31 protein-coding genes and 1 pseudogene are annotated in these 41,333 nt (G+C 62.2%); 17 read left to right on the top strand and 15 right to left on the bottom strand.

The genetic code is table 11. The features are described 5' to 3' along the window. Both H567_RS0117265 and H567_RS28655 read left to right on the top strand, forming a co-directional pair. Positions 1-224 (top strand): annotated as a pseudogene (locus tag H567_RS0117265) (hydrolase); the annotation flags it as partial. Between the two features lie 23 nt (positions 225-247). After that, entirely contained in the window at positions 248-388 is a 141-nt protein-coding gene (locus tag H567_RS28655) for a hypothetical protein (protein ID WP_153306239.1), read from the top strand. A gap of 295 nt (positions 389-683) precedes the next feature. Here the strand turns inward: H567_RS28655 and H567_RS0117255 are convergent, their stop codons facing one another. Beyond that, a complete protein-coding gene (locus H567_RS0117255) occupies positions 684-2,420 on the bottom strand; it encodes a YgiQ family radical SAM protein (protein ID WP_028322347.1) in 1,737 nt (578 codons plus the stop codon). 478 nt (positions 2,421-2,898) lie between these two features. Between H567_RS0117255 and H567_RS0117250 the strand changes: the two genes are divergently transcribed. Then, a complete protein-coding gene (locus H567_RS0117250; RefSeq protein ID WP_028322346.1) occupies positions 2,899-3,453 on the top strand; it encodes a CBS domain-containing protein in 555 nt (184 codons plus the stop codon). A 224-nt stretch (positions 3,454-3,677) separates the two neighbouring features. On the opposite strand, the gene H567_RS0117245 is transcribed toward H567_RS0117250, so the two are convergent. The 4 genes from H567_RS0117245 to H567_RS0117230 form a co-directional block, all read right to left on the bottom strand. Further along, complete coding sequence (locus H567_RS0117245; RefSeq protein WP_028322345.1) at positions 3,678-4,853, bottom strand: adenylate/guanylate cyclase domain-containing protein; 1,176 nt, start codon at positions 4,851-4,853, stop codon at positions 3,678-3,680. A gap of 174 nt (positions 4,854-5,027) precedes the next feature. Further along, a complete protein-coding gene (locus H567_RS0117240) occupies positions 5,028-5,516 on the bottom strand; it encodes a metallophosphoesterase family protein (protein WP_028322344.1) in 489 nt (162 codons plus the stop codon). Between the two features lie 34 nt (positions 5,517-5,550). Continuing rightward, entirely contained in the window at positions 5,551-7,554 is a 2,004-nt protein-coding gene (locus H567_RS0117235; protein ID WP_028322343.1) for an oxidoreductase, read from the bottom strand. A 408-nt stretch (positions 7,555-7,962) separates the two neighbouring features. Next, a complete protein-coding gene (locus H567_RS0117230) occupies positions 7,963-8,898 on the bottom strand; it encodes a peptidase MA family metallohydrolase (RefSeq protein WP_028322342.1) in 936 nt (311 codons plus the stop codon). A 290-nt stretch (positions 8,899-9,188) separates the two neighbouring features. On the opposite strand from H567_RS0117230, the gene H567_RS0117225 reads away from it, so the two are divergent. Next, the gene (locus tag H567_RS0117225; RefSeq protein WP_028322341.1) at positions 9,189-10,364 is read left to right on the top strand and encodes an exo-beta-N-acetylmuramidase NamZ family protein; all 1,176 of its coding nucleotides are present in this window, start codon (positions 9,189-9,191) and stop codon (positions 10,362-10,364) included. 81 nt (positions 10,365-10,445) lie between these two features. On the opposite strand, the gene H567_RS25685 is transcribed toward H567_RS0117225, so the two are convergent. Continuing rightward, entirely contained in the window at positions 10,446-10,619 is a 174-nt protein-coding gene (locus H567_RS25685; RefSeq protein ID WP_208598413.1) for a helix-turn-helix domain-containing protein, read from the bottom strand. Positions 10,620-11,334: 715 nt separating this feature from the next. On the opposite strand from H567_RS25685, the gene H567_RS25675 reads away from it, so the two are divergent. The 3 genes from H567_RS25675 to H567_RS28650 all read left to right on the top strand — a co-directional run bounded on the left by H567_RS25675 (position 11,335) and on the right by H567_RS28650 (position 14,510). Continuing rightward, complete coding sequence (locus H567_RS25675) at positions 11,335-13,602, top strand: chloride channel protein (protein ID WP_435051122.1); 2,268 nt, start codon at positions 11,335-11,337, stop codon at positions 13,600-13,602. Next, a complete protein-coding gene (locus H567_RS25670; protein WP_035254931.1) occupies positions 13,586-14,227 on the top strand; it encodes a transglycosylase SLT domain-containing protein in 642 nt (213 codons plus the stop codon). The genes H567_RS25675 and H567_RS25670 overlap by 17 nt, the downstream gene beginning before the upstream one ends. A gap of 118 nt (positions 14,228-14,345) precedes the next feature. After that, positions 14,346-14,510 (top strand): hypothetical protein, encoded by a 165-nt coding sequence (locus H567_RS28650; protein ID WP_153306238.1) that lies wholly within the window; start codon positions 14,346-14,348, stop codon positions 14,508-14,510. A 40-nt stretch (positions 14,511-14,550) separates the two neighbouring features. Here the strand turns inward: H567_RS28650 and polX are convergent, their stop codons facing one another. Then, complete coding sequence (gene polX / locus H567_RS0117190; protein WP_028322340.1) at positions 14,551-16,272, bottom strand: DNA polymerase/3'-5' exonuclease PolX; 1,722 nt, start codon at positions 16,270-16,272, stop codon at positions 14,551-14,553. 493 nt (positions 16,273-16,765) lie between these two features. Here polX and H567_RS0117185 point away from each other — a divergent pair, with 493 nt between their 5' ends. Continuing rightward, positions 16,766-17,476, top strand: a complete 711-nt coding sequence (locus H567_RS0117185; protein WP_028322339.1) for a phosphoribosyltransferase — start codon at positions 16,766-16,768, stop codon at positions 17,474-17,476. A 341-nt stretch (positions 17,477-17,817) separates the two neighbouring features. Continuing rightward, complete coding sequence (locus H567_RS0117180) at positions 17,818-18,033, top strand: hypothetical protein (protein WP_028322338.1); 216 nt, start codon at positions 17,818-17,820, stop codon at positions 18,031-18,033. Positions 18,034-18,346: 313 nt separating this feature from the next. Here H567_RS0117180 and H567_RS25665 read toward each other — a convergent pair whose 3' ends face one another. Further along, the gene (locus H567_RS25665; protein ID WP_051185068.1) at positions 18,347-19,234 is read right to left on the bottom strand and encodes a damage-control phosphatase ARMT1 family protein; all 888 of its coding nucleotides are present in this window, start codon (positions 19,232-19,234) and stop codon (positions 18,347-18,349) included. 550 nt (positions 19,235-19,784) lie between these two features. Between H567_RS25665 and malQ the strand changes: the two genes are divergently transcribed. From malQ to H567_RS0117150, 4 genes are all read left to right on the top strand, one after another. Then, positions 19,785-21,266, top strand: a complete 1,482-nt coding sequence (malQ, locus tag H567_RS0117165) for a 4-alpha-glucanotransferase (RefSeq protein WP_028322337.1) — start codon at positions 19,785-19,787, stop codon at positions 21,264-21,266. 52 nt (positions 21,267-21,318) lie between these two features. Next, positions 21,319-22,857: an ATP-binding protein gene (locus H567_RS0117160; protein ID WP_028322336.1), complete on the top strand. Its 1,539-nt coding sequence runs from the start codon at positions 21,319-21,321 to the stop codon at positions 22,855-22,857. Positions 22,858-22,870: 13 nt separating this feature from the next. After that, positions 22,871-24,256 carry a sigma-54-dependent transcriptional regulator gene (locus H567_RS25660; RefSeq protein WP_035254930.1) on the top strand — a complete coding sequence of 462 codons (1,386 nt, stop codon included), beginning with the start codon at positions 22,871-22,873 and terminating at the stop codon, positions 24,254-24,256. Positions 24,257-24,509: 253 nt separating this feature from the next. Further along, positions 24,510-26,042, top strand: a complete 1,533-nt coding sequence (locus H567_RS0117150; RefSeq protein WP_028322335.1) for a benzoate-CoA ligase family protein — start codon at positions 24,510-24,512, stop codon at positions 26,040-26,042. Positions 26,043-26,048: 6 nt separating this feature from the next. Here H567_RS0117150 and H567_RS25655 read toward each other — a convergent pair whose 3' ends face one another. The 6 genes from H567_RS25655 to H567_RS0117120 all read right to left on the bottom strand — a co-directional run bounded on the left by H567_RS25655 (position 26,049) and on the right by H567_RS0117120 (position 37,239). Then, entirely contained in the window at positions 26,049-27,539 is a 1,491-nt protein-coding gene (locus tag H567_RS25655; protein WP_279615004.1) for an efflux transporter outer membrane subunit, read from the bottom strand. Continuing rightward, positions 27,536-30,718, bottom strand: coding sequence for an efflux RND transporter permease subunit (locus tag H567_RS25650; RefSeq protein WP_035254929.1), 3,183 nt, complete (start codon positions 30,716-30,718; stop codon positions 27,536-27,538). The genes H567_RS25655 and H567_RS25650 overlap by 4 nt, the downstream gene beginning before the upstream one ends. A 12-nt stretch (positions 30,719-30,730) precedes the next feature. After that, positions 30,731-31,948, bottom strand: coding sequence for an efflux RND transporter periplasmic adaptor subunit (locus H567_RS25645; RefSeq protein WP_051185066.1), 1,218 nt, complete (start codon positions 31,946-31,948; stop codon positions 30,731-30,733). A gap of 121 nt (positions 31,949-32,069) precedes the next feature. Continuing rightward, positions 32,070-32,738 carry a CerR family C-terminal domain-containing protein gene (locus tag H567_RS0117130; protein ID WP_028322334.1) on the bottom strand — a complete coding sequence of 223 codons (669 nt, stop codon included), beginning with the start codon at positions 32,736-32,738 and terminating at the stop codon, positions 32,070-32,072. Positions 32,739-32,917: 179 nt separating this feature from the next. Further along, a complete protein-coding gene (locus H567_RS0117125) occupies positions 32,918-34,228 on the bottom strand; it encodes a nucleoside recognition domain-containing protein (RefSeq protein WP_028322333.1) in 1,311 nt (436 codons plus the stop codon). Between the two features lie 284 nt (positions 34,229-34,512). Beyond that, positions 34,513-37,239 carry a cation-translocating P-type ATPase gene (locus H567_RS0117120; RefSeq protein WP_153306237.1) on the bottom strand — a complete coding sequence of 909 codons (2,727 nt, stop codon included), beginning with the start codon at positions 37,237-37,239 and terminating at the stop codon, positions 34,513-34,515. A gap of 734 nt (positions 37,240-37,973) precedes the next feature. Between H567_RS0117120 and modA the strand changes: the two genes are divergently transcribed. The 3 genes from modA to modC are packed head-to-tail and all read left to right on the top strand — an operon-like array spanning position 37,974 to position 40,585. Then, entirely contained in the window at positions 37,974-38,786 is an 813-nt protein-coding gene (gene modA / locus H567_RS0117110; protein WP_028322330.1) for a molybdate ABC transporter substrate-binding protein, read from the top strand. Further along, complete coding sequence (modB, locus tag H567_RS0117105; protein WP_028322329.1) at positions 38,768-39,466, top strand: molybdate ABC transporter permease subunit; 699 nt, start codon at positions 38,768-38,770, stop codon at positions 39,464-39,466. The genes modA and modB overlap by 19 nt, the downstream gene beginning before the upstream one ends. A 6-nt stretch (positions 39,467-39,472) precedes the next feature. Then, on the top strand, positions 39,473-40,585 hold the full coding sequence (gene modC, locus H567_RS0117100; protein WP_028322328.1) for a molybdenum ABC transporter ATP-binding protein: 1,113 nt from the start codon (positions 39,473-39,475) through the stop codon (positions 40,583-40,585). Here the strand turns inward: modC and H567_RS28645 are convergent. Beyond that, positions 40,532-40,768: a hypothetical protein gene (locus H567_RS28645; RefSeq protein WP_153306236.1), complete on the bottom strand. Its 237-nt coding sequence runs from the start codon at positions 40,766-40,768 to the stop codon at positions 40,532-40,534. The two genes, modC and H567_RS28645, sit on opposite strands and share 54 nt — an antisense overlap. Between H567_RS28645 and H567_RS0117095 the strand changes: the two genes are divergently transcribed. Then, positions 40,761-41,141, top strand: coding sequence for a hypothetical protein (locus H567_RS0117095; protein ID WP_153306235.1), 381 nt, complete (start codon positions 40,761-40,763; stop codon positions 41,139-41,141). The two genes, H567_RS28645 and H567_RS0117095, sit on opposite strands and share 8 nt — an antisense overlap. The last annotated feature ends 192 nt before the right edge of the window (positions 41,142-41,333 follow it).

Below are 41,333 nucleotides of genomic sequence, written 5' to 3'. Positions count from 1 at the left end.
AGGTGGAAAACATGGACATCCAATACGCCCAGACCGCCATCTTCACGCCGTCGGATTTCGCCTTCCCCCACGACGCCATCGCCGCCGAGGCGACGCCCAATACGGAGATGACCCTTCTGGCCGACCTGGACCTCGATCTCCTCAAAGAGGTGCGCTACCAGGGCAGCGTCCGCAACCTTCAGACCCGCCGCCTGGACCTGTACCGGATCACCGAACTCAAGTAGTTTCCAATCCGGAAATGGTCTTTTTGGCCAATCTCGGCGTCAATCTGCACGTTTGCTTGTGCGGCGACCTGCAGGTCGCCTCCGCGCAAACGCTTGATTTCCTTGATATTGACCAAACCGGGACCCGCCGCGAAGCGGTGGGACTGAGCACCCGAAGGGTGTGAAGAAAAATTCTCATTTCCGGATTGGAAACTGGGTTCTACCGGGAAATCATTTCCGGATGGAAACCAAGTAGACTCCCCCGTGGAAATGCCCTCGCCAAATCCGTGAGCGATTTCCGCGCCTGCAAGAAGACCCCGGAATCCCCGGGCGTATCATGAGGGTCCCTGCGCCGCTTCTCTGCTACTGGATGGGGTACGGAGAACGGCAGGCGCCTTCCTTTGAATGAGGCTGTGCCCTCCGACCCTTGTTCTGCACGCTATCTTCGATGCGGAAGCGGGCTGCGCCGAAGGTCCGCAGTCAGTTCGTGCCGCCCGTGACGGTGGTTTTTTGAAGCACCTTCCCCCGCACGCTTCTTTCGACAAAGAGCTCTTCCCCTGAAAAGGGATCCGTGCCGGTGTGGTACATGAGGGTCGAAAAGGTCGATGGGGTGGGTGTGAAAATTTGGACCTGCTCGGGCAAAACCTTCATCCTGGTGCCGGCGAAATCGCTCAACCGCCGCATGTCATCGAGCGAAGAGCCCGGATGCGCGGCCATAAGGTAATAGGTCAGAAAGGCCTTCTGCGGGTTGGTCCGATTCAGCTCGTCAAACAGTCGGAGAAAGGCCTCCAAACGCTCCACTCCCGGTTTCCCCATCAGTGCAAGCACGTGCTCCGCCACATGCTCGGGGGCAATCTTCAGCTGGCCGGACGTGTGGAAGCGGAGGACTTCCTCCAAATACTCCCGCCCGTGCTTCCGGTCGTGAAGGATCAGGTCGTAGCGGAGGCCTGAGCCGATAAAGACCTTGCGGACGTGGGGGAGCGCCCGCAGCGCCCGCAGCAGGCGGATCTGGGGGCCGTGGTCGACCTCGAGATGTTTGCAGACCCGCGGAAAGAGACAGGCCTTGTCGGCGCACGCGCCGCGCACCGCCTTGAGGCCGCATTCGAATCCGTACATATTGGCCGTGGGGCCGCCGACATCGGGGATGATACCCTTGAAATCCGGATGGCGCTCGAAGGAGCACGCCTCGCGCAGGATCGAATCCGGGCTGCGCGAGACCACATGCCTCCCCTGATGGACCGTGATGGCGCAAAAACGGCACTCCCCGTAGCAGCCCCGGTGGGTCCCGATCGAAAACCGGATGGTGTCGAGCGCCGCAACCCGGCCCGCCTTCCGGCAAGACGGATGGCAGGACCGGGTGTAGGGCAGTTCACAGATGCGATCGAGTTCCTCCGGCGACAAGGGCGGCTGAGGCGGATTCTGAATGAGGAACCGCGTATCCTGCCTCTGGCACAGCCGCCTGGCCGTGAACGGGTCCGAATGCTCATAGAAGGTCGTGAACATCCGCGCAAAGGCGTCCCTGTCCCGGCTGACCTCTTCGTGCGAGGGCAGCTCGATGCAGGGACCCATCGGGTCCTGGTCCCCGGACGGAACCTCGCGGCCGATGGTGCAGATGCCGCGGACATTGGTCACGGGCCGCCCCTCGGCGAGGCATGCGGCGATCTCCAGAACGCTCTTTTCCCCCATGCCGTAAACGAGCAGGTCCGCTTTGGCGTCGAAGAGGATCGACCGCCGCACCCTCCCGGTCCAAGCATCGTAGTGGGAGACCCGTCTGAGGCTCGCTTCTATCCCGCCGAGCACGATGGGCCTGGTCCCCTTGAAATGGCGCCGGATCAGATTGGTGTAAACGATCGCGGCCCGGTCCGGGCGGCGGTCGTTCACCCCGCCGTGCGTCATATCGTCCCTCCGCCGGCGCTTCCCCGAGGCCGTATAGTTCGCCACCATCGAATCCACGCATCCGCCGGTGACCCCCCAGAAGAGCGCCGGCTCTCCGAGCCTGCAGATGTCCCCTGCGCTCTCCGGGTCGGGCTGCGCGATGATTCCGACCCTGTAACCGGCCGCGAGAAGCACCCTGCCGATCACGGCGACCCCGATGTGCGGTGAATCGACATAGGCATCTCCGCTGACCAGGATGACATCGAGCGCCTCCCAGCCCAACCGGTCCATCTCCTCGGCCGTCATCGGCAAAACGGGCGTATCTCTAAGCTCGTTCTTCATCCTTTCGACCTGTCCCCCGCTGTCAGTCCTCGATCAACCTGTCAGGAATTTTTACACCGTCCATCGCCCCCACACCGCAGGCATCCTTGATCGAACGGCGAATTAACTATTGCTTTCAAAAGGTTAAAGCCTAAATCCTTTCGTTCCATCGTTTGGCCCGCTGTTTGCTTTGCATGGATGACGCTCGGACCGTTTGCCGGCCACAGGTCTGCGCCACCCCGTTCAGCGCCCGCCGCGAAACCACCGAGGGCGCGCCCGGCGGTTCGAGGCCGTGAGAAAGGCTTTCGGTTCGCGACCTTCAGAGCGGACCCCGTTCCACCCGCGGGATCGAGGGTCCCTCGCGTTTGCAGCAGGGGTCGATCCGAAGGCCACCCCACGGGCTGCTCTGGACATGCTGGACAGATCGATCCGCCAAATGCCCTGGAAACCTATCGAGGCGGAGCGATTCCATCAACCCACTGGAGGCAGGAGGCCCCTGATGCGAAACATACAGATCAAAGACCTCATGGTGCCGCTCACTGAGTATGCGGTGGTCAAAGACGATGCAACCCTCTATGACGTCGTGCTCGCCCTGGAAGAGGCCCAACGGAGGTTCGACCAGAACCGGTACACCCATCGGGCCGTACTGGTGGAAGACAAGACGGGTCGGGTGATTGGAAAGGTGAGCCAGTTGGATCTCTTGAAGGGGCTCGAAACCGGCTACTCCAGGATCGGCGACCTGAGCGGGGTCACCCGGAGTGGCCTCAACCCCGATTTCATCCGCTCCCTCATCAAACAGTACAGCCTCTGGCAGGACCCCCTCGACCAGATCTGCGGGAAGGCCGTCCACATCAAGGTCCGCGACATCATGCACACCCCGGAGGAAGGGGAATACGTCGATCAGGAGGACACCCTCGACAAGGGGATCCATCAGTTGGTGATGGGGCGCAAACAGTCGCTGCTGGTGACGAAGGACGGCCGGATCGTCGGTGTCCTGAGGCTGGTGGACGTCTTCTCGGAGGTCTGCAAGGTCATCAAGGTCTGCAGGATCTAGAAGGAAAGCAACGCGTTGCACGAAGATACCTGCATGACGAGACGCCCGCAGAAGGACGCCATCGGATCCAAATCTGCAGTCAGGTCTTCCGGACGACGGCTGCACAGCATCACCCCATAGCGTGCCGGGCTTCAGGAGGGAAATACCCCCCGTGTCCACACGCCGCCCGCTGGATTTGGGACGGCTCACCAGGTCTCTGCCGCACCGGGCCGCAGATGAACGGATCATTTCCTTACAAGCGAATACACGTGGACCGGGTGATCGATCCCTTTGAGGTTGACCACACCCCGATCGTAAACGGGCCACAGGCCGTCGATCATTTTCCGGGTTTCTTCGCCGATCAGGATATCGCCCCCTGATGCCTGCCCGGCCAGGCGCGCGGCGAGGTTCGTGACCGGTCCGCTCGCGGTGTAGGTCATGCGGGTCTCCAAGGAGCCCGTGAACCGGGTCATGCCGACGAGCGCCGTCCCCGTGTTGATCCCCATGTTCACATGGATGGGCGCAAGGTCGAACCCCAGTTCCGCATTGATCACCCGGTTCCGCTCCTGGATGTCGAAGGCCGCCTTCACCGCGTGCACCGCGTTGGTCTGCGCATCGTCGTCCTTGAAGATGATCATCAGACCGTCCCCGGCGGTCTCGTTAATATCGCCGCTTGACCGGTGGATCGGATCGACGAAGCTCGAGAACATCTTCTCGACGATCTCGTTCACCTCCGCCTCCGGTCGCGAGGAACTCAGGCGGGTGTAGTCCTCGAGGTCCAGGAAGAGGACGCTGACATTGCGCGACTGCTTCTCCCGGCTGAGCATCTCCGGGTTCTGCTCGACCAGGCGCCGGACCGAGTGCGGAACGAAGGGGGACAGATGGGCTAGCATCTGGCTGATGTGGATCTTTTCCTGCGTAATCTCCCAATGCCGCTTTGCACTGAGAAGGGCATTCCCGACGAACTCGGAAAAATCCTTGAGAAAGTAGAAATCCTTGCGGCCGAAGTGGACGCCCGGCAGGGCCACGGCGCTCAGGACGGCTAGGATCCGGTCCCCCACGAAGGCCGGGATGGCCGCTTCGGGCCCGACCGCGACCTTTGACCCGTCATGCCGCACCACGGGCTCGCTTTCGGACACGAGGACCCCCTTTCCCTCGCGGATCGCCTTTTCGATGGCGGGCCGATGCCGTTTACATTGGAGGCAGTTGACCGGCCGGTCGTACAGGGCGCATTGCAGAGGCCGCGTGTACTTGGGTGCATCGGCATCGAGCAGCAGGATGCAGACCTCCATGGCGCTCGGGATCACGTGCCGGATCTCGGTCCGCAATTTTTCGAGCACCTGGTTCACTTCCATCATCCCTGCGATGGTCCGGGCGACCCTGCGCTGCGCCTCGAAACGTTCTCGGTAATATTTTTCCATAACCACCCCACAACCCTTCGGGCGCCCGCCAGACGTCTAAACGATTCAGACGATCGGCTTCACCCGCCAAGGGATCCCTTTCATGCCGGGCGTCCCGAATCAACGTCCGACCCTCGCCGTCGACGTCCGCTGTTGAGTTGAGCCTCTGCCGTGCGGAGGGATGCCGCGCCCCCTTCATCGGCTTTCGAGGCGGATGATCCGGCCGCGGATCCCGTCCCCGGCCTCCAGGATCCCCAGGCTGCGCACACCCCCGGCGATCCATCCGCCCTTGAAACTCCCCGGGTTGAAGTAGAGCACCCCATTCTCCATCTCGTTGAGGACCCGGTGGGTGTGCCCGAAGACCACGGCATCCGCCCCCTCGAAGGCGCCTTGAAGGCGCCCCACGATCCCCCAGGGCGCGCCCCACCCATGGATGAGGCCGATCCGCAGCCCCTCGGCCTCGATTAGCAGCCTTTGGGGCAGCCGCGCCTTGACCGTGCGGTCGTCGCGATTCCCCGCGACCGCCTTGAAGGGCCTCCGCCCGAAGGCCTCCAGGACCTCCAGGGTGCAGATGTCTCCAGCGTGCAGGATCAGGTCGGCCCCGTCGAAATGCTCTTCGACCGCGCGCCGCAGGAAGGCGTCGGGCCGCTTCAGGTGAGTGTCGGCAATAACCCCGATCTTCACGGTTCCTCTCGCAACCAGAAGCCTCTGCGCCGCGCTACAGTTTCAATCCGGTCCGGAACCCCTCGCGGATCGCATCGAGGGCCTTCCGCGGTTCGGAGGCGTCTCCGATCACATAGATCTCCGGCACGAGGCCCTCCAGGGCCGCCGCAAGCCCGCGCTCCGCTCTGGAACCCGCCGCGAGAACGACCGAATCGGCCTTCAGCCGCTCGGCTTCCCCGTCCTTTTCGATCTCCACGAACCCGTCGCCGATCGCCACCGCCTTCGCTCCGGTCAGGACCGTGACCCCGAGGCGCTTCAACTCCGCCATCACGGTCCAGCGGGTGGACTGGCCGATGTCCTTGCCGGCCTTTTTGAGCATCTCCACCACTACGACTTCCTTGATCCCCCGGTCGATGCCGTTCAGGAGCGTTTCGACGCTCTCGGCCCGGTTCGCCATCAGGAAGTGGAGCACCTCGGGCGGCAGGGTCCCTATGCTCGCGAGGTACAGGGCGGTCTCGAGGCCGACAGCGTTGCCTCCGATGACCACCACCCGGCGGCCGACGCCCGCCCTGCCGTCCAGCAGATCCCAGGACTGCACCACATCGGGCCGCTCGATGCCGGGGATCGGCGGCTTCATGGGCCTGGCGCCCGTGGCGATGACGACCGCATCCGGGCGGATCTCCTTGACCGCCGCGACATCGGCGGCCTGCCCCAACCGGACGTCGACCGGCAGCTCGGCCAGATGCGCCGCCAGGTCCCTGGCCGCGGTCACCATCTCGCCCCGCCCCGGGATGAATCGGTTCAACAGAAGCTGACCGCCCAGCCGGTCGGCCTTTTCGAAGAGGATGACCTCGTGCCCGCGCTCGGCCGCTGTGCGGGCGCACTTCATGCCGGCGGGGCCGCCGCCGATCACCACCACCCGCTTCGGCTGCGCGGCGGGCTCGACGCGCCATTGCCCCTCCATCCCGGCCTGCGGGTTCACCAGGCACGTCGCCGGGCGGAAGCTGAAGATGCTGTCGAAGCATCCCTGGTTGCAGCCGATGCAGTGATCGATCAGATGGGCCTTTCCTTCGCGCGCCTTCCGCGGCAGTTCGGGATCGGCCAGCAGGCCCCGCGCCATGGTGACGAGATCGACCCCGCCGCTGCGCAGGATCTCTTCGGCCGTCTCCGGGTCGTTGATGCGGTTGCTCGCCAGGACCGGCACGCCGACCGCCGATTTCACGCCCTGGGCGAGATACACGTAGCCCGCCCGCGGGACGTGCATGGTGAGCTGGGGGATGCGCGTCTCGTGCCATCCGCCCGTCACATTGAAAAGGTCCACGCCCGCCTTCTCCAAAGCCGCCGCAAAAGCGCGCGCCTCTGCGTTCCCGTTCCCGCCCTCCATGAAATCATTCCCCGCCAGCCGCATGATGATCGGGTAGTCCGGACCCACCGCGCGCCGCACCTTCTCGACCACCTCCACCCCGAAGCGCATCCGGTTTTCGAGCGACCCCCCGTAGCGGTCTTCGCGCAGGTTGGTGAGCGGGGAAAAGAACTGGCTGATCAGATAACCGGCGCTCCCGAGGATCTCCACGGCGTCGAACCCCGCCTTCCGCGCCCGGACCGCCGCTTCGGCGAAATGCTCCTGCACCTCCGGGATCTCCGCCAGATCGAGCGCGCGAGGGGTCTCTCCGGTCAGCCGGGAGCGCACGGCCGAGGCGGAAAACGGCTGTCTCCCGCCGATCATAGCCGAATGGGTGTACCGCCCCGCCTGGTAGAGCTGAGCCGCAATCCTGCCGCCCGCATCGTGCACCGCCGACGTTAGCCGCTCGAGCCCAGGCAGAAAGCGGTCTTCGTGAAGGCAGATCATGTTCGCCATGCCGGCGTTTTCGTCGATCGGGCACCCTCCTACGATGATCAGGCCCACACCGCTCCGGGCCCTCGGGACATAGAAATCGATCAGGCGGTCCGTCACGGTGCCCTCGGGGGTGTATCCGAGGTGCATGGCCGTCATGACGATCCGGTTCTGAAGATTCAAGCCGTTGATGCTTACAGGGGAAAAAAGATGGGGGAATTGCATGCGTTCTCCTCCTCGATGGTCTGGCGGCATTCAAAAACGGGGGTTATAAACAGGGACGCGGATGGCCTTGGAGGCGATCCGGCAGCCCAAAAGCGCCATTCGGGCCGAAGCGCCCGAATCCGGGTGGTCGAGCGGCCTGCATCCACCCCTCGATGAACGGCTCGAGCCGCCTTCCAAGGGCGGCCGAATGTGCCCTCACGCCCGACGGCCGTTCCCGGCGGAGGCCGCCTCAGGGCATGGCGATGGAAATGCGGGTGGCGAGGCCTGCCCGAGAGCATCCGATTGGGAGGGCCCGTTCACCCCGGATCACCCGTCGACGGCTGATATCGGATTATAGGCGCAAGAGCCGGCATCGGCAAGGGATTTGCTTCCACTCGGACTGTGCCGCGGCCGCTTCCAGGCGGTGACCTAGTGAAGCGTGAGGTCGTCGGGATCATCCGGCATTTCGCGGAGATAACGTCTTTTCCTTATCCATGCCCTCACAAACGCATAGACAGAGGCGAGGGCAGCCAGGAGGAAGAGGATCTCGTAGAGGTGGCCGCTCAGGTAGCTCAGCCACGACACGCCGGCCCGCAGGTCATCCCGCCACTCCTTCTCGAACCTCCCCGGGGTCAGGAGAAAATCCCGTTCGATCACCTCCTCGAGCTCCGCTCCGGAGGCCATCGAGGCGAGGATCCCCATCAGGGCCTCCCGCCCGTAGCGCTCCACGATATAGAGAACAACCGATTTGCTCTGCTCATAAGCCAAACGGAGCGGATATTCCTCCAGCGGGAATCCGCCTTCGAGATGGCGCAGCGGGATGAGGCGCCCGGAGAGCACGGCCTGATCCAGCAGACCCGCTCTTTGATCCATCACAATCTCGCTGACGCCGTCGGTCGCCCACTGGCAGACACCCTCGTCGAACCACCTCGGCAGCGGGACCTCCGTGATCCGGCTGTGCAGCAGCAGATGACACATCTCGTGCTTGAGGATGGTCTCGAGGCTGAAGGGCTTCTCGAAGCCACGGGAGCACTCCATCACGATCAGGTTCCTCGCCGGGACCGCGAAGGCCACGATCACCCGGCTCTGCGTCGAGCGCTCGAAGGCCGCCCTGTCGGCCGTCAACAAGACGTCGGGAGGAGTCGTCACCCTCCAGCCGAACACCGCCTCCAATTCCGCGTTCGCCGCCGGGTATGCCGAAAGGACCTCCCTGGCGCGTTCTTCGAGGCCCGGTTCGTAGTGGACCCGCAAGAAAGGGGATTCGATGGCCTCGAGCGGACCGCTTCGCCCCCACGCACTCCCCATCATGCAGAGGCTGATGAGCATACAGAGAATCAGGTAGATAGAATTCGAGGGGCGCGCCATGCCGCCTTCCGCCTTTCTTCCGCGTTGACCATCGTCCGCCGCTTCTCCGGCTGCCCATGCAAGACCCCGGTCGCCTTCGCCGCTTATCAGGCGGCCGATGCGAGACCCCGGTCGCCCTCTCGTCGGCATCCGGCATCACGCACCGGCTCGGGGTCTGGAGCCTTTTCGGCGGGCGACCAGGAAATGGGCTTGAAAAGCCCCGGACCATTCCGTAGGATGCCTTGGGCCGTCGAGGAGCCGTTCTTCGCCGTCCCGAACGGCCTCAACCTCCCATGAACCGGGTAAAACTCATGCCAGCGACCGCTATGGGTATCGATCGCCTCCGCGAAGGCGAATGGAAGAAGTTCAAGAGCCGGAACCTGCTTCTACTGGCCAACCAGGCCTCTGTGGATCGCCGCCTCGAACCGTCCTGGAGCGTCATCGCACAGACGCTCCCGGGGCGCCTCAAGGGACTCCTTGGACCGCAGCATGGCTTCGGAGGAGAAGATCAGGACAACATGGTCGAAACCCCCCATGCCCGGGACGAGGAGACCGGCCTCCCGGTCTACAGCCTTTACGCCGAGACCCGGGCCCCGCTTCCCTTTATGCTCGAGGGGGTCGACTGCCTGATGGTCGATTTGCAGGACGCCGGGACAAGGGTCTACACCTTCGCCTCTACCCTGCTCAACTGCATGCGGGCGGCCGCCGACGCCGGCGTCGGCCTGGCCGTCCTCGACCGGCCGAACCCCCTCGGAGGGCGGGTGATCGAAGGCAATCTCCTGCAGGAGGCCTTCTTCTCGTTTGTCGGCCCGGCCCGACTTCCCATGCGCCACGGCTTGACCATGGGCGAGATGGCCCTTCTCTTCAAAGAGGCCTTCTCCATCGATTGTGACCTCGAGATCATCCCCATGGGGGGCTGGGAGCGGCGAATGCTGTGGCCCGACACGGGTCTTCGCTGGCTCATGCCTTCACCCAACATGCCGCTCTTCGAAACGGCGCTTGTCTACCCCGGGCAGGTCGTCCTCGAGGGAACCAACCTGTCCGAAGGACGCGGAACGTGCCGCCCGTTCGAGATCTTCGGCGCCCCTTACATCGACCGGAAGGCGGTCCTGGAGGCCCTCAGCCCGGCATGCCGCCAGGGCATCCGCCTTCAGCCCTTCACCTTCCGCCCCACCTTCAACAAATGGCACCATCGACTGTGCAAAGGGTTCATGATCCACGTACTCGACCCCGGCCTCTACGAACCCTACCTCACCTCCCTCGCCCTCATCCAGTGCATTGCGAAGATTCACCCCGGCGATTTTGCCTGGAAAGAGCCTCCCTATGAATACGAGTACAAAAAAAAGCCCATTGATTTGATCATGGGCGATGATGAATTCCGAAAAGACCTGGAGAATGGCATCCCCGTCAACCGGTTGAAGGAGCGCTGGCATCCGGATCTCTCCGATTACGGGGAATGGCGCCGGCCTTTTCTGCTCTATGCCTGAAGGCCCGGGCCGCCGGCCCGGGCCCTCCCCTGCCGCTCCTGCCGTCCTCCCCATCGATCAGGGGGATGCCTTTCCCCGACGTCACTTCGATTGCTGCCCGCCGCTGATCCAGCGGTCTATGGCCTCTTTGTCGAACCGCCACACCCGGCCGATGCGAATGGCAGGAATCTTGCCTTCGGCGGCGTATTTGCAGATGGTAATTTCGTGAAGCTTGAGATATTTTGCCAGTTCCTTTGTTGTCATAATCTGAGGCATGATGGTCTCCTGAATATTGCTGGATTTACGGCTGCAATTCATAGTCATTGTATTAAATATCTGGAAGTTCTACCTTTTTAATATTAGCCCGTATAAACATCAAAGTCAATAGAAAATCCTGCATCCGCAAAGAGAGAGACCCTAAAATCGAATTTCTAATCTATAATGTATTTTATAATGCTATAATTCACAATATTCGAAAGAATCCCCCGTCGCTTCACAAAACAGGCCGTCCTACGGCGCCGGGATTTATGCTTGACGCATGGCCACCCGCCTTTTATAAGGGGAGCGGGAAACATTCGGCCTGGTTATTTTGTTTCCATCCGGAAATGGTCTTTTTGGCCAATCTCGGCGTCGATCTGCACGTTTGCTTGTGCGGCGACCTGCAGGTCGCCTCCGCGCAAACGCTTGATTTCCCTGATATTGGCTAAACCGGGACCCGCCGCGAAGCGGTGGGACTGAGCACGCGCAGCGTGTAAAGAAAAATCCTCATTTCCGGATTGGAAACCGGGCTCTACCGGAAAATCATTCCCGGATGGGATCTATTTTTTCAAATCCACAACGAAAGGCCGTGGCGCAGCCGCAGGCCGCCTGCGGAGATGGTTCCGATTCAGATTCCAAAACCGGCATTGCCTTCATCGCCCGCCGGCCGCACCTGCCGAACGGGGCCTCACCCTCTCCGGGAGCTTGAATGACCCGTTCCGACGAGCGCAAGATGACGACAACAGCCCATCGGCCCGGCCGGTTTCTTCTTTGGCGGACGAATGGCTTGACGCACGCCGGCAAGTGGATCTTCACCTATGTGTTGATCGGCCTGATCGCGGGGTTCGGATCCATTGCGTTCCAGTATCTCTGCCAGGTCGGTTCCTATTTTTTCCTCGACATGCTGGCTGGTTATCGCCCGCCCGCCCCCGTTGGAGAATCCCATCTTTTCCCGCCTTCAGGGACGCCCTTCACCCGCTGGATGCTCCTGGTCGTGCCGGTCATCGGCGGTCTGATCAGCGGATGGCTGGTATATACCTTCGCACCCGAAGCGGAAGGCCACGGCACGGATGCCGCCATCGATGCCTACCACAACAAGGGCGGATTCATCCGCGGACGCATCCCCATCATCAAGACCCTCGCCTCGGCGGTCACCATCACCTCCGGCGGTTCGGGGGGCCGTGAGGGCCCTATCGCCCAGATCGGCGCCGGCTTCGGCTCCTTCCTGGCCACCAGGCTGAAACTCTCGGATCGGGAACGCCGCATCATGCTCGCAGCCGGCATCGGCGCCGGCGTGGGCAGCATCTTCCGTGCGCCTATGGCCGGAGCGCTCTTCGCCGCAGAAGTGCTCTACCGCGAACCGGAGTTCGAATCGGAGGTCATCATACCGGCCGGCATTTCATCCGTCGTCGCTTACTGCGTCTTCTGCCTCTTTTTCGGCTGGGGCTCCCTCTTCCACTCCGATGACTTCGTCTTCCGCAACCCGCTAGAACTCGGTCCTTACATCGTTCTGGCCTTCGTCCTCGTGGCCGGCGGCGTCCTCTACATCAAGTCCTTTTATGGCGTCCAGAAGGTTTTTAAACGCCTCGAGATACCCAATCACTTCAAGCCCGCCCTTGGGGGGCTGTGCACCGGCATCATAGGCTTCTTCCTGCCGGCGACCCTCTCTTTCGGATACGGCTATGCGCAGATGGCGCTGGAAAACGAGCTTTCCATTCTCTTCCTTCTCGGCCTGGCCTTCGGAAAAATCCTGACCACCTCCTTTTCCATCGGCTCGGGGGGCAGCGGCGGGGTCTTCGGCCCGTCGGTCGTGATCGGCGGCGCCCTGGGGGGCGCGGTCGGAAAAGCCTTTCACGCGCTGCTGCCCGGCATCGTCACCGCGCCGGGGGCCTTCGTCATCGTCGGCATGGCGGGCTTTTTCGCGGCGGTCTCCAAGGCCCCTATCTCCACCATCATCTTCGTGAGCGAGATGACGAATTCCTATCACCTCCTCCTCCCGAGTCTGCTCGTCTGCTCGCTCGCCTTTCTGCTGTCCAAACGATGGACCATCTATGTCAAACAGCCGCTGAACCGCGTTTCATCGAACGCCCACCGCGGGGACTTCTTCGTCGACGTCCTCGAGTCCATCCGGGTGCGCGAACTCCTTCCCTCTCTCCGGAAGGTGCGCCTCATCCCGGAAAACATGACCTTCAGCGAGTTCCGCGAGATCTTCCGATCCAGCCAGCAGCACTATTTCCCCGTCGTCAACGAACGGAAGGAACTCACCGGGATCTTTTCCATCAACGACGTCCGCAGCGTCCTCTTCGACGACGAAATCGGGGAACTGGTCCGGATGAAGGATATCGCGACGACCGAGCTCATCACGGCGACCCCTTCGGAAGACATCAACTCCGTGCTCAAGAAATTCACGGTCCGCAACCTTCAAAGACTCCCGGTCGTCAAGGACGATGACCCCGGGTTTTTGCTGGGGATGCTGGATCGGCGAGAGGTGATCGAATATTACAACCTTCGGGTACAGGCCATCAAACAGCGTGAGGGAGAGCCGGAAAAACAGCCCGCCGAACGTGAGGCGTCGCGCCTGAAGGCAGTTTCCGTCGGCATGGCCATGAACCGCCAGGTCGAAACCATCCCGGCGGCCAAGACATTCGAATCCCTCTCCGACTTTCTTCGCACGCGCCGATTCAGCGCCTATCCCATAGTCGACCAGGAAGGCCGGCTGCAGGGGATCCTGTCGCTTTCGGACATTTTCAAGGCCTCCAAAAACCCGCGGCACCCCCTGACGGCCGGAGATATCGCCACCCCTGGCCCCGTCACCGTCACGGAGGAGGACACGCTTTACACGGCCTTGAACAGGCTGTCGAAGGGTGATTTCGCCATTCTTCCCGTTGTCGACCGGGAAAACCCCAGTCGCGTGGTCGGCATAATCAGCCGTCGAGACATCCTGAAGGCCTTTGACGACCTGTTTTTCAAAAAGACAGTCGCCCATGATGCAAAGAGGTAAGCTATTCGGCCCCTTGATCGCCCTATTCATCCTGGCGACCCTGATGCTTCCAGGATGCGGCGGGAGATCGCTGCAAACGGAAAACACCGACGACCTCTGCGAACTGTTCCGCCGCCAGGGGGGATGGTATCCCGCAGCCGCGGCCGCCCGCCATCGCTGGGGGATCTCCATCCCGATCATGATGTCCATCATCCGCCAGGAATCGCGCTTCGCGGCCGAGGCCAAGCCGCCGCGCACCCGCTGCCTCTGGGTCTTCCCCGGCCCGCGGCCCTCGTCGGCGTATGGGTATGCCCAGGCAGGGGACGCGGCCTGGGAGGATTACAAGAAGTGGACCGGCCGGGGAGGGGCAGACCGGGACGATTTTGAGGACGCCGTCGATTTTGTCGGCTGGTATTGCCACATGAGCCATATCCGCTGCGGCATCGCCAAATCCGATGCATATCGCCTGTATTTGGCGTATCATGAGGGGCACGGTGGATACAACCGCAGGACCTACGCAGGGAAGACCTGGCTGCAGAACGTGGCGGCGAAGGTCGCAAGACAGGCCCGGGCGTATGCAGACCAGCTGGCGGTCTGTGAACCCGCCCTCGAGAAGCGGCGATCCTGCTGCCTGTGGCCTTTTTGAGCGCGGTCGCGGATGCATGCGGGCGCGGCCATGCACGCGCCGGTCCGTGCTGCGCGGCTCAGAGGGCATCTGTTCACCCTCCTGAAAGATGGAGAACCTACCCCCGAGGAGCAAAGCGATGAAAGTGATCGAACTGGATCAGAGAAGCGGAGAGGAAGTGGCCCTGGCCGAGTACCCCGACGACGAGAAGGGAACCAGGCAAGCCGCTGCCAAGGTGGAAGAACTGCAGAAGAAGGCCGCCAAAGAGGGGAAGGATTACCTGCGCTATTGGGCGGCCGACTGAGCCGTCGGCCGGGTTCACGCCTCCGCCCGGGACGCACCGCTCAGCGTCGATCGAGTGCCTTCCGGAGGCTTTGCCACGGCAGGGTGTTCAGGACGTTCTCCGGCTCGAGCCAGCCGCGCCTCGCCTGATCGATGCCGAAGCGCATGAAATCCAGGTCCGAAGCGCGGTGGGCGTCGGTGGAGACGGCCACACGCAGCCCCATCCCCTTCGCCTCCCGGCAGGCCTGATCGTCGAGGTCGAGGCGGTCGGGGCAGGCATTCAACTCGAGGAAGCAGCCTCTCTCGAGGGCGGCCTGCATGACCTTCTCGAGATCCATCTCGTAGGACGGGCGTTCGCCGATCAGGCGCCCGGTCGGATGCGCCAGGATGTGCACACAGGGGTTATCCATCGCTCGGATGATCCGGGCCGTCTGCCGCTCGCGTGAAAGGGCCCGATCATAGTGGACGGAAGCCACCACCAGGTCGAGTTCCCTCAGGATCTCGTCGGGAAGATCGAGTGATCCGTCACGCAGGATGTCGACCTCGATCCCTTTCAACAGGCGGAAGCCTTTGAAGCGCGCGTTCAGTGCATCGATGCGCGCCATCTGGTCGGCCAGCCGGCGCTCGTCGAGGCCCTTCGCCATGCTGACCCGCCTGGAGTGGTCCGTCACGGCAAGGTACGCGTACCCGTTCCTGCGCGCGGCCTCCGCCATCTCCTCGAGCGAGGCCTGGCCGTCGGTATCCCGGGTATGGATGTGGAGATCCCCCTGGATGTCGCTCAGCCTCACCAGCCGCGGAAGAGCACCCGCCTCGGCCGCCTCCAGTTCACCGCGGTTCTCCCGCAGTTCCGGTTCGATGTAGGGAAGACCGACCGACTCGTAGACCGACTGTTCCGTCCTGCCCGCAATGCGTTTCGACTCTTTGTAGACGCCGTATTCGTTGACCTTGAAGCCCCTCTGGATGGCGCGCTTGCGCACCGCGATATTGTGGGCCTTCGACCCGGTGAAGTAGTGCAGCGCCGCCCCGTAGCTCACCTGGGGCACGACGCGCAGATCCACCTGGAGGCCCGACCGGAGGAGGACGGTGGAGCGTGTCCCGCCCTTCGATAGGACCTTCCGGACATCCTCGTAGGACACGAAACGCTCCATCACCCGGGCGTCCTTCCGGCACGTCACGAGGATGTCCAGGTCGCCGATCGTCTCCTGACGCCGCCGAAAGCTGCCGGCGATGATGACATTCTTCATCCCCTCCCCAGCCTTCAGATACCGAAGGAGCGGCTCCGCCCGTTTCTCCGCCTCGGCGAGCTTCAGGCGCCGTTCACCGCCCCGGTGCTCTTTGAGCCCTTCCAGGATCTCCGCCTCGATCTTCGCCCCGAACCCCTCGAGTTCCCTGATCCGGCCTTTTTCCGCCGCCTCCTGCAGCTCCCCGAGGCTCGAGACCCCCAACCGCCGGTAGATCACCTGTACACGTTTCGGTCCGAGCCCGGGGAGCTTCATCATCTCGACCAGGTCCGGGCTGAGGCGCTCCTCGAGGGCCTCCAGCTGCGGCGAGCGTCCGGTCCGTACGATCTCCTCGATCTTCCCGGCCAGGTCCTTGCCGATCCCGGGGAGTTCCGTCAAGTCCTCCCCGGCGGCGACCATCTCGGAGATCTCACGTGAGAAACCGGAGAGCGATCGGGCGGCATTTCGATAGGCACGCACCCGGAACGGATTGGCACCCTCGATGTCGAGAAGATCACCCATCTCCTGAAAGATGCGAGCTATATCACTGTTTTGAATAGCCATTACCTAATTCTCCAGAAGGTGTTCCAGAGGTCTCTTCGTTCCGGTACACGGCCTGACGGACACCACGGCCCCTCACCACCAAATCGGCGTCGGCCTGGAGCCGTGCATCCGCCCACCGCTAAACCCTGCTTCGTCAAAAGCCGTGGGCATTCGATTTCAACAGGAGCATTGGATCGAAGGCTTCCTCCCACGGCCGTAAAAACGGGCTCCGGTGCAAATAATTCTCCAGTATGCGTGCGATTTTCATCTGAGTGATTATACCTGATATATCTGCCAACGCACGCTCTTATCCGCATCCTTCTGCATGAGGGTTGGAGGTGGCGAGCGGACAGCGCCCTTCAGCATCGCATCGCCGTGATGCGTCTAGAACCAGGCAGCGCTCAGCGGCATGGCAGCCATGTCTGCAACAAGCTCCCGGCAGCCTTGCCATGGCGGCCCCGGCTGAGGCGCAGGATGGAAAAGCAGAGACGAGACAAGGAAAAGGAGGCGACACATGTCGGCGCGCGTCCATGAAATGGCCTCGTTCAGGAACCGGCATCACGTCTTCGAGGATCGCTTCGAGGCAGGTAAGGTGCTCGCCCGGATGCTCCTGACGGAATTCAAAGACCGTGAAGACGCCATCGTCCTGGCCATCCCCTCTGGCGGTGTACCCGTCGGGCTCACCATCAGCCGCGAATTGCAGCTTCCTTTCGATCTGATGCTGGTGAGGAAACTGCAGATCCCCGGAAACACGGAGGCGGGTTTCGGCGCCCTGACACTCGACGGCAGCCTCTTCCTGAACCAGGAACTTCTCGCATACATCCGGCTGTCCGAACATGACATAGAGCAAGAGCGCCGCACGGTCGAAGCCGAGCTTCAAAAACGCAACCAGCGCTTCAGGGGCGGCGCCCCGCCGCCCGTTCTGGAAAACAAGACCGTCCTTCTGGCCGATGACGGCCTGGCCTCCGGCTTCACCATGATGGCCTCGATCCATTCGGCCAAACGCCGTAAAGCCAAAAGCGTCGTGGTCGCCGTGCCGACCGCACCGCTCAGAACCATCGGGCGTATTCAGGAGTTGACGGACGCCGTGTATTGCCCCAATATTCGAGAGGAGCACTCATTTGCCGTGGCCGCGGCCTATAAATTCTGGTATGATCTGAGTCACGAGGACGTCCTCGAGCTTCTCGACCGCCGTGGAGAACCTGATAGCCCCGGCCTCGCTTAAGGCTCCGCCCTCGTTGGAAGCGACGGTATGCATCGCTCTGGAAGGGAATATTCCCAAGGAGTTTCTTCATGAAGGACCGTCGGGCGGTGCACCCGCATTTTTGCGACGGCCTTGGGATACGCAAGGCCTGAAACCTCAACGAGTAGTCATCCGGAAACGTTTTCTCGTTACAACCCCGTTTCCAATGCGGAAATGAGGATTTTTCGCCAATATCCAGGAAATCCAACGTTTGCGCGGAGGCGCCCTGACGGTCGCCCCACAAGCAAACACGCAGATGAACCGCGAGATTGGCAAAAAGGACCATTTCCCGATGGAAACCAACCAGGAAAGGAGATTGCGATATGGCAGAAAACAAGACGACTCCTGCTCATTGCCCAGGATTCCAGAGCTTCCGCAACCTTACATCTTTTACCTGCAAGTGCCCGGAGTGCGGCAAAGAAGTCGAGGTCTTCTCCGACGAATTCGATCGTCCGCACAAGTGCAAGGGTTGCGGCAATCCGATCGACTTCACCCGCTGCAGCATCGAAGGCGCCGCAAAGGACCCGAGTCCGCGCTGATTCGACGTCTTGACCTAGACGGTATATCGTTCATCCGCCTGGACGACGAGCTGCCCGCGGATGATGGGTCGCCGTTTTCCCGTCGTCGCCACGTGCAAGCTCCGTCCCGGCGGACGGACCGTCTTTTGACGAATTCCCTTCTCTATAATTTGGCGAAGAAACAGCGAGGGGATCGAGCACAAGCCCCACGATCACGCCTACACCAAGGGATCCGACAACGGTTAGGCCCGTAAATACGGCGACATAGAGCCAACCGAAGAACGTGATCATCAGAGGCAAAAGGAAAGGCTTCACCGAACCGCTGGCCTTTCCTTCAAACCCCGTCCCCTTTCCTGCCCGAATTCGGCGTCCCCCCATGCAGCCGTGCATTCTTGAGAACCATCGCCCCCAGTTCGGCGCCGAGATGCTTCGCGATGACGGGGCATTTCACCTTGAGAAGGAAAAACAAGGGGCCCGTCTCCTCTGAGAGCGTCTCGAAATTGCCCTGCCCCTTGCTGATGATGAGATCCGCCTCCTCGTATGCGCGCAGAAAATCCTCCGAGCACCCGGACAGGATCGTCCCGGGCGCGTAGCATCCCGAAGGGAGAATCCGCGCTACCGCATCGAGCCCGCTTCTTCGCGCATCCTCATCCGTGGCGTCGTTGATGACGGGGATGTCCCGCACGACGTAGGTCGTCTCCTTCTCCATCGTTTCGATCAGGACCCGGTCAAAGACCGTCTCCCCGGCATTGTCGCCCAGGTAAACGACGCTCCGCGCCTTTGCGAGCGTCTCCCGGAAGGAGGCGAAGTGATCGATGGCGAGCCGTTTGTCGAAGACCTCCTCCATCGCCGCATCGAGGTCGAATTCGGTGGACGCGCCAAAGTCGATCAGATTCCCCACGATCGCGATCCTCACCGCCGCCTCCAGCGGATCCTCGGCCTCTTCGACGGCACGCTTCAGATTCGTGTACCGCGAAAGCGCGTTCTCGATGCTCTCCTTCTTGAGCTGTGCAAAGGGATCCTGGACGCCGGTGATCTTTTTGACCAGCGCGTAGACCCGGGTCGCCATCTCGGGCGGCGAGCTCTCCATGGATATATCGGGGATCAGGCGCGCCACCCCGTCGAGGACCTCCTTGATCCGCCTGTCGTCGGTGGTGGCCGCGCCCGCTGCGAACAGCGCCTGCTTCAGGAAGCACGGGATGCATTCAAGATAGGTTTTCATCAGTCGATTGTTTCCTTTCTCGGACGACGCAAAGGCGGCATCGATGGAAAAAAGCCCCTCTGCAAAGGGTCCTGTCCGCCGACCAAGGTACAACGCCGGCGCTCATCCTGCAAGGGGAGTCTGAGAATCCCGGCGCGGTGCATGCTCCCGGGCATCGAAGATCTGCGGCGTGCCTGCATGGAATCCTTCCGGCGCCCCCTGCACATCGAAGGTTCTTCCCTTGAAGCGAGAAATTAGGTTGCATCAGCCGTTTATGTCCGCTAGTTAATATCCATCCGGAAATGATTTCCCGGTAGGACCCGGTTTCCGATCCCTTAGCGCGCATCCGTCGCGACGACGTTCGCTCCGGATATGATCCTTGACGCGCAGACTCCCATGCAAAGCCCATGGCTCGCAGGTCGCGTGCGGTCGGCAGCATGGGGACAGGCAACGCCGAAGCCCGGGGGCCGCGCGCGAGCGGAAAACGCCGCCCTGGGCGGTACGGGGCAGAGCGTCTGCCTTCCACCGCCCTGAAACCACGACAACCAACAACACGAACGGGGCATCATCGATGAACATTCGAAGCAGCGGCATTCTTCTGCATATCACTTCCCTGCCGTCGCCCTTCGGCATTGGGGACCTCGGCCCCGAGGCCTACCGTTTCGCGGACTTTCTGGCCGGCGCCAGACAATCCGTCTGGCAGATCCTGCCCCTGAACCCCACCGGAGAATCCCCTTACCACAGCGATTCGGCCTTTGCCGCCAATCCCCTCCTGATCAGCCCCGAGCTGCTGGTGCGCGCCGAGCTGCTGGACGAGGCCGACCTCCGTCCGCTGCCGCCCCTTCGACAGGATCAGGTGGACTTCGCCGCGGTGATCGCCTTCAAAGAAGGGCTGTTCGAACGGGCCTTCGAGCGGTTCGACCCGGAGCGGGACCCCGCCTTTCGGCAGTTCTGCGATGCCCAGGCCGGCTGGCTGGATGACTACGCGCTGTTCAAAGCCCTCAAATCACGATACAACGGCGCGGTCTGGAGGGATTGGCCATCCGATCTGCGGGACCGCGAACCCGCTGCCATCGACCAGGCGAGGCACGACCATCGCCGGCGCGTCCGCAAGGAGAAATTCCTTCAGTATCTCTTCTACACGCAGTGGTCCGCCCTGAAGCGTTATTGCAACCGGAAGGGGATCCTGATCTTCGGCGACATCCCCATCTACGTCACTTACGACAGCGCCGATGTCTGGACCCACCCGGACCTGTTCAAGCTCGACCACGAGAGGCGGCCGGAGGTCGTGGCCGGGGTTCCGCCGGACTACTTCAGCCGGACCGGGCAGCTGTGGGGCAACCCGGTGTACAACTGGGCGGTCCTTCAGGAAAGGAGCTACGACTGGTGGATCGAACGGTTCGCCCGCAACCGCGAGCTCTTCGACTTCGTGCGGATCGACCACTTCAGGGGGTTGGTCGCCTATTGGGAGGTGCCCGCCTCGGAGCCGAACGCAATCAACGGCCGGTGGGTCGAGGCCCCCGCCCTCGACTTCTTCACTACGCTGTTCCGACGCTTCCCGGCCCTTCCGGTGCTTGCAGAGGATCTGGGCCTCATCACCGCGGATGTCCGCGAGGTCGTGGCGCGGTTCGGTTTCCCCGGCATGAAGGTCCTCCTCTTCGCCTTCGGTCCGGACATGCCGGCCAACCCGTATATTCCGCACAACCTGCCCGTAAACTGCGTCGCCTACACGGGGACGCACGACAACAACACCATCCGGGGCTGGTTCGAGAACGAGACCTCGCAGGAGGACAAGGAGCGGATCTTTGCCTACATCGGGCGGCAGGTGCCCGTCGAGGAGCTTCACTGGGAACTGATCCGGCTCCTGATGCGCTCCGCGGCCGGCATGGTCATCGTCCCCGTGCAGGATCTGCTGGGGCTCGGGCAGGAGGCCCGCATGAACAACCCGGGCCTGAACGGCGGGAACTGGGGATGGCGCCTTTCGCCGGGCATGACAACCCTGGAAACGCAAGAGAGGCTGAGGCGGATCACCGAGATGGTCGGCAGGGGATGAACATCGCGGTCGTCCACCGCATCCTTCGATCGTCTGCAGGAGGGCAAACCTGATGAATCTTTCCGAGATCCTGCTCCGGCATCGGGATCGGATCATCCACGAGTGGGTCGAAAGGCTCCATGGGGACGTGAGCCCCACGTATTCGGCCTTGCCCGAGGAGAACCTCCTAAGGACCATCCCGGCGGTGACGGATGCCAACTACGCCGTCCTGACCACGGGCGATCACTCGAAAATCGACGCCTTCATTGAGTGGATCGGCAACATCCGCTCGAGAGCCGGGTTTTCGGTATCCGAGGTCCAGAAGGCCTTCGAGCTCTACCGGACCATCCTCCTGCCCATTTTCGCCGCCGAACTGGAAACCCCGGACCTGCTGCCGGCCATCCACCGTCTGAACGACTGCCTCAGCTACACCCTGCATCGATTCAGTGATCATTTCCAGGCCCTCCACAACGCCGAGATCAAAAGGTACGCCCAGACGCTCGAGGTCAAGGTCGCCGAGCGTACCCGGCAGTTGGCCGAATCCGAATCGAAGTACCGCACGCTGGTCGAAAAGATCCGGGACGGGTATTTCGTAAGCCGGGCGGGAAGGATCCTCTTCGCCAACAAGGCGTTTTGCAGCATGCACGGCTACCCTAAAAAGGATGTGCTCGGGCGGCCGTTCACCGACTTCGTCGCAGCCGGATCGCTCGGGAAGATCCGGTGGATCGACGAAGGGCAACCGCCGGGGAGATCGCACGGCAAGCAGTATGTCTACAACCGGCTTCACCGCAACGGAACGGAGCTGCCCACCGAGAACACGGTGACGCTCGCACTGTACGAGGGAGAGGCGGCGACCATCGGCATCTCCCGGGACATCGCGGAGCGGGTGGAAATCGAACGGCGGGTGCGGGAAGCGGAAGCCCTTGCACGCATCGGCCACCTGACGACATCCCTCGCCCACGAGATCCGCAACCCCTTGTCATCCGTCAAGATGAGCGTCCAGATGATCCTGAAGAACACCGGCTTCGGCGCGACGGACCAGCGGAGGCTCGAGATCCTCGCCCAGCAGATCTCCCGCCTCGAAGCCATCGTGGGCGACATGCTCGACCTCGCCAAACCCCTCCGTTTGGCTTCTGCGCCCGCCTCCATCATCGACGCGATCGAGATGTCGCTCGAGGTCCTCGAGGCCAAGCTCAACGAAAAGCGGATTCACGTGCGCAAACGATTCGGCAAGGCGCTCCCTCTCCTTGCCGTCGACCGGGAAAAGATGGAGCAGGCGATCATCAACCTTCTCCTGAACGCGGTCGAAGCGGTGGAGGCGGAGGGGCGCATTCAGCTCGCGGTCCGGCTTCTGCGAAAAGAAAACGCCGTCGAGGTGGCGATATGCGACAATGGCCCCGGGGTGAGCCCTGAAGACCTGCCCTATCTCTTCGACCCGTTCTTCAGCAAGAAAACGAAAGGCACCGGCCTCGGGCTCGCCAACACCAAACGCATCGTCGAGGCCCACGGGGCGTCGATCCACGCCTCCCCCGCGCAGGGAGGCGGTCTCTGTTTCTTCATGGTGTTCCCCATTTCGCCGGGACCGTCCGCGGGCTCCGACATCGAAACATGAGGATGATGTTTCCATGGCCAAACCAACCCTGCTGATCGTCGACGATGAACCCTCTTCGCTCGAACTCCTGGAGGGCTATCTCCGTGACAAAGGATTCCATGTCGCCTGCGCCGTGACCGGCACCGAATGCATCGATAAGGCCCGCTCGCTGCAGCCCGACGTCGTCATCCTGGACGTGCGGCTGCCGGACAGAAGCGGACTGGAGATCCTGAAGGAACTCCGGAAGGGAGAGAATCCCCCCTATGTGATCATCATCACCGCCTTTCACGACATGGGCACCACCATCCAGGCGATCCGCTCCGGCGCCTTCGAGTACATCCCCAAACCCATCGATGTCGACGAACTGGAAGACGCCATCCAGAGAGCACTCGAGCTGTCGAGGATGCGCAGGCGCCAGGCTCCCGCCGGAAGGCCCCGGGACCAGGAATTCAAAAAGGGCGAGATCATCGGCAAGACCAGGGAGATGAACGAGATCTTCAAGACGATCGGCGTCTTGTCCGCCAACCGGGTCAATGTCCTGATCGAGGGTGAAACCGGGACCGGCAAGGAGTTGGTCGCCCGTGCCATCCACTCTCACAGCGCCTGGAAGGACCAGCCCTTCGTCGCGATCAACTGCTCGGCCATCGTCGAAAACCTCCTCGAAAGCGAGCTTTTCGGCCACGAAAAAGGCGCCTTCACCGGCGCGGTCTCCTCCAAGAAGGGGATGTTCGAGATCGCCGAAGCCGGCACCCTCTTCCTGGACGAAGTGGGCGAGATCCCGGTCGAACTGCAGGCAAAGCTCCTTCGAGTCCTCCAGGAAAAGGAATTTCTGCGCGTGGGCGGCGAAAAACCCCTGCAGCTCAAGGCCCGGATCATCGCGGCAACGAACCGGAACCTCCGCAGCATGGTCCGCAAGGGTGCCTTCAGGGAGGACCTCTTCTACCGGTTGAGCGTAGCCACCGTCCGGATCCCTCCCCTCAGGGATCGTCAGGCCGATATCCCCATGATCGTCGACTACCTTCTGAAACGTATCGGCACCGAGCTGCAGCACCGGATCGAGGGCGTCGAAGAAGCCGCGATGCAGCGGATGATTCGCTATTCCTGGCCGGGGAATGTGCGGGAGTTGGAAAACATCCTCACCAGAGCGGCAATTCTCACCAAGGGGAACCTCATCACGGACGCAGTGACCGCCCCCCTCCTGAATAAGACCCATCCGGGAAAAGGAACTGATGAGCCCCCAAAAGCTCCGGAAAACCAGCCGGCCGAATCCGAGCGCGAGCGGATCCTGCGGGTCCTGAACGAGGTCCACTGGCATTACGGCAAGGCCTGCGAACAGCTCGGGATCTCCCGCCCCACCCTGAGCAGGCGGATGAAGCTCTACGGCATCGAGTCGAAATCCCGGCGCGGACGTTCGAGCTGAAGCGGCGGCTTCAATCGGGTGAAGAAGTCATCCGGAAAATATCGAGGAGGGTTCCGGAGGCGGGCCAACCGGTTTTCAATTTTTAAAAGCGCTTTCGATTCTTTTCGATTTTTCGAAGCGCTTTGTTTTCTATCCGTTCAGTATCGACAATGTAAGGCACTTATATTAATAATCTTTTCGCATAGCCTCCATTTTGGCATGCCCCTTGCGTTACCTTCTTACCAAACCATTCAAATCAAAAGGGGGTAACGCCATGAATGAGCAGATCAGACAGGACACGTTCAATATCGCCTCACGGCTCCTGGACGAGAACGCCGCCGAACGAGGGGATAAGGTCGCGATTTACTGCGGAGAAGAAACCGTCACCTACCGGGACGTACTGAAGAATGTCAACCGATTTGCGAACGTCCTCAAAAAGCTGAATGTAAAACCGACCGAACGCGTCATGATCCATCTGCCCGACTCGCCCATGTTCATCTATGCCTTCCTGGGCAGCATCAAGCACGGCGCCTGGCCGGTCGCGGTCAACACCATGCTGGGCATGGCGGACTACGAGTACCTCCTCGAGAACAGCGAGGCCCGCGTTCTGGTCACGGAAAAGACCAGCAAGGCGGCCTGCGCCGGAACGCGCCATCTCTGCTACCGCCTCTTCGCCGACGACGGGCTGGATGAATGGCTTTCGGAGGCCTCGGACGAGGCCGAGGCCCATCCCGCCCATGAAGACGACATCGCCTTTTGGCTTTACAGCTCGGGCAGCACCGGACGCCCCAAGGGTACGCCCCACAAACACATCGATCTGCTGTTCATCGCCAATGCCTACGGCCGGAACGTCCTGCACATCACGGAAGAGGACAAGCTCTTTTCGGTGAGCAAGCTCTTTTTCGCCTACGGGCTCGGAAACAGCCTCGCGATCCCGTTCCGCTACGGCGCACCCGTCGTCCTCCTCTCCGATCGGCCATCGCCTGACAACGTGTTGCAGATCATCCAGGAACAGCAGCCGACAATCTTTTTCGGCGTACCGACCCAGTACAACTCCCTCCTGAAAAAGATCGACCAGATCCGGTTCGAATCCATCAGGCTCTGCGCATCGGCCGGGGAGGCGCTTCCGCCCGAGGTCTTGAGGAAATGGCGCGAAAAAACAGGACTCACCATCCTCGACGGGATCGGGTCGACCGAGGCGATGCACATCTTCATCTCCAACCTCCAGGATGATGTCCTCGAAGGGACCTCGGGACGCCTCGTCCCCGGATTCCAGGCAAAGATCGTGGACCTCTCGGGAAAAGAGGTTCCGCAGGGCGTGCCGGGGCACCTGCTCATCAGGGGCCGCAGCATCACACCGGGCTACTGGAAAAGGCCGGAAGAAAACGCCGAGAAGATGCTCGAAGGGGGCTGGTTCAGGACCGGTGACATCTACAGCCAGGTCGGAGGCTATTTCACCTACCAGGGGCGTGGGGACGACATGTTGAAGGTCGGCGGAATCTGGGTCTCGCCCGTCGAAATCGAAAACGTCCTCATGGAGCACAAGGCTGTTCACGAGTGCGCCGTGGTCGGACAGGAGATCGAGGGGCTGATCAAGCCGTTCGCCTATGTCATTCTCGAACCACAGTACACGGGCGCCGACACGGACAAGCCCAGGCTCAGCCGTGAACTGCTCGACTACGCAGCCGGCAGACTCCCGAGGTTCAAGTGCCCCTGGGACATCATGCTGCCGGACGAACTCCCGAAGACCGCCACCGGAAAGATCCAGCGCTTCAAGCTGCGGATGCCCGAGCGGCAGGCTGCTTAAACCCTGCTATTTTTCCCCCGCCTTGCCTGATACGTACGTGCTGGGCTGGGGGACCTGTCCATCCGCATCGCGCGGGGTGGCAGCGTTCTCCCCTCCCCCACCCAGCACTGCATAAAGCCGCACCTGATTCGCGAGCCGTGCGAAACGGATGGTGATCAGGCCCTGCTGTGCGGCGTAAAGGGAACGCTGGGCATCCAGCACGTTCAGGTAAGTGTCGATCCCCTTTTCATACCGTGACTTCGACAGCTGATAGGTCTCCGATGTAGCCTCGACCAGGGATTCCTGCGCCTTCATGCGGTCCCCGAGGGTCCCTTCGCCCGCCAGGGCATTGTTCACCTCCAGAAATGCATTCTGAATGGCCTTTTCGTAGCGCGTGACGGCAAGCTCCCGATCGACTTGACTCACCTTGAGCGCGGACCAGAGGCCGGGGTAGAAGATCGGCAGATCCACCCTCGGAGCGACATTCCACACACCGGAGCCGGAGCGGAACAATCCGGAGAGCTCTGCGCTCGCGGTCCCGGCCGCCGTGGTGAGCGAGATCCGCGGGAAGAGGGCGGCGCGCGCCGCGCCGATATTGGCGTTCGCAGCCCTGAGGAGCCTCTCCGCCTGAAGAACGTCCGGACGGCCCAGCAGCACCTCCGAAGAAAGCCCGGGGGAAACCGCACCCAGGGCGGCCACCGTGCTGAGCCCCTCCGGCTTCAGTTCATCGGGAACGAGGTCTCCCACCAGCAGGTCGAGGGCGTTTTCGACCTGGGCCGTCCGCTCCGTGAAAAGGGCGATGTCCACCCGCGCGGAATCCACGCGGGTCTGCACCTGGCGCAGGTCGATCTTCGGCGCCAGGCCGACCTCGTAGCGCCGTTTGATCAGGTTGTAGCTGTCCTGCTGCGCCTCGAGCGTGGACTGGGCCAATCGAAGGTTTTCCAGTTCGGTGGCGAGGCTCAGGTAGGCGATTGAGATCTCCGAGATCAGAAGGATCCGGGCGCTCCGCCGCGCCTCCTCGGTGGCGAAGTACGTCTCGAGGGCTTGCTGCTCGAGGCTGCGGATGCGCCCGAAGAAATCGATTTCCCAGGAAGCGATGCCCAGATCCACGCGGTATTCCTCAGTTGTCCTGGGCGTACCGCTGCTCGAGAGATCCGCAGGGACCCTTCCTTTGTATCCGCTTCCCGTCGCACCGACCCATGGCAGCAGTTCGGCGCGCTGGATCCCGTAAAGCGCCCGCGCCCGTTCGACGTTGAGGGCGGCCGCCCGCAAATCCCGGTTGTTCTGAAGCCCGAGTTCGATGACCTGGCGCATCCGCTCATCGGTGAAAAAGGCGCGCCACTCGAGATCCGCCGCCAAAGGCGCATCCGACGTCCGCAGGCCTTCCCGGTAGGCGGGTCCGCTCTTCCACCCGCCCGGGATCGGGGCATCGGGCCGTTTGTAATCCGGCATCAGGCTGCACCCGTTGAACACAAGCGCCCCCAGCGGCAGACACGCAAGCATTTTCCGTATCATCATTCTTTCATCTCCAGACGGGCTTCGACCTCAGAAGCAGGGGTCTGATCCATGGGCCCTTGCTTTCTCCCAAAAAGCCTCACCACCAAGACATAGAACAGAGGGATGAAAAAAATCGCCAAAAAAGTCGCGGTCGCCATCCCACCCAGAACGCCGGTGCCGATTGCATTCTGTGCGCCCGCTCCCGCGCCCGTGGCGATGGCGAGCGGAAGCACCCCGAAGCCGAAGGCGAGCGATGTCATGACGATCGGACGCAGCCTCAGTTTGGCCCCTTCCAGCGTGGCGTCGATGAGGCCTCTGCCCTCCCTCACCTTGGCCATGGCGAACTGGACGATCAGGATGGCGTTTTTGGTCGTCAGCCCGAGGACGGTCAGCATCCCGATCTGAAAATAGACATCGTTCGGCAGCCCGCGGAAGGACGTGGCGAGCACGCCGCCGATCACGCCGAGCGGCAGCGCCAGCATGACCGAGATAGGGACGGTCCAGCTCTCGTAAAGGGCGGCCAGACAGAGAAAGATCACGATCATCGAAAAGGCGTACAGGACCGGCGCCTGGGATGTCGCCATCCGCTCCTGATAAGAGATGCCGGCCCAGTCGAAGCCGGTTCCCTGCGGAAGCTTGCGTGCGATCTCCTCCATAGCCTGCATCGCCTCGCCGGAGCTGGTCCCTGGAGAGGGCTCCCCCCAGAAGTTCAGGGAGGGGAAGGCGTTGAACCGTTCTAAACGAGGCGATCCATAGGTCCAGCGTCCGCTTGCGAGGGCGGTGAGAGGCGTCATCGTTCCCGCTTGATTACGCACGTAGAGACGGTCGAGATCGCTCGGCAGCATCCGGTAGGGCCCATCCGCCTGGACGTAGACCCGCTTGACCCGGCCGTTCTGGATGAAGTCGTTGACGTAGGCGCTGCCGAACAGGGCCGTAACGGTGTTGTGAATCGAGTCGATGGGCACACCGAGGGTACCGGCCTTTTCCCAATCCACATCGATCCGGTATTGGGGCACATCCTCGAGGCCGTTCAGCCGGACGCGGATCAGGCGCCGATCTTCATTCGCCATCCTGAGCAGCTGATCGCCAGCCGCCATCAAGGCTTCGTGGCCGATCCCCCCCCGGTCCTGCAATTGAAAATCGAAGCCCCCCGCCCGGCCGAGTTCGATCACGGCGGGTGGTGGAAAAGCGAAGACGCGCGCGTTCCGAATCTGTGAAAACCGCGCCATGGCCCGCCCCAACAGGGCCTCGACCTTGAGATCCGGCCGGTCCCTGAGGTCCCAATCCCGCAGCTGAACGAATGCCATGCCGGAGTTCTGCCCGGCGCCCGAGAAGCTCCGGCCGGTCAAGGTCATAATGGATCGAACCGTCTCCTTCTCTTCTTCCAGCAGGTAGGTCCGAACCTCCTTCATGACCTCCGCGGACTGCTCCATGGTCGAACCCGGCGGCAGAGTCGCCTGGACGAACATGATGCCCTGGTCCTCGTCAGGAAGGTAGGCCGTTGGCATCCGCAGAAAAAGGAAGCCAAGGGCTGCGACCAGAAGGACATAGATGAACAGGTAACGGAGCTTTCGTCGCAGGATCCCTCCGACCACCAGCTGGTACTTGTCTCGGACCCAGAAGAACGTCCGGTCGAACCAGCGGAAAAAAGGCCGGAAAAGGAAAAAGGCGCTGTCCGCGGGCGTGTGCCCTTTGGGCATGGGCCTCAGGAGCGAGGCGCAGAGGACCGGCGTCAGGATCAGGGCGACCAGGACCGAGAGCAGCATCGCGGCGATAACGGTCACGGAGAACTGCCGGTAGATGACGCCCGTAGAGCCGCCGAAAAACGCCATGGGGCCGAACACCGCCGAGAGCACCAGCCCGATCCCGACCAGGGCGCTCGTGATCTCGCCCATGGACTTGCGGGTCGCCTCCCGCGGCGGCAGATTCTCGTCGCGCATCACCCGCTCGACGTTCTCCACGACCACGATGGCATCGTCGACGAGGAGGCCGATCGCCAGCACCATGGCGAACATGGTCAGCATGTTGATGGAGAACCCGAACAGCCCGAGCACGGCGAAGGTCCCCAGGATCACCACCGGCACCGCCATCGTCGGGATCAGAGTGGCCCGGATGTTCCCCATGAAAAGGTACATCACCAGAAACACGAGTACGATCGCCTCCAGCAGGGTCTTGACCACCTCGTCGATGGCCACCTCGACGAAGGGGGTCGTCTCGTAAGGGTAGATGACCTTCATGCCGGGCGGAAAATAGTACGCGAGTTCCTCCATCTTCGCCTTGATGGCATCCGCGGTGTCCAGGGCGTTCGCCCCCGGGGCCTGGCGGACCGCCAGCGCAGCGGCGGGCATCCCGTTGAAGAGCGCGCTCGTCTCGTAGCGCTCCGTACCGAGTTCCGTCCACCCGATATCCCGTACGCGCACCGTGGACCCATCGGGATTGATGCGCAGAGGGATCGCGGCAAATTCCTCCGGGGTCCGGAGCAGGTTCTGGACGATGATGGAGGCGTTCAGGCGCTGGCCCTCCACCGCCGGGACCGCCCCGAACTGGCCGGCGGAGATCTCCACGTTGTAGGCGCGCAGGCCGGCGATGACATCGTCGACGGTCAGTTTGTAGTCCGTGAGCTTGTCCGGCTTGAGCCAGATCCGCATCGCGTACTGCGAGCCGAAGCTTTCGACCTCTCCGACGCCCGGCACCCGCGCCAGCACCTTCTCGACGTTGGACTGCGCGTAATCCCTCAGATCGTTTTCGCCCATGCTGCCGTCTTCGGAGATCAGGCCGACGAGAATCAGGTAGTTGCGGGTGGATTTGCTGACCTTGACCCCCTGGCGCTGGACGACATCCGGGAGGCTCGCCATCGCGAGCTGGAGCTTGTTCTGCACCTGGGACCACGCAAAATCCGGGTCGGTGCCCGGTGCGAAGGTCAGCTCCAGCCTCCCCGCGCCCGAGCCGTCGCTCGTCGCGGACATGTACAGCAGCCGGTCGAACCCCGTCATTTTCTGCTCGATGATCTGAATGACGCTGTTTTCGACTGTCTCGGCGGAGGCACCCGGATAGAAGGCGTCGATCGCAATCGAGGGGGGCGCAATGGGCGGGTACTGCGAGATGGGCAGATTGTAGATCGCAAGCGCCCCGGCGAGCATCATGATGATGGCGATCACCCATGCGAAGACGGGACGGTCCAGGAAAAAATTCGAGAGCATGACCGTCCTCCGCTATTTCGCTTCCGGGCCTGCGGCGCCCGGACCGGCTTCTTCCGCACCTGCCGCCGGACTGTCCAGACACACCGCCCGAACAGTGACACCGGGCCGCACGTTGAGCAGCCCTTCGACGATCACCCGATCGCCGGGCGAAAGGCCCGAGGCGACCAGCCACTGGTCCCCGATGGCCCGGTCGAGCGTCAGGATACGCTGCTCCACCTTGCCCTCCCCGCCTATGACCTGGGCCACCGCCTCGCCCTTCGGATTGCGGCTCACACCCTGCTGCGGGACCAGGATCGCATCCCCGGCGATCCCTTCCTGGACGATCGCCCGCACGAACATCCCGGGCAGCAGCAGGTGATCCGGATTCGGGACGACGATCCGCAGCGTGACCGACCCCGTTGTGGGCTCCACGGTGACGTCGCGGAACTGGAGCATCCCCTTGTGAGGATACAGGGTCCCTTCCTCGAGCCGGATCTCGACCTCCCGTCCATTCCGCCCGTCCGCACTGAGAAGACCGGCCTGGAGGTTGCGCTTCATCCGCAGGAGATCGGCCGAGGACTGGGTCACGTCCACGTAGATGGGATCCAGCTGCTGAATGGTCGCCAGAGACATCGCCTGATAGGCGGTGACCAAAGCGCCCACGGTGACGTTCGATATCCCGATGCGCCCCGTGATCGGAGCAACGACCTGGGTATATTCCAGGTTGATGCGGGCCTTTTCCACCTCGGCCTTCCAGAATTCGATCTCGGCCCTGGCCTGCTGGAGTGTAGCCAGGGCGTCGTCGAGGTCCTGCTGGCTGACGGCATCATCCGCCACCAGTTCCTGGTACCGCTCCACCCGCAGCCGGATGGAGGGCACAACCGTCTCGGCCTTGAGCAGGGAAGCCTTCGCCGAATCGAGGACCGCCTGGAAGGGGGCCGGGTCGATCTGATAAAGCAGATCCCCTTCATTGACCATCGAACCTTCCGTGAAGGCGCGCTTCTGGATGATCCCGTTGACCTGCGGACGGATCTCCGCCACGAGGAAGGCGGAGGTGCGGCCGGGCAGCTCGGTGGTCAACTCGACACTCTGTGGCTGAACCGTCACGAAGGCCACCTCCGGCTCCGGAGGTGGCCCGGCGCCCATCCGTCCTTCTTCCTTTTCACAGCCTCCGGAAAAGACGAGGATCGCAAGCCCGATGAAACATGCCTTCGCCAAGAAAAACCAGTAACCGGAACTATACCGCTGCATCGAAAATCCTCAGATCTTTCTATTGCATCGCTTCTATCGAATCGATGTTCGAAATTCCAGCAAAACCCCCGGCTGAAAAGGCCCGCCGCAGAAGGCAGGTTCGGCCGTCTTTCCCGTTGAATCAGCCGTGTCCCGCCCCTTCTGCTCTCATCGCCTTAATGGCACCGAGCGAAAAACGGGTGATATGTTCGGTCAGCCGCTGGATGTCGGCCGAGTCGAATCCTTCAGGGGACAGCAGTTCGATGACGCGCCTGGCGGTGAAGTAGTGCAGGCACTGCCCCACAATGCTCGTTGCGCAGAGAAACGTCAGTTCGTCCTCCCGCTCTTGTGCCGGGCGGGGACTCCGGAGCAGTTCCCTGACGATGTCGCGGAGATAGGTAAAAAGAGGCTGGATAGCGTTTTCGATAAGCTGGTCAAACGCTTTGGTGGGTTCGGCAATCTCGAAGGCCATGAGCTTCCCGTGCCAGGCCGGAAACCCTTCTGCCAGCATCCTCATCAGCAATGAGCGGACAAAGGCCCGGAGCCTCGCCTCCGGATCGCGCTCCCCGGCTTCGAGTCCCAGGTCCGGCGGATACCGGCGCATGGCTGAGGTGTGCGCGTACGCAAGCACCGCCGCATAAAGCCCTTCCTTGTCTCCGAAGTGGTAGTTCACCGCGCCGACATGCGTCCCGGCCCGGCTGCAGATCTCCCGGATGGTCGCCACACGGAACCCCTGCTGTGCAAACACCTCCCCAGCCGCTTCGATGAGGCGCTGCTTCGTATCCTCGCTCCTGCCCTGGCAATCCGTCATCCAAACCTCCCCGCCAAAAAACAAACGCCAGTTTGAAACAGGCGTTTGCATCTGTCAAGCGGTTTTTCTTTTTTGGGGATGCCGGTTTTTCTCTTTCGGGGATGCTCAGGTGGTCGGACCAAGGGCTGCCATTAAACCACCGCGGCCGGCAGCTGGCGGCATCCCGACCGCGCGGACCATTAACCGAAGAGATACCAGCACCCCATTACGGCGAATGCCACTCCGGCTGCATCGGCCGTCAGAGCGGCTGCGAGCGCGTGCCGCACCCGCCTGACCTGCACCGCCCCGAAATACACCGCCAGCACATAGAACGTAGTCTCGGTCGACCCCTGCAGGGTGCTGACCAGATATCCCACGTAGCTGTCCGGCCCGACGGACGGGTCGTTGATGATCGAAGCCAGGATGCCATAGGCCCCGGAGCCCGACAGGGGCCTCAACAGGGCCATGGGGAGGGCCTCGGCGGGCAGACCCACCTTGCCGGTCCAGACGCCCAGGGTCCGGACCATGACCTCCAGCGCGCCGCTCGCCCTGAACATCCCGACCGCCACGAGGATCGCCACCAGATAAGGGATGATCTTGATCGCGACCTGAAAGCCCTCCTTGGCGCCTTCCACGAACGCCTCGTAGACCCGCACACGGCGCACCACGCCAAACAGGAGAAAGCCCACCATCAGCCCCGGAATGATCCAGGGCGAGATCATCCGTCCGTAAAGCACCGTCAAGGGCACCAGGGCCACCAGCGCGCAGAGGGCCGCCGCACTGATCCAGAGCGGGTAGCCCACCGCATCTTCGAACCGCACGGCCTCCGCCTCCTCGGGCACGTCGTTCGTCTCCCGTTCCCCTTCCACCGGCCCCGGAGACCCATTGACCGCCGCCGCCCGAAACCACCGGATCCGCCCATACAGCTTCGCGGCGGCGATCGCCACGGCCGTGGACCCGATGGTCGCGAACAGCGTCGTGGGCAGGATGGCGGCAGGATCCGCAGAGCCCGCCGCCGCCCGGAGCGCGATGACCCCGGTCGGCAGCAGGGTCACGCTCGAAGTGTTGATCGCCAGAAACAGGACCATCGCGTCGGTGGCCGTCCCTTTCTGCCCGTTCAGGGTGTCCAGTTCCTGCATGGCCCGGATCCCGAACGGCGTTGCCGCGTTTCCCAGCCCCAGCACGTTGGCGGACAGATTCAGGATCATGGCGCCCATGGCGGGGTGATCGGCCGGCACCTGCGGGAAAAGCCGGATCATGAGGGGGCGCAGCAGCCGGGCGACCACCTTCAGCAGCCCCCCTTCCTCGGCGATCTTCATCAGGCCCAGGAACAGCGCCATGACCCCCACCAGACCGATGGCGAGTTCGACCGCGGCGCCCGCAGACTCGACCATCGCCTTAGACAACGCCTCGACAGGAGACGGCGCCCCCTCGATCGGCGAAAACCCGAACTCCCGCCACCCGGCGAACACGAAGGAGACCAACACGATCAACAGAAAGGCTACGTTCATACAGGCTCACCCCAACGCAAAGATGATGATTAAAAAAGGCCTCCAGACGATCGAGGACGCGTTCAAGTTTACGGGTTCGAAGGCATTGTCTCCAAAATTTCTATGACGTTCTGCAGGTGGTTGCCCATCGTTGATTCCAGCATCCAGCAGACGATATTTTCTTCCTACAGCGGTTTGTCAGGGTTTTCGCAGGTCTTATCCGCCCCAGGAGGAAGCCCTCCGGCCGATGCCAGGACCCGGCATCCGGAACATCGGCGTTGCATTGACCTTGCATTTTTTTGCCGCTACCGCTTGCTGCGCTTCGCCTGCACGACGCGCATGGTTTGACCCCACACAAACGGGATCAAGCTCACGCCCAACAACAGCAGCCAGCCTTGCACCCCCGGGTCCCGGGTCTGCAGCAGGCCGGAAAGCACCGGAACGTATACCGCAGCCAGCAGAAGCCCGATACACAGCAGGATCGATCCCGCCACATAGGGATTGCGCACCACATCATTGCTGAACATCCGCGACCCCGGGTTGCGAAGGTTGTAAACGAACCACAACTTCCCGAACGCCAGGGTCAGGAACGAAACGGTCACGGCCTGGTGCGGGTCGAGCCCCAGAAGGTACAAAGCCGCGGCAAGGCCCCCAAGCACGCAGGCCGATATCAGCACCGCCCACCCGCCTATGGCGCCCCAATAGTCGCCCGTCAGCACCGGCTCGCTGCGCGGCCGGGGCTTGTTCTGCATGATATCCGGTTCCCCCTGCCCCATGCCCAGCGCCAGGGCCGGGAAGACATCGGTGACAACGTTCAGATACAGAATTTGCAATGGCAGCAGGGGAATCGGAAAATCGTAAAACCCGCCGATGACAGCCGCCGCCACCACAGCAAGCACCTCGGCCACATTTGTGCAGATCATAAACATTACAGACTTGCGGATATTTGCAAAAATAATGCGACCGTATCGCACGGCCGATACAATAGAGCCGAACGCGTCGTCCAGCAACACCATATCGGCTGCCTGGCGCGCGGCATCCGTTCCGCGCCGCCCCATGGCCACCCCGATATCCGCCTTTTTCAAAGCCGGAGCATCGTTGACCCCGTCTCCGGTCATCGCTACGGTCAACCCCTCCTCCTGCATCAACTTGATGAGATGGAGTTTCTGTTCCGGGCTGACCCGGGCGAAAATGCGGGTATCCAAAATCCTGCGCCGGTCCTCTTCCGTCATCTCGTCCGGATCTTTCAGATCTCGCCCGTGAATGACCGAAGGCTCTTCGCTGTCCACCACTCCGGTTTGTCTGGCAATGGCGGCTGCCGTGGCCGGCTGATCGCCCGTGACCATGACCACCCTGATACCGGCTGCCTGACATTCCTCGATGGCGCCGCGCACATCGCCGCGGGCGGGGTCCAAAAGCCCGAACAGGCCGATAAATCGCAAATTCTCGTAGGGCCGGGCCTCGGCGCTCTCTACGATTTTATCCGCGGCGGCAAGCAATCGGAATCCTTTTGACGCCATCTTCTCGGACTTCGCCAGCCATCGATCCCGTGTTTCCTGATCCAATTCCACATCCGGCCCGCCCTCCGCCCGCGCCACATGCGTGCAAACCTCCAGCACCCTCCCCGGCGCGCCTTTCACCGCCACCTCGAACCCGTTTTCGACTTCGTGAAAGGTCGCCATCATCATCTGCTCCGAATCGAACGGCACTTCGCGCACTTCGGGTTTTCGGGCCAACAGTGCGCCTCGTTCCATGCGCAGGAACAGGCCGGCCCTCAGCAGCGCCGTTTCAGTCGGATCGCCCTGTTCCTCTTCCGGCTCCAGGTCTTGGTCCTCATCGCGCATTGAGGCATTGCTGCACAACACCCCGATCTCGATAAGGCGCTGCAACAGAGGATGATCCGCTGCACTGGCCCCATCCCTGCTCTCGAGCGCATGAATCTGCTTGCTCTCCTCATCCAAGATAAAGTCGCCGGCCGGCGTGCTGACCTGGCGCAGCGCCATCCGGTTCTCGGTCAAGGTTCCGGTTTTGTCCGTGAAAATCACCCGCGTGGCCCCCAACGTTTCCACGGCCGGCAGCTTGTTGATCAGCGCGTTGCGACGGGCCATCAGGTGCATGCCGCGCGCCAGGGCAATGGTGGCCACGATGGGCAGCCCTTCCGGAATGGCAGCCACCCCCAAAGCAATCGCGGTCTCGATCATTTTTTGTGGATCACGGCCCACCAGTAATCCGACGGCGGCGATTAGCACGGCGATGCTGATCGTTATCCAGGCCAGACGACGTCCCAGTTGATCGAGCCTTTTCTGCAAGGGCGTGGCTGCCTTTTCTGCACTTTCAGCCATCTCGGAGATACGCCCGAGTTCGGTCCGCATCCCGGTGCCGACCACTACGCCTTGTCCCGACCCTTCCGTGACCGTGGTCCCCCGGTAAAGCATGCAGGTTCGCTCGGCCAGAACAGCATCGGGTTCCACCGGCCCCGTGAGCTTGTAGACCGGCACGCTTTCCCCGGTGAGGGAGGATTCGTTCACGCGCAGGTTGTTGGATTCGAACAGCCGGACATCGGCAGGAGCCAGGTCCCCGCTCTCGAGCACCACCACATCACCGGGCACCAGTTCGGCCGTATCGATTTCCGTTTCCTGCCCCCCGCGGCGAACCCGGATCCTGTCTCCGCTCATTTTCTGCAGGGCTTCCATGGAGCGCACGGCCTTCCACTCGGTTAAAAATCCAATGCCCGCATTCACCAGCAGCACGGCGGCAATGGCGATGCCCTCGGCCCAGTGCTGAAAGGCAAAAGCCACGGCATCCGCGATCAGCAGCACGATGATGACCATGCTTTTGAACTGTAGTGCCAGGATTTCCCAAACGCTCCGCCTTTGCGTCTCCCGCAGAATGTTCGGCCCGTGCCGCCCCAGGCGTTCCCGCACCTGACGGGGAGACAACCCCTGGTCAAGGTCGACCTTCAAATCCTTTTGGACCTGTTCGATGCTCCGAGCGTGATAAGGCGCCTGGCCGTAGTCTGTATGGTTTTTCATCGCCTCTCTCGGCAGTCTCCGGTTCATGGCTGTCCATCCGGCAATAAAGCGTTGGGGAACAAAGGATTTCGGTCCAGAAACGGTCTTTTGTTTTTATCCGGAAACGGTCTTCGGGATCAACCTCGGCGTCCATCTGCGCGTCTTTTGCGGCGGCCTGCAGGCAGCCTCCGCGCGGACGGTTGATTTCCTCGCTATGGTCCAAAGCGGAACCCGGCACAAAGCGGTGGGACTGAGCACCCGAAGGATGTGAAGAAACCGGGACCCGCCCTGCCGGGGTAGGACTGAGCACCCAAGGGATGTGAGGGAACCGGCACCCGCCTCCTTCAAGGGAAGCCCGAAAAAGAACTTGATAATGTTCTATCAACCTATACACTGAGGGAAAACCGTATGGCAACTACAAGAGTCCATGGAATGTCCGCGCATGGCGTCTAGCGCTTGAACCCCCTCGAAAGGATTACACCCCCTCTTAGGGACTCTTTTAGCGAACCGGCCGATTAAGGCCCCGGCAGTCTTCGCGGGCATCACCCGACGGGCGAATGGCTTTGCGGGCGGCTTTGGCCCGGGCCGATCTCCTCCAGGCTGCAGAAACGGCGCTCGTTCATAGAACGTTGCCGGGCCTTGGGGTGAACAAACCCATCTTTTTTTTTGCGGAGCTGCGATTTATGGGGTCGCTCGATCGCTGGAACCAAGCCTGTTTGCGGCAGCAGCAGCCGAAAAGAAACTGGAGACGAAAAATGAGATTTTCAGAGCGCCTGTTCCTGATGTTTGCCACGTTGCTGGTGCTGACCGGATCGGGGCCGGGGTTGGCCCTCGAAAACGGGACCGCGCAAGGCGAGGTGGTCGTTTTTGCCGCCGCGTCCACCACCAATGCCGTCACGGAGATCGCCTATCTCTTCGCGGCCAGGGGGCTGGGGCGTATCACGACGTCCTTCGCTTCTTCCTCAACCCTGGCCAAGCAGATCGCCAGCGGCGCGCCTGCCAATGTCTATCTTTCGGCCAACGAAAAATGGATGGATTTTCTCGAGGAGAAAGGCGCTATTGAAGAGGCCTCCCGGTTCGACCTTCTGGGCAACCGGCTGGTTCTGATCGCGCCTGTGCAAAGTCCGATTCGGACCGTCGATGTGAAAAAGGGATTGGATCTAGCGACCCTTCTGGGCAGGGACGGCCGTCTTTCCACAGGCGATCCGGAGCATGTTCCGGTCGGGATCTACGCCAAGCAGGCCATGGAGAGCCTGGGGCTGTGGGATCAGGTCAAAGACCGCCTGGCGCCCATGAAAGACGTGCGCGCGGCCCTGGTTCTGGTGGAGCGCGCCGAGGCGCCTTTAGGGGTGGTGTATGCCACCGATGCGGCCATCTCCAAGAAGGTGCGGATTGTCGGGGCGTTTCCGTTGGAGAGCCATCCGCCCATCGTCTACCCGGTGGCGGCGGTGGCCGGCCAAAAGACCGACGCAGCTGCCAGGTTCCTGGACTTCCTGGAGACCCCCGAAGCCCGGACGGTGTTTGAAAAATACGGATTCGAAGTCAGGTCATGCAGCTCTGGCATCTGACCGACGTTGAAATCGAGGCCCTTCGGCTGAGCCTGTGGGTGTCGGGGTGGGCCGTAGCGGTCAGTCTGCCGATCGGCATCCTGGTCGCATGGGTTCTGGCGCGGCTGCGCTTTCCGGGCAAAAACCTCCTGGACGGCCTGGTGCATCTGCCCCTGGTGCTGCCGCCGGTGGTCACCGGATACCTGCTGCTGGTGCTGCTGGGACGCAACGGTCTGATCGGGGCGGCGCTCTACAAATACCTGGGCCTGGTATTGGCGTTCAACTGGAAAGGCGCCGTTCTGGCAGCGGCGGCGATGTCGTTTCCCCTGCTGGTGCGGGCCGTGCGGCTCTCCCTGGAAGGTGTGGACCAGGGGCTGGAGGCGGCTGCGCGCACCCTGGGCGCCGGACCTCTGCGGGTCTTTTTCACGGTCACCCTTCCTTTGATGGCCCCCGGCATCATCACCGGGCTGATTCTCGCCTTTGCGCGAAGCTTGGGGGAATTCGGCGCCACCATCACCTTCGTATCCAACATCCGGGGGCAGACCCAGACGCTGCCGTTGGCCCTGTACACCTTGACACAGGTTCCCGAGGGAGAGGTCGGAGCCATGCGCCTTTGCATCCTTTCAGTGCTGATCGCCATGGCGGCCCTGGTTTGTTCGGAAATACTGGCCCGGCGTTTTACCGCCCGCATGAGAGCTTGAGTCGTCGTGGAGATCAAACTCACCCGCAGGCAAGGCGGCTTCCTGGTCGATGCGGCCTTCGAGGGGCCGGAATCGGGGGTGACGGCTCTGTTCGGACCCTCCGGCGCCGGCAAGACATCGCTCATCAGCATGGTGGCCGGCTTGATGCGCCCCGATGCCGGCCGCATACAGGTCAACGGGCTTTGCCTGTTCGATTCGGAGCGGCATATAAACCTGCCGCCCGAGAAACGGCGGATCGGCTATGTCTTTCAAGACGGCCGCCTGCTGCCGCACCTTTCGGTCCGCGGCAACCTGACCTACGGCATGCGCCTGACCCCTGCAAATCGCCGTTTTGTCGCCTTTGACGCCGTGGTGGAGTTGCTTGGCATCGGGCACCTGCTCAACCGCCGGCCGGCCAGGCTCTCCGGGGGCGAAAAACAGCGCGTGGCCATCGGCCGGGCGCTCTTGACCAGCCCGGCCATGCTGCTGATGGACGAGCCGCTTGCCTCGCTGGACGCTTCACGCAAGTCCGAGGTGCTGCCCTTCATCATGCGGCTTTCCCGCGAGTACGCCATTCCCATTCTTTACGTCAGCCACATCATGGATGAAATTCTGAATCTGGCCGATCGCCTGGTCATCATGGACATGGGGCGCGTAGCCGCATTCGGGGACCTCGACGACCTCCTGTCCAGGCCGGAATTGCAGACGCACCTTGGAACGGAAGATTATGGATCGGTGATCTCAGCGGTGGTGGATGAGCCCCTGGACGCTTCAGGCCTTACGCGGCTGCGCTTCGGCGGCCACAGGCTCAAAGTGCCGCCGATGCCGGCAGACCGGGGCGACCAGGTTCGTGTGCGCATCTCCGCCCGCCATGTCGCCGTGGCCCTCCAAGCACCCGAGCGGAGCAGCTTTCAGAACATCTTCCCCGGCAAGGTCGACCAGATATTCGACCACAAAGAGCCCTTCGTCGACGTTCGATTGGATGTCGGCTGCCCCCTGCTGGCGCGCATCAGCCGGCAATCCTTCTTCGACCTGAATCTGAAACCAGGCCAACCGGTGTTCGCCCTCGTCAAGAGCGTGGCCGTATCACTCGGCGCCGTCCATGCGATGCCGGAAGAGAGCAAGGTGCCACCCGTCTGACAGGCCGCCACCGATGGGGCGCTCGGAAAGCCCGGAGAAAATGGCTCTCTGCCAGCCGCCGAGCACGTACTCGACCGGGGCAAAAGCCTTTTTCGGATCGTTTTCAAAGGCCTCCGGGAAACCGAGGTCCGAAACGGCACCCTGGTCCTTCTTCTGGTGGGCGATGCGGTATAACTTGAACAACTGGGACCTGCAGGGACTCCACGACTATTCCGCGGGCTGGGACATCCACGAGCGGCGGGACAACCTCCTCCATCCTCACCCGGGGATCTGGCCGGATGACGGCAGCCGCCTGTCCGCCCTTCTCGGAGACATCCGCCAGAAGATCGGCGCGGACGCACCCTTTCGAAGGCTTTTCTGCCTGAGCTGCCTCGCCGCAGCGATCCTCGCCCCGGAAAGACGCCGCCCGGAGCTGACCAGCGCCCTCTCATCCCACACCTCCCCTGCCGCTCTCGGACTGGCCTTCCTCGATTGGGACCATTTCTGTGCATGGAGATGGGTGGGAATCCCGCTGGTGCTTTCCCGACCGCAGGAGAGCGCGGGAGAGGTGCGCTAGGCGATGGTCGGCTTCTCCGAAAAACCGGCCGGGCCCGCATGCCTTGCTGGGCGAGTTTCGATGGGCGTCTGAGGAGGGTTAGATTGGTGAAAAAGGAGCCGGGCCCGGCATGCCTTTGTGGGTCCGCAACCGCATGGATGCGACGGTCTGGGGCAGAGCCTTTTCAGGCCGAATCGAAAAGGCTCTTGACGC

It is taken from the genome of Desulfatiglans anilini DSM 4660 (assembly GCF_000422285.1).
GTDB classification, from domain to species: domain Bacteria; phylum Desulfobacterota; class DSM-4660; order Desulfatiglandales; family Desulfatiglandaceae; genus Desulfatiglans; species Desulfatiglans anilini.
This window is presented reverse-complemented; position numbering and strand designations above follow the sequence as displayed.

Bases quoted from the DNA above. Each gene is read 5' to 3' on its own strand.
- H567_RS0117150 (WP_028322335.1), top strand. From the start codon at position 24,510: ATGAATGAGCAGATCAGACAGGACACGTTCAATATCGCCTCACGGCTC.
- H567_RS0117125 (WP_028322333.1), bottom strand. From the start codon at position 34,228: ATGAACGTAGCCTTTCTGTTGATCGTGTTGGTCTCCTTCGTGTTCGCC.
- H567_RS25685 (WP_208598413.1), bottom strand. From the start codon at position 10,619: ATGCCTCAGATTATGACAACAAAGGAACTGGCAAAATATCTCAAGCTT.
- H567_RS0117230 (WP_028322342.1), bottom strand. From the start codon at position 8,898: ATGGCGCGCCCCTCGAATTCTATCTACCTGATTCTCTGTATGCTCATC.
- H567_RS0117235 (WP_028322343.1), bottom strand. From the start codon at position 7,554: ATGCAATTCCCCCATCTTTTTTCCCCTGTAAGCATCAACGGCTTGAAT.
- malQ (WP_028322337.1), top strand. From the start codon at position 19,785: ATGAACATTCGAAGCAGCGGCATTCTTCTGCATATCACTTCCCTGCCG.
- H567_RS25675 (WP_435051122.1), top strand. From the start codon at position 11,335: ATGACGACAACAGCCCATCGGCCCGGCCGGTTTCTTCTTTGGCGGACG.
- modA (WP_028322330.1), top strand. From the start codon at position 37,974: ATGAGATTTTCAGAGCGCCTGTTCCTGATGTTTGCCACGTTGCTGGTG.
- H567_RS25645 (WP_051185066.1), bottom strand. From the start codon at position 31,948: ATGCAGCGGTATAGTTCCGGTTACTGGTTTTTCTTGGCGAAGGCATGT.
- H567_RS0117245 (WP_028322345.1), bottom strand. From the start codon at position 4,853: ATGGAAAAATATTACCGAGAACGTTTCGAGGCGCAGCGCAGGGTCGCC.
- polX (WP_028322340.1), bottom strand. From the start codon at position 16,272: ATGGCTATTCAAAACAGTGATATAGCTCGCATCTTTCAGGAGATGGGT.
- H567_RS25660 (WP_035254930.1), top strand. From the start codon at position 22,871: ATGGCCAAACCAACCCTGCTGATCGTCGACGATGAACCCTCTTCGCTC.
- H567_RS25670 (WP_035254931.1), top strand. From the start codon at position 13,586: ATGATGCAAAGAGGTAAGCTATTCGGCCCCTTGATCGCCCTATTCATC.
- H567_RS0117250 (WP_028322346.1), top strand. From the start codon at position 2,899: ATGCGAAACATACAGATCAAAGACCTCATGGTGCCGCTCACTGAGTAT.
- H567_RS0117185 (WP_028322339.1), top strand. From the start codon at position 16,766: ATGTCGGCGCGCGTCCATGAAATGGCCTCGTTCAGGAACCGGCATCAC.
- H567_RS25655 (WP_279615004.1), bottom strand. From the start codon at position 27,539: ATGATGATACGGAAAATGCTTGCGTGTCTGCCGCTGGGGGCGCTTGTG.
- H567_RS28650 (WP_153306238.1), top strand. From the start codon at position 14,346: ATGAAAGTGATCGAACTGGATCAGAGAAGCGGAGAGGAAGTGGCCCTG.
- modB (WP_028322329.1), top strand. From the start codon at position 38,768: ATGCAGCTCTGGCATCTGACCGACGTTGAAATCGAGGCCCTTCGGCTG.
- H567_RS25665 (WP_051185068.1), bottom strand. From the start codon at position 19,234: ATGAAAACCTATCTTGAATGCATCCCGTGCTTCCTGAAGCAGGCGCTG.
- H567_RS0117160 (WP_028322336.1), top strand. From the start codon at position 21,319: ATGAATCTTTCCGAGATCCTGCTCCGGCATCGGGATCGGATCATCCAC.
- H567_RS0117225 (WP_028322341.1), top strand. From the start codon at position 9,189: ATGCCAGCGACCGCTATGGGTATCGATCGCCTCCGCGAAGGCGAATGG.
- H567_RS0117120 (WP_153306237.1), bottom strand. From the start codon at position 37,239: ATGAAAAACCATACAGACTACGGCCAGGCGCCTTATCACGCTCGGAGC.
- H567_RS25650 (WP_035254929.1), bottom strand. From the start codon at position 30,718: ATGCTCTCGAATTTTTTCCTGGACCGTCCCGTCTTCGCATGGGTGATC.
- H567_RS0117255 (WP_028322347.1), bottom strand. From the start codon at position 2,420: ATGAAGAACGAGCTTAGAGATACGCCCGTTTTGCCGATGACGGCCGAG.
- H567_RS0117130 (WP_028322334.1), bottom strand. From the start codon at position 32,738: ATGACGGATTGCCAGGGCAGGAGCGAGGATACGAAGCAGCGCCTCATC.
- H567_RS0117180 (WP_028322338.1), top strand. From the start codon at position 17,818: ATGGCAGAAAACAAGACGACTCCTGCTCATTGCCCAGGATTCCAGAGC.